The organism is Chimaeribacter sp. YP20170169, from assembly GCF_056739715.1.
In genome coordinates this window covers 2180642-2237464 of sequence record NZ_CP176824.1, presented here as the reverse complement: position 1 = coordinate 2237464, position 56823 = coordinate 2180642, and the positions used below count along the sequence as shown (strand labels likewise).

The 56823-nt window shown below is 59.6% G+C and carries 54 protein-coding genes, 3 tRNA genes and 1 other RNA gene (2 of these 58 only partly in view); 34 read left to right on the top strand and 24 right to left on the bottom strand.

Going from position 1 to position 56823, the window contains the following annotated elements; genetic code table 11:
* Together pheT and ihfA are read left to right on the top strand one after the other, a co-directional pair.
* On the top strand, positions 1–944 hold the final stretch of the coding sequence (gene pheT / locus ACK3SD_RS10015; RefSeq protein ID WP_481125378.1) for a phenylalanine--tRNA ligase subunit beta. It extends 1444 nt beyond the left edge of the window; 944 of the gene's 2388 nt are visible here — the last part of the coding sequence; the start codon falls outside the window, past its left edge; its stop codon occupies positions 942–944.
* A 4-nt stretch (positions 945–948) separates the two neighbouring features.
* Complete coding sequence (ihfA, locus tag ACK3SD_RS10010) at positions 949–1245, top strand: integration host factor subunit alpha (protein WP_004717732.1); 297 nt, start codon at positions 949–951, stop codon at positions 1243–1245.
* A 271-nt stretch (positions 1246–1516) separates the two neighbouring features.
* On the opposite strand, the gene ACK3SD_RS10005 is transcribed toward ihfA, so the two are convergent.
* Positions 1517–1657: a hypothetical protein gene (locus ACK3SD_RS10005; protein WP_168195782.1), complete on the bottom strand. Its 141-nt coding sequence runs from the start codon at positions 1655–1657 to the stop codon at positions 1517–1519.
* Between the two features lie 250 nt (positions 1658–1907).
* Here ACK3SD_RS10005 and ACK3SD_RS10000 point away from each other — a divergent pair, with 250 nt between their 5' ends.
* The 8 genes from ACK3SD_RS10000 to ACK3SD_RS09965 all read left to right on the top strand — a co-directional run bounded on the left by ACK3SD_RS10000 (position 1908) and on the right by ACK3SD_RS09965 (position 9161).
* Entirely contained in the window at positions 1908–2372 is a 465-nt protein-coding gene (locus ACK3SD_RS10000; RefSeq protein ID WP_481125377.1) for a DUF2502 domain-containing protein, read from the top strand.
* A gap of 148 nt (positions 2373–2520) precedes the next feature.
* Positions 2521–3531: a vitamin B12 ABC transporter permease BtuC gene (gene btuC, locus ACK3SD_RS09995; protein WP_481127529.1), complete on the top strand. Its 1011-nt coding sequence runs from the start codon at positions 2521–2523 to the stop codon at positions 3529–3531.
* Positions 3532–3591: 60 nt separating this feature from the next.
* Positions 3592–4143 (top strand): glutathione peroxidase, encoded by a 552-nt coding sequence (locus tag ACK3SD_RS09990; RefSeq protein ID WP_137763417.1) that lies wholly within the window; start codon positions 3592–3594, stop codon positions 4141–4143.
* A gap of 1 nt (position 4144) precedes the next feature.
* Positions 4145–4900 (top strand): vitamin B12 ABC transporter ATP-binding protein BtuD, encoded by a 756-nt coding sequence (gene btuD, locus ACK3SD_RS09985; RefSeq protein ID WP_481125376.1) that lies wholly within the window; start codon positions 4145–4147, stop codon positions 4898–4900.
* Positions 4901–5063: 163 nt separating this feature from the next.
* Positions 5064–5537: an NlpC/P60 family protein gene (locus ACK3SD_RS09980; protein WP_137763415.1), complete on the top strand. Its 474-nt coding sequence runs from the start codon at positions 5064–5066 to the stop codon at positions 5535–5537.
* A 33-nt stretch (positions 5538–5570) separates the two neighbouring features.
* Entirely contained in the window at positions 5571–6587 is a 1017-nt protein-coding gene (gene lplA, locus ACK3SD_RS09975; RefSeq protein WP_481125375.1) for a lipoate--protein ligase, read from the top strand.
* A 333-nt stretch (positions 6588–6920) separates the two neighbouring features.
* Positions 6921–7649 carry an EAL domain-containing protein gene (locus tag ACK3SD_RS09970; RefSeq protein ID WP_481125374.1) on the top strand — a complete coding sequence of 243 codons (729 nt, stop codon included), beginning with the start codon at positions 6921–6923 and terminating at the stop codon, positions 7647–7649.
* Positions 7650–7718: 69 nt separating this feature from the next.
* Positions 7719–9161, top strand: coding sequence for a protein adenylyltransferase SelO (locus ACK3SD_RS09965; RefSeq protein WP_481125373.1), 1443 nt, complete (start codon positions 7719–7721; stop codon positions 9159–9161).
* 46 nt (positions 9162–9207) lie between these two features.
* Here the strand turns inward: ACK3SD_RS09965 and ACK3SD_RS09960 are convergent, their stop codons facing one another.
* Entirely contained in the window at positions 9208–10254 is a 1047-nt protein-coding gene (locus ACK3SD_RS09960) for a 3-deoxy-7-phosphoheptulonate synthase (RefSeq protein ID WP_481125372.1), read from the bottom strand.
* A gap of 151 nt (positions 10255–10405) precedes the next feature.
* On the bottom strand, positions 10406–11227 hold the full coding sequence (gene ppsR, locus ACK3SD_RS09955) for a posphoenolpyruvate synthetase regulatory kinase/phosphorylase PpsR (RefSeq protein WP_481125371.1): 822 nt from the start codon (positions 11225–11227) through the stop codon (positions 10406–10408).
* 445 nt (positions 11228–11672) lie between these two features.
* Here ppsR and ppsA point away from each other — a divergent pair, with 445 nt between their 5' ends.
* Positions 11673–14054, top strand: a complete 2382-nt coding sequence (gene ppsA / locus ACK3SD_RS09950; RefSeq protein ID WP_137763409.1) for a phosphoenolpyruvate synthase — start codon at positions 11673–11675, stop codon at positions 14052–14054.
* 253 nt (positions 14055–14307) lie between these two features.
* Here the strand turns inward: ppsA and rprA are convergent.
* An RNA gene (gene rprA, locus ACK3SD_RS09945) (antisense sRNA RprA) lies at positions 14308–14422 on the bottom strand.
* A 251-nt stretch (positions 14423–14673) separates the two neighbouring features.
* Positions 14674–15777 (bottom strand): AI-2E family transporter YdiK, encoded by a 1104-nt coding sequence (gene ydiK, locus ACK3SD_RS09940; protein ID WP_137763408.1) that lies wholly within the window; start codon positions 15775–15777, stop codon positions 14674–14676.
* A gap of 297 nt (positions 15778–16074) precedes the next feature.
* Between ydiK and ydiJ the strand changes: the two genes are divergently transcribed.
* Positions 16075–19128, top strand: a complete 3054-nt coding sequence (gene ydiJ / locus ACK3SD_RS09935; protein ID WP_481125370.1) for a D-2-hydroxyglutarate dehydrogenase YdiJ — start codon at positions 16075–16077, stop codon at positions 19126–19128.
* Positions 19128–19550 carry a hotdog fold thioesterase gene (locus tag ACK3SD_RS09930; RefSeq protein ID WP_481127528.1) on the top strand — a complete coding sequence of 141 codons (423 nt, stop codon included), beginning with the start codon at positions 19128–19130 and terminating at the stop codon, positions 19548–19550. The genes ydiJ and ACK3SD_RS09930 overlap by 1 nt, the downstream gene beginning before the upstream one ends.
* A gap of 31 nt (positions 19551–19581) precedes the next feature.
* On the opposite strand, the gene ACK3SD_RS09925 is transcribed toward ACK3SD_RS09930, so the two are convergent.
* Positions 19582–19986: a hypothetical protein gene (locus tag ACK3SD_RS09925; protein ID WP_481125369.1), complete on the bottom strand. Its 405-nt coding sequence runs from the start codon at positions 19984–19986 to the stop codon at positions 19582–19584.
* A 548-nt stretch (positions 19987–20534) separates the two neighbouring features.
* On the opposite strand from ACK3SD_RS09925, the gene sufA reads away from it, so the two are divergent.
* The 7 genes from sufA (at position 20535) to ACK3SD_RS09890 (ending at position 27361) form a co-directional block, all read left to right on the top strand.
* A complete protein-coding gene (gene sufA / locus ACK3SD_RS09920; RefSeq protein WP_370465557.1) occupies positions 20535–20924 on the top strand; it encodes a Fe-S cluster assembly scaffold SufA in 390 nt (129 codons plus the stop codon).
* A 12-nt stretch (positions 20925–20936) separates the two neighbouring features.
* Positions 20937–22463, top strand: a complete 1527-nt coding sequence (gene sufB, locus ACK3SD_RS09915) for a Fe-S cluster assembly protein SufB (protein WP_137763405.1) — start codon at positions 20937–20939, stop codon at positions 22461–22463.
* 83 nt (positions 22464–22546) lie between these two features.
* Entirely contained in the window at positions 22547–23293 is a 747-nt protein-coding gene (sufC, locus tag ACK3SD_RS09910) for a Fe-S cluster assembly ATPase SufC (RefSeq protein ID WP_481125368.1), read from the top strand.
* Positions 23268–24572: a Fe-S cluster assembly protein SufD gene (sufD, locus tag ACK3SD_RS09905; RefSeq protein ID WP_481125367.1), complete on the top strand. Its 1305-nt coding sequence runs from the start codon at positions 23268–23270 to the stop codon at positions 24570–24572. Before sufC ends, sufD begins: the two co-directional genes overlap by 26 nt.
* Positions 24569–25789: a cysteine desulfurase SufS gene (gene sufS, locus ACK3SD_RS09900; RefSeq protein ID WP_481125366.1), complete on the top strand. Its 1221-nt coding sequence runs from the start codon at positions 24569–24571 to the stop codon at positions 25787–25789. The genes sufD and sufS overlap by 4 nt, the downstream gene beginning before the upstream one ends.
* A 36-nt stretch (positions 25790–25825) precedes the next feature.
* On the top strand, positions 25826–26239 hold the full coding sequence (gene sufE, locus ACK3SD_RS09895) for a cysteine desulfuration protein SufE (protein WP_137763401.1): 414 nt from the start codon (positions 25826–25828) through the stop codon (positions 26237–26239).
* Between the two features lie 105 nt (positions 26240–26344).
* Complete coding sequence (locus ACK3SD_RS09890; protein ID WP_481125365.1) at positions 26345–27361, top strand: L,D-transpeptidase family protein; 1017 nt, start codon at positions 26345–26347, stop codon at positions 27359–27361.
* Between the two features lie 97 nt (positions 27362–27458).
* Here ACK3SD_RS09890 and ACK3SD_RS09885 read toward each other — a convergent pair whose 3' ends face one another.
* The 6 genes from ACK3SD_RS09885 to ACK3SD_RS09860 all read right to left on the bottom strand — a co-directional run bounded on the left by ACK3SD_RS09885 (position 27459) and on the right by ACK3SD_RS09860 (position 31773).
* Positions 27459–27695, bottom strand: a complete 237-nt coding sequence (locus ACK3SD_RS09885; RefSeq protein WP_004943717.1) for a major outer membrane lipoprotein — start codon at positions 27693–27695, stop codon at positions 27459–27461.
* A gap of 299 nt (positions 27696–27994) precedes the next feature.
* Positions 27995–29407 carry a pyruvate kinase PykF gene (pykF, locus tag ACK3SD_RS09880; RefSeq protein ID WP_481125364.1) on the bottom strand — a complete coding sequence of 471 codons (1413 nt, stop codon included), beginning with the start codon at positions 29405–29407 and terminating at the stop codon, positions 27995–27997.
* A 545-nt stretch (positions 29408–29952) separates the two neighbouring features.
* Positions 29953–30029: transfer RNA gene (locus ACK3SD_RS09875), tRNA-Val, on the bottom strand.
* Positions 30030–30044: 15 nt separating this feature from the next.
* A tRNA-Val gene (locus tag ACK3SD_RS09870) sits at positions 30045–30121 on the bottom strand.
* A 27-nt stretch (positions 30122–30148) separates the two neighbouring features.
* Positions 30149–30225: transfer RNA gene (locus ACK3SD_RS09865), tRNA-Val, on the bottom strand.
* 174 nt (positions 30226–30399) lie between these two features.
* The gene (locus ACK3SD_RS09860) at positions 30400–31773 is read right to left on the bottom strand and encodes an MATE family efflux transporter (protein ID WP_481125363.1); all 1374 of its coding nucleotides are present in this window, start codon (positions 31771–31773) and stop codon (positions 30400–30402) included.
* A 201-nt stretch (positions 31774–31974) separates the two neighbouring features.
* Between ACK3SD_RS09860 and ACK3SD_RS09855 the strand changes: the two genes are divergently transcribed.
* Together ACK3SD_RS09855 and bglB are read left to right on the top strand one after the other, a co-directional pair.
* Positions 31975–32664 carry a riboflavin synthase subunit alpha gene (locus tag ACK3SD_RS09855; RefSeq protein ID WP_481125362.1) on the top strand — a complete coding sequence of 230 codons (690 nt, stop codon included), beginning with the start codon at positions 31975–31977 and terminating at the stop codon, positions 32662–32664.
* Between the two features lie 202 nt (positions 32665–32866).
* Complete coding sequence (gene bglB / locus ACK3SD_RS09850; protein WP_481125361.1) at positions 32867–34006, top strand: beta-galactosidase BglB; 1140 nt, start codon at positions 32867–32869, stop codon at positions 34004–34006.
* Between the two features lie 47 nt (positions 34007–34053).
* Here bglB and cfa read toward each other — a convergent pair whose 3' ends face one another.
* Both cfa and punC read right to left on the bottom strand, forming a co-directional pair.
* Positions 34054–35205: a cyclopropane fatty acyl phospholipid synthase gene (cfa, locus tag ACK3SD_RS09845; protein ID WP_137763394.1), complete on the bottom strand. Its 1152-nt coding sequence runs from the start codon at positions 35203–35205 to the stop codon at positions 34054–34056.
* 335 nt (positions 35206–35540) lie between these two features.
* Entirely contained in the window at positions 35541–36743 is a 1203-nt protein-coding gene (punC, locus tag ACK3SD_RS09840) for a purine nucleoside transporter PunC (RefSeq protein ID WP_481125360.1), read from the bottom strand.
* Positions 36744–36886: 143 nt separating this feature from the next.
* Between punC and punR the strand changes: the two genes are divergently transcribed.
* Positions 36887–37795: a DNA-binding transcriptional activator PunR gene (punR, locus tag ACK3SD_RS09835; RefSeq protein WP_481125359.1), complete on the top strand. Its 909-nt coding sequence runs from the start codon at positions 36887–36889 to the stop codon at positions 37793–37795.
* Between the two features lie 30 nt (positions 37796–37825).
* On the opposite strand, the gene purR is transcribed toward punR, so the two are convergent.
* Complete coding sequence (gene purR, locus ACK3SD_RS09830; RefSeq protein ID WP_137763391.1) at positions 37826–38851, bottom strand: HTH-type transcriptional repressor PurR; 1026 nt, start codon at positions 38849–38851, stop codon at positions 37826–37828.
* Between the two features lie 327 nt (positions 38852–39178).
* On the opposite strand from purR, the gene cydH reads away from it, so the two are divergent.
* Entirely contained in the window at positions 39179–39268 is a 90-nt protein-coding gene (gene cydH / locus ACK3SD_RS09825; RefSeq protein WP_481125358.1) for a cytochrome bd-I oxidase subunit CydH, read from the top strand.
* Positions 39269–39324: 56 nt separating this feature from the next.
* Here the strand turns inward: cydH and ACK3SD_RS09820 are convergent, their stop codons facing one another.
* The gene (locus ACK3SD_RS09820) at positions 39325–40110 is read right to left on the bottom strand and encodes a C40 family peptidase (protein WP_481125357.1); all 786 of its coding nucleotides are present in this window, start codon (positions 40108–40110) and stop codon (positions 39325–39327) included.
* A 417-nt stretch (positions 40111–40527) separates the two neighbouring features.
* Here ACK3SD_RS09820 and ACK3SD_RS09815 point away from each other — a divergent pair, with 417 nt between their 5' ends.
* Positions 40528–40869 (top strand): Grx4 family monothiol glutaredoxin, encoded by a 342-nt coding sequence (locus tag ACK3SD_RS09815; RefSeq protein ID WP_137763388.1) that lies wholly within the window; start codon positions 40528–40530, stop codon positions 40867–40869.
* A 64-nt stretch (positions 40870–40933) separates the two neighbouring features.
* Here ACK3SD_RS09815 and rnt read toward each other — a convergent pair whose 3' ends face one another.
* The 3 genes from rnt to nemA all read right to left on the bottom strand — a co-directional run bounded on the left by rnt (position 40934) and on the right by nemA (position 43321).
* Positions 40934–41617, bottom strand: a complete 684-nt coding sequence (rnt, locus tag ACK3SD_RS09810) for a ribonuclease T (RefSeq protein WP_481125356.1) — start codon at positions 41615–41617, stop codon at positions 40934–40936.
* Positions 41618–41709: 92 nt separating this feature from the next.
* Positions 41710–42117, bottom strand: coding sequence for a lactoylglutathione lyase (gene gloA, locus ACK3SD_RS09805; RefSeq protein WP_137763386.1), 408 nt, complete (start codon positions 42115–42117; stop codon positions 41710–41712).
* Positions 42118–42223: 106 nt separating this feature from the next.
* A complete protein-coding gene (nemA, locus tag ACK3SD_RS09800) occupies positions 42224–43321 on the bottom strand; it encodes an N-ethylmaleimide reductase (RefSeq protein WP_481125355.1) in 1098 nt (365 codons plus the stop codon).
* A gap of 374 nt (positions 43322–43695) precedes the next feature.
* On the opposite strand from nemA, the gene ACK3SD_RS09795 reads away from it, so the two are divergent.
* From ACK3SD_RS09795 to slyA, 4 genes are all read left to right on the top strand, one after another.
* Entirely contained in the window at positions 43696–43935 is a 240-nt protein-coding gene (locus tag ACK3SD_RS09795) for a DUF1289 domain-containing protein (protein ID WP_137763384.1), read from the top strand.
* Positions 43936–44027: 92 nt separating this feature from the next.
* The gene (locus tag ACK3SD_RS09790; protein WP_481125354.1) at positions 44028–44924 is read left to right on the top strand and encodes an aldo/keto reductase; all 897 of its coding nucleotides are present in this window, start codon (positions 44028–44030) and stop codon (positions 44922–44924) included.
* Positions 44925–45048: 124 nt separating this feature from the next.
* Entirely contained in the window at positions 45049–45570 is a 522-nt protein-coding gene (gene sodC / locus ACK3SD_RS09785) for a superoxide dismutase [Cu-Zn] SodC (protein ID WP_481125353.1), read from the top strand.
* Positions 45571–46130: 560 nt separating this feature from the next.
* Positions 46131–46574 carry a transcriptional regulator SlyA gene (gene slyA, locus ACK3SD_RS09780; RefSeq protein ID WP_137763381.1) on the top strand — a complete coding sequence of 148 codons (444 nt, stop codon included), beginning with the start codon at positions 46131–46133 and terminating at the stop codon, positions 46572–46574.
* 73 nt (positions 46575–46647) lie between these two features.
* Here slyA and slyB read toward each other — a convergent pair whose 3' ends face one another.
* Positions 46648–47115, bottom strand: coding sequence for an outer membrane lipoprotein SlyB (slyB, locus tag ACK3SD_RS09775; RefSeq protein ID WP_481125352.1), 468 nt, complete (start codon positions 47113–47115; stop codon positions 46648–46650).
* A gap of 286 nt (positions 47116–47401) precedes the next feature.
* Between slyB and anmK the strand changes: the two genes are divergently transcribed.
* The 5 genes from anmK (at position 47402) to pdxY (ending at position 51957) form a co-directional block, all read left to right on the top strand.
* Positions 47402–48526, top strand: a complete 1125-nt coding sequence (gene anmK, locus ACK3SD_RS09770; protein WP_481125351.1) for an anhydro-N-acetylmuramic acid kinase — start codon at positions 47402–47404, stop codon at positions 48524–48526.
* An 11-nt stretch (positions 48527–48537) separates the two neighbouring features.
* Positions 48538–48846, top strand: a complete 309-nt coding sequence (locus ACK3SD_RS09765) for an MliC family protein (RefSeq protein ID WP_481125350.1) — start codon at positions 48538–48540, stop codon at positions 48844–48846.
* A gap of 35 nt (positions 48847–48881) precedes the next feature.
* Entirely contained in the window at positions 48882–49529 is a 648-nt protein-coding gene (pdxH, locus tag ACK3SD_RS09760) for a pyridoxamine 5'-phosphate oxidase (RefSeq protein WP_137763377.1), read from the top strand.
* Between the two features lie 136 nt (positions 49530–49665).
* Complete coding sequence (gene tyrS, locus ACK3SD_RS09755) at positions 49666–50940, top strand: tyrosine--tRNA ligase (protein WP_481125349.1); 1275 nt, start codon at positions 49666–49668, stop codon at positions 50938–50940.
* Between the two features lie 156 nt (positions 50941–51096).
* A complete protein-coding gene (gene pdxY / locus ACK3SD_RS09750; RefSeq protein WP_481125348.1) occupies positions 51097–51957 on the top strand; it encodes a pyridoxal kinase PdxY in 861 nt (286 codons plus the stop codon).
* Positions 51958–51990: 33 nt separating this feature from the next.
* Here the strand turns inward: pdxY and gstA are convergent, their stop codons facing one another.
* The 4 genes from gstA to ACK3SD_RS09730 form a co-directional block, all read right to left on the bottom strand.
* Positions 51991–52593: a glutathione transferase GstA gene (gene gstA / locus ACK3SD_RS09745; protein WP_481125347.1), complete on the bottom strand. Its 603-nt coding sequence runs from the start codon at positions 52591–52593 to the stop codon at positions 51991–51993.
* A 136-nt stretch (positions 52594–52729) separates the two neighbouring features.
* On the bottom strand, positions 52730–53596 hold the full coding sequence (gene dapA / locus ACK3SD_RS09740) for a 4-hydroxy-tetrahydrodipicolinate synthase (protein WP_481125346.1): 867 nt from the start codon (positions 53594–53596) through the stop codon (positions 52730–52732).
* 386 nt (positions 53597–53982) lie between these two features.
* Positions 53983–55602, bottom strand: coding sequence for a sensor domain-containing protein (locus ACK3SD_RS09735; RefSeq protein ID WP_481125345.1), 1620 nt, complete (start codon positions 55600–55602; stop codon positions 53983–53985).
* A gap of 278 nt (positions 55603–55880) precedes the next feature.
* On the bottom strand, positions 55881–56823 hold the 3' portion of the coding sequence (locus ACK3SD_RS09730) for a GGDEF domain-containing protein (RefSeq protein WP_481125344.1). It continues 191 nt past the right edge of the window; the window shows 943 of its 1134 coding nt (coding positions 192–1134); the start codon falls outside the window, past its right edge; its stop codon occupies positions 55881–55883.

Genomic DNA, 56823 nt, shown 5'->3' with positions numbered 1-56823 from the left:
ATCTGGAGATGACCAAGCACCGTGAGGCCGATCTGCCGCTGAAGCGCGTGAAAACCCTGCTAGTGGATCGCGGCTACCAGGAAGCGATCACCTACAGCTTCGTTGATCCGAAAGTGCAGGCACTGCTGCACCCCGGCGAAGCAGCGCTGGTGCTGCCAAGCCCGATCTCGGTTGAGATGTCCGCCATGCGTCTCTCCCTCTGGACGGGCCTGCTCTCTGCTGTGGTTTACAACCAGAACCGCCAGCAGGGCCGGGTGCGCCTGTTCGAGAGCGGCCTGCGCTTTGTGCCTGATCAGGCGGCCGATTTGGGTATCCGACAGGATCTCATGCTGGCTGGGGTGATCGCGGGCAACCGTTATGAAGAGCACTGGGATCTGGCGCGCCAGCCAGTGGACTTCTACGATCTGAAAGGGGATGTCGAAGCAATTCTGGAGCTTACTGGCAAAGCGGCGGACATTCAGTTCCGTGCCGCGGCCAATCCGGCGCTGCATCCTGGCCAGAGCGCCGGCATCTATCTGCACGGCGAACACATTGGTTTCATTGGCGTCGTGCACCCAGAACTTGAGCGCAAACTGGATCTTAACAGCCGCACCGTGGTGTTTGAAATCCTCTGGAACAAGGCCGCAGACCGCGTGGTGCCTGACGCGAGCGAGATTTCCCGCTTCCCGGCAAACCGCCGTGACATCGCTGTTGTCGTGGCTGAAAACGTTCCGGCAGACGATATTTTGGCCGAATGTAAGAAAGTTGGCGCAAATCAGGTAGTTGGCGTAAACTTGTTTGATGTGTACCGTGGCAAGGGCGTGGCAGACGGTTTTAAGAGCCTGGCTATCAGTCTGGTATTGCAGGATACCGCTCGTACACTGGAAGAAGAGGAGATCGCCGCTACCGTTGCAAAATGCGTAGAGGCCCTGAAACAGCGATTCCAAGCATCCTTGAGGGATTGAACCTATGGCGCTTACTAAAGCTGAAATGTCAGAACACCTGTTTGAGAAGCTCGGGCTGAGCAAACGGGATGCGAAAGACCTGGTGGAGTTGTTCTTCGAAGAAGTACGTCGTGCTTTGGAGAATGGAGAGCAAGTCAAGTTGTCCGGGTTCGGTAACTTCGATCTGCGCGACAAAAACCAACGTCCGGGCCGTAACCCGAAGACGGGTGAGGACATTCCGATTACGGCGCGTCGTGTGGTAACTTTCCGTCCAGGCCAGAAGTTAAAGAGCCGGGTAGAAAACGCGACGCCGAAAGAGTAAGCAAACACCGTAAAAAAAGGCCGCCCAGTGCGGCCTTCTTTTTTATTCCTACCCGAGGTAATAAGATTCCGCCGATTGCAGCGAGACTTATTTCCTCAATTAATATCTTTCTTCAGTTCATGTAAATACTATTCAAGATTATTCTGATATCTGTTAAGAAATAATTAAGGGCAGCGGAAATAAAAAAGGGGAGCATCGCTCCCCTTAATTATTTGGTTGGCTATCATGTGGTTGAATAGACTTTCACACAGGATGGCGAGTACTGTGCACGTTAGCGCATATGGTGGAAACCGCCGCCTGGGCCGCCGCCACCGCCCCAGCCACCGCCGCCGCCCGGAGGCGGGAACAGGCAACCAGAAAGAGAAGAGACCACCAGAGCAACGCCCATCAGGGCAATTAATTTACGCATCATTGTTATAACCCTCTCATTGAAGAAATCCAGTATATGAAAGCCATTAAATAAAGCACGTAAGATTATCGTTAAGAGATGTTAAGGAGGGTGCTTATTAATAAAGAGCCAAAAATAAAAGCACAGAAATAACTAAGTGTAAGGATTATGTAAGGTCAGCGAAATAGATATGCAAACGAGCCATAAAGTGATGGCGGCTCCATTTTGGAATTGATATAAGAAGCCATGCCTAAATAAATAAGGTGAGCATAAAATGAAAACCTCTCTATTACTGGTGCGTAGTCTGGTGTTGTGCGGCGTATTGGCGTTGCCAGCGATTGCGCAGGCAGGTGTGTCTCTGGATATTAATGTTCCTGGCGTCTCGTTGCATCTGGGTGACCAAGATAACCGTGGTTACTACTGGGATGGCTATGACTGGCGCCCGCCGCAGTGGTGGCACAGTCACAAGGGCGGCCATATCGGTGACCGCAATGAGCGTGGGATGTACTGGAATGGCGGCGGCTGGCAGCAGCACCGTCCGGAGCATCGCAATAATGAGCCGCATAACAATGGGCCGCGCGGCCATGACAACCGCGGTAGCGACCACGGACGGGGCGGCCCGGACAACCACGGCAACGCCAATAATCATGGCGGCCCGGATAACCACGGTGGCCACCGCAACGGCGACAACCGCGGTGGCGAGCCAGTGCCGCCACAGGGCAGTGACCACCGCCCGTAACCCTCCCACCTCCCAGGCCGCCCTTGTGCGGCCTGTTTTTTTCTCCTCGTTGCCGTCACGCTTCCCGCTGCCGCCGCTTCCCGGTAGGATAACCCTTTGATCCCAGCCAGACCCGGTGATGCCAGAACCTATGCGACGCGCCACTCCAATCCCCACATCCGCCACCTTCACCCAGCTGTTGGCGCAACAACGCCGCCATGATGCCCGCCGTCTCGGGCTGTTATCGCTACTGCTGCTGGTGGGTGTGGTGCTCAGCCTGAGCGCCGGCGACAGCTGGATTGGGCCGACGCACTGGTGGGAGCCAGCCAGCCGCCTGTTTGTCTGGCAGATCCGCCTGCCGCGCGCGCTGGCCGTGATGCTGACTGGCGCGGCGCTGGCGATGGCGGGCGCAGTGATGCAGTCGCTGTTTGAGAACCCGCTGGCGGAGCCGGGCCTGCTTGGCGTCGCCAATGGCGCTGGCGTGGCCTTGGTGCTGGCGCTGTTTATCGGGCAGGGGGCGCTGCCCGGCTGGCTGGTCAGCCTCAGCGCCGTGGCAGGCGCCCTGCTGGTCACCTTTTTGTTACTGATGGTTGCGCGGCGGCGCCTACTCAGCAATGCGCGGCTATTATTAGTCGGCGTGGCGCTTGGCATCGTCGGCAGCGCCATCATGACCTGGGCGGTCTACTTCAGTACCGAACTCGATCTGCGCCAGTTGATGTACTGGATGATGGGCGGCTTTGGCGGGGTCGACTGGCAACAGGGCTGGCTGATGCTGGCGCTGGTGCCGGTGGTGCTCTGGCTTGGCGGGCAGGGGCGGGCGCTCAACCTATTGGCGTTGGGTGCCATCCCGGCGCGCCAGCTGGGACTGGATGTCGCCCTCTGGCGCAACCTACTGGTGCTGGCGGTCGGCTGGTTGGTTGGCGTCAGTGTGGCATTGGCTGGTGTGATTGGCTTCGTGGGCCTGGTGATCCCCCACATCCTGCGGCTGTGCGGCCTGACTGACCAGCGCCGCCTGTTGCCCGGCTGTGCGCTGGCCGGGGCGGGCATCCTGCTGCTGGCGGATGTGCTGGCACGTGTCGTGCTGCCTGCGGCGGAATTGCCGATTGGCGTGGTGACCGCCACGCTGGGCACGCCAGTCTTTATTTGGCTGCTGGTCCGGTTGCCGGGCCGGCAGGTGTAATGGCAACCCCTTTTCTGTGGCAGTCTACTGCCCAACCCACCTGAACGAAGGAGAGAAGCAATGAATCAAGTCGATTTTACTATCCCGTTGCAGACCATTGACGGTAAGGCCACCACGCTGGAGGCCTATAAAGGGTCGGTGCTGTTGATTGTTAACGTCGCTTCAAAGTGTGGTTTCACCAAACAGTATGAGCAGTTGGAGGAGATCTATCAGGCGTGGCATCCGCGCGGTTTTGAGGTGCTGGGGTTCCCGAGCAATGAGTTCGCCGGCCAGGAGCCGGGCAGTGAGGCGGAGATCCAGGCCTTCTGCCAGACCACTTATGGCGTCAGCTTCCCGATGTTCAGCAAGATTGAGGTCAACGGCGACAACCGCCATCCGCTCTATCAGGCACTGGTGGAGGCCTGCCCGACGGCGGTGCAGCCGGAGGAGAGCGAGTTTTACCAGAAGCTAGTGAGCAAGGGGCGCGCGCCGAAATTCTCCCAGGACATTTTGTGGAACTTTGAGAAGTTTCTGGTAGGCCGCGACGGCACGGTGATCCAGCGCTTTGCGCCGGACATGGGGCCGCAAGACCCGATCGTGATGGAAGCCATCAAAATCGCGCTGGCGAAATAACATGTTGTACCTGCGCCACTTTGCCGTGCCGGGGCGGCTGGCCCCGTTCAGCGCCGAGGTGGCGGCAGGCCAACAGTTGCATGTGATTGGGCCGAATGGGGCGGGCAAAAGCTCGCTGCTGGCGGCGCTGGCTGGGGTGATGCCCAGCCACGGGGAGGCCCGGCTGGCTGGGCAGCCCCTCATCGCCCTCAGTGGACGGCAGCAGGCGGGCTGTCGCGCCTACCTCAGCCAGCAACAGCCGCCGCTCGCCATGATGCCGGTTTTCCAGTATCTGGCGCTGCACGCCCCTCCGGCCGCTGGCCCGCGCGCAGTGGAGCAGGTGACGGCGCAACTGGCGGCGCGCCTGCGGATGGATGACAAGCTGGCGCGCATCACCACTGCGCTCTCCGGCGGCGAGTGGCAACGGGTGCGGCTGATGGCGGTGCTGCTACAAATCTGGCCCACCCTGAACCCCGACGCGCGCCTGCTGCTGCTGGATGAGCCAGCCAACAGCCTTGATGTGGCGCAACGCGCCGCCCTCGAGCAGCTGATCGCCGACCTCTGCCGCCACGGCGTGACGGTGATCCTCAGCGCCCATGACCTCAACCAGAGCCTGCACCATGCGCAACAAGTGTGGCTCTTGCACCATGGTGAACTGCTGGCCGATGGCCCGCCCGAGCAGGTGATTGATCCGGTGCGCCTTGGCCCGGTCTATGGCGTGGCGTTCCAGCGCCATACCACCGACGATCGCCACTGGATCATGACCCGCAGCGCCTGACCTTCCGCTTCCTACTGGGGTGTGGCAAAAAGTGGCTACACCCCGGTATTTCCACCGTTTTTTCATTGGCCGATCGCCAAAATCAGGCTACATTGAGCAGCATATCCGGCCCCGTTTGACGGCCTGTACAGGGTTTTCCGCTCGACATCAAGGATGTTCCGCCATGAGAATCTGGCCTCTGCTTATCAGCGTCCTCTTCGCCTGTGGGTTATTGGTAGGGTGCAGCAGCCATGCGCCGCCGCCCAGCGGCCGACTGGCGGACTCCATCACCGTGGTGGCGCAACTGCATGACCAGCTGCGCCAGTGGCGGGGCGCGCCCTACCGCTATGGCGGGCTGGATCGGCGCGGCGTTGACTGCTCGGGCTTTGTCTACCGCACCTTCCAGGATCGCTTTGACATCCAGCTGCCGCGCACCACGCGCGCGCAGACCGAGATCGGCACCAAGATTTCCCGCGATGAGCTGCTGCCGGGCGATCTGATCTTCTTCAAGACCGGCCGGGGCGAAAATGGCTTGCACGTCGGCATCTATGACACCGACGACGCCTTTATCCATGCCTCCACCAGCCAGGGAGTGACGCGCTCCTCGCTGGACAATGTCTATTGGAAAAAAGCTTACTGGCAGGCGCGGCGCATCTAGCGCCCGCCGGTGCCAGCCAACCGAGGAGGGTATATGGCGCCCCGTTTACGCCTGTTGTTATCAGACTCCCACGATCCCTGGTTCAACCTGGCCGTGGAGGAGTGTATCTTCCGCCAGGTCACTACCCAGCGGGTGCTGTTCTTGTGGCGCAATGCCGAAACCGTGGTGATTGGTCAGGCGCAGAATCCGTGGAAAGAGTGCAATACTCGCCGTATGGCGGCGGATGGCATCAAGCTGGCGCGCCGCAGCAGCGGTGGCGGCGCGGTGTTCCACGATCTGGGCAACACCTGTTTCACCTTTATGGCCGGCAAGCCGGAGTATGACAAAACCGTCTCCACGCAGATCATCCTCAACGCCCTGCATTCGTTGGGCATCCCGGCCACGGCCTCGGGGCGCAACGATCTGGTGGTCAACACGCCGGAGGGGGAGCGCAAAATCTCCGGCTCGGCCTACCGCGAAACCAGCGACCGGGGTTTCCACCACGGCACCCTGTTGCTGGATGCCGACCTCAGCCGGCTGGCGGACTACCTCAACCCCGATCCGAAAAAGTTGCAGGCGAAGGGGATCACCTCGGTGCGTGGCCGCGTCGCCAACCTGAATGAGCTGCGGCCCGGCATCCGCCATGAGCAGATCTGCCAGGCGGTGACCGAGGCATTCTTTGCGTGGTATGGCGAACGGGTGGAGGCGGAGGTGATCTCCCCACACCGTCTGCCGGATCTGCCCGGCTTCCCGGAGCAGTTTGCCAAGCAGAGCAGCTGGGAGTGGAATTTTGGCAAGGCACCGGCCTTTACCCATCTGCTGGATGAGCGCTTTGGCTGGGGCGGGGTGGATCTGCATCTCGACATTGAGCAGGGGCACATCAGCCGGGCACAGCTGTTTACCGACAGCCTGCACCCGGCACCGTTGCAGGCGCTGGCCGCCCGGCTGGTAGGCTGTCCCTACCGCAGTGGGGCAGTGGTTGAACGCTGTCAGGGGACGATCGCCGACTACCCCGCGCAGCAGGCCGAACTGGCACAGGTCTCGGCGTGGCTGGCTGGCGTGCTGGAGTAGTGACACCCGGAACTTATCACGCCTGCTTTATCTTTCTCCACCGCCGCACGCGGCACAATCACCACAAAATCAGCCGGCTGCACTGCCGGCTATTTTTCGCCGCTTTCGCGTCGGTGACGATGCTTAAACCGGGGTTCAGCGTTTCCCGGCACAGAGAATAAACAAAATCTTAATTTTGTCCCCTGCCTTTAATTTTTTCTTGAAAAACAAGATAATGCTCATATCCGCGTGAGGTTGCGTGTGGCGCAGGGAGCGCTGCGGTCTGGAGGCAAAAGCGTTGACAGGCAGGAGAGGATTGTTCAGGCAACATCGTGGTGCCCGTTTGGAACAGAGATGAAAATACAACGCGACACGGCTTTCATCAGTACCTTTGCCTTCCAGCCCATCTATACCCTTCAGGGCAAGCTGCTGGCAGTGGAGTTGATCGTCCGTTTTAACAGTGAAGACCATAAGCTCAGCGCGCCCACCGAGCTGGTGATGAAATCCCTGGAGCGCGAGCAGGTGGTGGCACTGCTGGCGGAGCAGCTGGCCTGGGCGGAGCAGCATGCCGACTGGTTTCAGCGGGCGGGCGTCTCGCTGAACCTGAACATTGGCGAACCGGCGGCGCGCGCCATCGTGCAGGAGAGCGTCTTGCGCCGCCATTTGATGGCGCTGCCCTTTATCCACCTGGAGATTGTTGAATCCTTTCCCTCCCTATCGAGCGGCAAGCGCAACCCGGTGCTGGCGGCGCTGCGGCGCGACTTCACCCTCTGGCTGGACAACTTCGGCTCCGGCAGCGCTACCCTGACCCCGCTGTTTGACGGCCTGTTCGACTATGTGAAGGTGGACAAGACCTTCTTCTGGCAGCTGGTGGATGGCGATCACTTCACCATTGTCATGCCCTCCCTGATCCGCAACGTCAACCGCTTCTGCCACGGCATCATTATTGAGGGGGCGGACAGCCGTATCTATTTTAACGCCTTTTCCGAGCTGCCGTTGGCTGGCGTCCAGGGGCAACTCTGGCCGGGCCGTGAAGGCGGCCAGCTGGACAGCCTACTGATCCCCCCGCCGGAGTTTGATTGACGTCGCCACTGCCATTGAGCGGTGTCAATTGCCTGCCCGGCGTTCTACACTGTGTGCAGGGGGACATTTATGCCACATTTTGATAACACCTATTTTTCACGCCTGCCCGGTTTCTACACGGCCCTGACACCCACGCCACTGAAAAACGCCCGCCTGCTCTACCACAGCGAACCGCTGGCGCAGGAGCTGGGGCTAGATGCCAGTTGGTTCAGCCCGGAGAACAATCCGGTGTGGGCCGGCGAACGCCTACTGCCGGGGATGCAGCCGCTGGCGCAGGTCTACAGCGGCCACCAGTTTGGCGTCTGGGCCGGCCAGTTGGGCGATGGCCGCGGCATTCTGCTCGGTGAGCAGCAACTGGCGGATGGCCGCCACCTGGACTGGCACCTGAAAGGGGCAGGGCTGACGCCCTATTCACGCATGGGCGATGGCCGCGCGGTGGTGCGTTCAGTGGTGCGGGAGTTTTTGGCGTCCGAGGCGCTGCATCACCTGGGCATTCCGACCACCCGTGCGTTGACCATTGTCACCAGCGATGAGCCGGTCTACCGCGAGCGCGAGGAGCGCGGGGCGATGCTGCTACGGGTGGCGGAGAGCCATGTGCGGTTTGGCCATTTCGAGCACTTCTACTACCGGCAGCAGCCGAATCAGGTGCGCCAGCTGGCGGACTATGTCATCCATAAGCACTGGCCGCAGCTTGAGGGTGAGCCGGATCGCTATGCGCGCTGGCTGACGGACGTGGTGGAGCGCACCGCGCGGCTGATGGCGCACTGGCAGACGGTGGGCTTTGCCCACGGGGTGATGAACACCGACAATATGTCGATTCTGGGCCTAACCATCGACTTCGGCCCGTTTGGTTTCCTTGATGACTACCAGCCCGGCTACATCTGCAACCACTCCGACTATCAGGGGCGCTACGCCTTTGACAACCAGCCAGCAGTGGCCTTCTGGAACCTGCACCGGCTGGCGCAGGCGCTCTCTGACCTGATGAGCACCGAGGTGCTACAAACGGCGCTGGCGGCCTATGAGCCAGCGCTTATGGCCGCCTTTGGTGAGCGGATGCGCGCCAAGCTGGGGCTGTTCACGCAGGACAAGCGGGACAATGATGTGCTAACCGGCCTGCTCGGCCTGATGGCGAACGAAGGGCGTGACTATACCCGCACCTTCCGCCTGCTAAGCGACGTGCAGCAGGAGGAGCGGGTATCGCCGCTGCGCGATGAGTTTATCGATCGTGAGGCGTTTGACCGCTGGTATCAGGGCTACCGCGAGCGGCTGGTGCAGGAGGGCGTCAGTGACGCCCAGCGGCAGGCGGCGATGAAGGCGGTGAATCCGCGCATCATCCTGCGCAACTATCTGGCGCAGCAGGCGATTGATGGCGCCGAGAAAGAGGACACCGCGATATTGCGCCGTTTGCATCAGGCGTTACGCGACCCCTACAGCGACGACCCCGCCTACGCAGAGTTTGCCGCGCTGCCGCCGGACTGGGGCAAGCACCTGGAGATCTCCTGCTCCAGCTAAAAAAAAGCCTTGCTGCGGCAAGGCTTTTTTATGCTTAACGTTGGGATCAGAAGCGGCTGTCAACCGCATCCGCCAGCATCGCCAACAGGCGCTGGCTGTCTGCCCAGTTGAGGCAAGGATCGGTGATGGACTGGCCGTAGGTCAACGGCTCGCCAGCGATCACCTGCTGGGTGCCCTCTACCAGGAAGCTCTCCGCCATGATGCCAGCAATCTGTGTGCTGCCTTGGCGAATCTGCTGGCAGATGTCAGCGGCCACATCCAGCTGACGACGGTGGATTTTCTGGCAGTTGCCGTGGCTGAAGTCCACCACCACCCGCTCTGGCAGGGCGAACTCGCGCAGGTTGTCACACGCCTGTTGGATAAACTCTGCCTGATAGTTGGGCATTTTGCCGCCACGCATGATGATGTGACCATAAGGGTTGCCGCTGGTTTGGTAGACCGTCATCTGGCCGCCCTTGTCCGGCGACAGGAACATGTGGCTGGCGCGCGCGGCGCGGATGGCGTCAATCGCAATGCGGGTATTGCCGTCGGTGCCATTCTTGAAGCCCACCGGGCAGGAGAGGGCGGAGGCCATTTCACGGTGGATCTGGCTCTCGGTGGTGCGCGCGCCGATGGCGCCCCAGCTGATCAGGTCAGCGATATACTGGCCGATCACCATATCCAAAAATTCAGTGGCGGTCGGCAGGCCCATCTCGTTCACGGCCAGCAGCAGGCGGCGAGCCAGCTCAATGCCCTCATTGACCCGGAAGCTGCCATCCAGATGTGGATCGGAGATCAGCCCCTTCCAGCCCACCACGGTGCGCGGCTTCTCAAAGTAGGTGCGCATCACAATCTCCAGACGATCCTGGTATTGCAGGCGCAAGGCGTTCAGTTGCTGGGCGTAGTCAATGGCCGCCTCCACATCGTGGATGGAGCAGGGGCCAATCACTACCAGCAGGCGTCGGTCATCGCCATTCACGATCTTCTCAATGCGTTGGCGCGCCGCCGTTACCCCGTCCGCCACCCGCGCCGAGATTGGCAGCCGGTCAGCCAGCGCCTGCGGGGTGATCAGGGTGTCGATGCGCGTGCTCCGCAATTCATCGGTCTTTTTCATAGGGATCTCAAAATTAGTTCTTCTCTGCGGCAGAAGTGCCGGGAAGTGATGGCGATCACAATAAAGCAAATTCCGCTGATTTCAACCACCCACCGCGCATTCTGTGGGCGCGGTAGGGGAAGCTGGCGCGGGGGATGCGCCAGAGGGGGCGTCAGAACAGGCGGCGGCTCATGCCGAAGCTGTCGAGGATTTTGGTGGAGATCTCTTCTACCGAGTAGTTGGTGCTGTTGAGGTAGCGGATCTGGTGCTTGCGGAACAGCGCCTCCACCTCTGACACCTCCATCCGGCACTGGCGCAGGGAGGCGTAACGGCTGTTTTCGCGCCGCTCCTCGCGGATGGCCGCCAGCCGCTCCGGGTTGATGGTCAGCCCGAACAGCTTGTGGTGGTAGGGGCGCAGGGCCGCCGGTAGCTGGATGTTGTCCATGTCATCGGCGGTGAAGGGGTAGTTGGCGGCGCGCACGCCAAACTGCATCGCCAGATAGAGGCTGGTGGGCGTCTTGCCACAGCGCGATACGCCAAGCAGGATCACCTGGGCCTGATCGAGGTTGCGCAACGAGATGCCGTCATCGTGGGCTAGGGTGTAGTCAATCGCCGCGATGCGCGCGTCATATTTGCTAAGGTTGCTCTCTGTCAGGCCGTGGGTGCGGTTGGCGACCGGCGTCGGCGCCATGCCCAGCTCCTGTTGCAGCGGTGCCACCAGCGCCTGCACGATGTCCTGACAGAACCCCTCGCTGCCGTTGATGATGTCGCGTACCGCTGGCGAGATGATGGAGTAGAACACCAGCGGCCGCACGCCGCTCTTTTGGTAGATCTCATTGATCTGCTGGCAGACCGCTCTGGCGCGCCCCTCATTCTCCACGAAGGGCAGCGAGAAGATGGTGGATTTGATAGGAAACTGCGACAGCACCGCGTGGCCCAGCACCTCGGCGGTAATTGCCGTGCCGTCAGAAATATAAAATACACACCTTTCCATTTATCCCTCCGTTAATCCTTAGTGACCAGCCAGACTTTCCGGCTTTTCCCCAGTCTGGCACAGAGAAGATCGGCAGGCGAATGAAAAGCGGTAAAGCGTGAGGCACTCTGGCAAATGACATGTTGTTTTAGCGCGTTAATCCAGCTCTTGCCAATTAACCGCATGGCACGACCCAGGGAAGTATTAAATTTCATTATTCCATTTGATGGAAATTAAATTTCGCTTACCAGTGAGATATATAACTAACTAGATATATTTCAATGTCTTGAATATTTTCGGCCGAGGCAACGCCAACCGGGATTAATCCTAAAGAGCAGACTTTGTGGTGTTGTATCGATTCACCCAGTAAAGCCATATGGAGCATTATGCTAGTCTGACATTGCCGAACCTGATGTTGGGTTTTGCATCCGTTTGTATCTTACTGAATATCAAAAGGATTGCCTCGATGTCCAATAAAGAGCCTGACGTGCGTAATATCCTCTGGTACAACCAGCTGGGCATGCAAGACGTAGATAAAGTGGGGGGCAAGAATGCTTCTCTGGGTGAAATGATTACCAACCTCTCTGAGCTGGGCGTCTCCGTGCCGAACGGTTTTGCGACCACCGCGCAGGCGTTTAACGACTTCCTGGATCAGAGCGGCGTCAACCAGCGTATCTATCAGTTGCTGGACCAGACCGATATTGATGACGTCACCGAACTGGCCAAAGCGGGCACCCAGATCCGCCAGTGGATTGTGGACACCCCTTTCCAGCCGGAACTGGAGCAGGCGATCCGTGACGCGTATGAGCAACTCTCCGCCGATGACCCAGAGGCCTCCTTCGCCGTGCGCTCCTCGGCCACCGCCGAGGATATGCCAGACGCCTCCTTCGCCGGCCAGCAGGAGACCTTCCTCAACGTGCAGGGCTTTGATGCGGTGCTGGTGGCGGTGAAGCATGTCTATGCCTCGCTGTTCAACGACCGCGCCATCTCCTACCGTGTGCATCAGGGCTATGACCACCGTGGCGTGGCGCTCTCCGCCGGTGTGCAGCGCATGGTGCGCTCCGACCTGGCCTCCGCAGGCGTGATGTTTACCATTGACACCGAATCGGGCTTTGACCAGGTGGTGTTCATCACCGCCGCCTATGGGCTGGGTGAGATGGTGGTGCAGGGCGCGGTCAACCCCGACGAGTTCTACGTCCACAAGCCGACGCTGGCCAACGGCAAGCCGGCCATCGTGCGCCGCACCCTTGGGTCGAAAAAGATCCGCATGGTCTACGCCGCCAGCCAGGAGCATGGCAAGCAGGTCAGGATTGAGGATGTGCCAGAGGCCGACCGCAGCCGCTTCTGCCTGACCAATGAAGAGGTGCAGGCGCTGGCGCAGCAGGCAGTGCAGATTGAGCAGCACTATGGCCGGCCGATGGACATCGAGTGGGCGAAGGATGGTCACACCGGCAAGCTGTTTATCGTGCAGGCGCGGCCGGAGACAGTGCGCTCCAACGGCCAGGTGATGGAGCGCTACCAGCTCAACAGCAGCGGCAAGGTGCTGGTGGAGGGGCGTGCCATCGGCCACCGCATCGGCGCTGGCCCGGTGAAGGTGATCCATGACATCAGTGAGATGAACCGCATCCAGAGCGGCGACGTGCTGGTCACGGACATGACCGACCCCGATTGGGAGCCGATCATGAAGAAGGCGTCGGCCATCGTCACCAACCGTGGCGGCCGCACCTGCCACGCGGCGATCATCGCTCGTGAGCTGGGCATCCCGGCGGTGGTGGGCTGTGGCGACGCCACCGAACGCCTGCAGGAGAACCAGAAGGTCACCGTCTCCTGTGCCGAGGGCGATACCGGCTACGTCTACGGCGACCTGCTGGACTTCAGCGTACAGAGCTCCACCGTCGATGCGCTGCCCGAGCTGCCGCTGAAGATCATGATGAACGTCGGCAACCCCGATCGCGCCTTTGATTTCGCCTGCCTGCCGAATGAGGGGGTGGGGCTGGCGCGGCTGGAATTTATCATCAACCGCATGATCGGCGTCCACCCGCGTGCGCTGCTGGAGTTTGACCAGCAGGAGCCAGCGTTGCAGGCCGAGATCCGCACCCTGATGCAGGGCTATGACGATCCGGTGGAGTTCTACGTGGCGCGCCTGACCGAGGGAATCGCTACCCTGGGCGCGGCCTTCTGGCCGAAACGCGTGATTGTGCGCCTCTCGGACTTTAAGTCCAATGAGTACGCCAACCTGGTGGGCGGCGAGAAGTATGAGCCGCATGAGGAGAACCCGATGCTCGGCTTCCGTGGCGCAGGCCGCTACGTGGCGGACAGCTTCCGCGCCTGCTTCGCGCTGGAGTGTGAGGCGATGAAACGGGTGCGCAATGAGATGGGGCTAACCAACGTCGAGGTGATGGTGCCGTTCGTGCGTACCGTGGCGCAGGCCGAGGCAGTGGTGGCCGAGCTGGCGGCGCAGGGGCTGAAGCGTGGCGAAAATGGCCTGAAGGTGATCATGATGTGCGAGATCCCCTCTAACGCCCTGCTGGCTGACCAGTTCCTAGCGCACTTTGATGGCTTCTCCATCGGCTCCAATGACATGACGCAGCTGGCGTTGGGGCTGGATCGTGACTCCGGCGTGGTCTCCGAGCTGTTTGATGAGCGCAACGAGGCGGTGAAGGCGCTGCTCTCAATGGCAATCAAGGCGGCCAAACGGCAGGGCAAATATGTCGGCATCTGCGGGCAGGGGCCATCCGACCATGAGGATTTCGCCGCCTGGCTGATGGATGAGGGCATTGATAGCTTGTCGCTCAACCCGGACACCGTGGTGCAAACCTGGATGAACCTGGCGGCCAAGCCAGCCTAATCCCAGTTTACCCCCCTTTAAACCACGGCTCCGGCCGTGGTTTTTTTATGGTAATAACCAAGGGCAACCTTTTTTAAATTTTGTCGCGCTCGTTCCTCATTTTTTATGCCAGCGCAAAGGGCAGGACAATAATTTTTCTTTGTGAGTGTGATGAGAAAGGAAACGAAATGGTCAGGCCAGTGAATATCACGCTGGGAAGGGGCGAGGGCAGTAAACTGTTTTGCCGCCGGGAAATAGAGGGCAAAAATTATAGGCAAAAAAAAGCCCATCATAGGATGACGGGCAAAGACTACACACAGCAATTCGATGATTCACTATACTCACTCAGGGGAAAGGTTGTATATAAATCAGTGGGTTGAAATCCGAATTACCAATAATACTAGAGAGATGGGGCGGGAGAGTCTTTAAGAATCATCCTAATCATTAGGGTCTAATGAGATAAATGATTAACATCATTAACCATTTCTTGACGCCGATCGCTATTTATCATGAGAAATAGCCTAAGGGCAGGGTGATTTTACTCTGTTTTTATCAATCGGGCGGCGAAGTTAGCGGCCGACCAATAATTTTACCGCCAGCCAGAGGAATTCAGTATGGCTACACTGTCTGGCGGAATTATTTATTTAATATCGTCCAGCCCATGGCCAGCATCACGCTGATCTTTTTCTGGCTCCGGCGCTTCACTGACCCAGACCGAGATCAGCCGGTAGGAGACCGCCAGCACCACCGGGCCAATGAACAGGCCAATCATGCCGAAGGCCAGCAGGCCGCCGATAACGCCAGAGAGGATCAGGATCATCGGCAGGTCGGCGCCCATGCGAATCAGCACCGGGCGCAGGACGTTATCCAGCGTGCCCACCACACAGCTCCACACCAGCAGCACGGTGCCCCAGGTGGTATCGCCCGACCAGTAGAGCCAGATAATCGCCGGGATCAGTACCAGCAGCGGCCCCAGTTGGGCCACGCAGAGGGTGAACATCACTACCGTCAGCAGGGTCGCGTAGGGGATGCCGGCAATCGCCAGCCCCACGCCGCCCAGTACCGCCTGCACAATGGCGGTCACCACTACCCCCAGCGCCACGGCACGGATCGCCTGACCGGCCAGCAGCACCGCCGCGTCGCCGCGCTCGGCCGCCAGACGGTAGGCAAAGTGGCGGATTCCCATGCCAACCTGCTCGCCACGGCTGTAGAGCAGGGCGCTAAACAGCACCATCAGCGCACAGTGCATGATAAAGCGGCCAAGGTGCGCCGCCTGAATGCCAACCCAGCTGGCGGTGCGGCCAATGTAGGGTTGCAGCTTCGCCACCAGCGCGCTGCCACCGCCATCCAGCAGGCTATTCCAGCCGTGGTAGAACTTATCGCCCACCATCGGGATGTCACGCAGCCACTCCAGCGTCGGCAGTTTCAACTGCGACGGATCGCTCGCCAGCGCCACCAGCGGCGCGCCATTCTCAATGGCGCTGTTGACCAGCAGGGCAATTGGCAGCACAAACAGCAGGATCAGCATCAGGGTCATCACCAACACCGCCAGCGAACGGCGGCCCCAGAGGATCCCCTGCAGTTTAATCAGCAGCGGCCAGGTGGCGATCACCACCATGCTGGCCCAGGCAAAGCCGAGGATAAAGGGCTGCACCACCCAGATGCTGGCGATGGTCATCAGCGAGATGAACAGGACGCCAAACATAATCTGCGGCAGATCATAATTCTTATTCGAATACATCATGGAAGAGTCTCATCTCATTAAACGGCGTTATGCCTTGATAGAACGACTGTATCATGGCGCATTATAGGGAGTTTTTCCTGTTGGCATCAGGATTAGTTGTTAGCCGCAGCGGCTGAAAAGCGTTAAGGTGGCGGCGCGTTAAAAAAGGAAGTGTGGTAGTTTTTCTGGGCAACGTAGGCCGTAAAACATTATCCGCAACCAAAAAGGGTAAGGTGCGGCAGACAGGAAGGGCCTGCGTACTCGGTTCTCCGGCGAGACAGGCGTGAACACAACAACCGACGGACAGGGTCAACAGCAATGATCCCACAGATATCTCAGGCACCTGGGCTGATTCAGCGGGTGCTGGATTTTTTGGAAGCTTTAAAGAAGAACGGGTTTAACGGCGATACCGCCACCAGCTATGCCGACCGCCTGACCATGGCGACTGACAACAGCGTCTACCAGCTGATGCCGGACGCGGTGGTCTTCCCGCGCTCCACCTCCGACGTGGCGCTGCTGGCGCGCATCGCTGGCGAGGAGCGTTTCCGCTCCCTGACCTTCACCCCGCGCGGCGGCGGCACCGGCACCAATGGCCAGGCCCTCAATGCTGGCATTGTGGTGGACATGTCGCGTTACATGAACCGCATCCTGGATCTCAACCTGGAGCAGGGCTGGGTAAAGGTGGAGGCGGGCGTCATCAAGGATCAGCTCAATGACTACCTGAAGCCCTTCGGCTACTTCTTCTCCCCTGAACTCTCCACCAGCAACCGCGCCACCCTCGGCGGCATGATCAACACGGACGCCTCCGGGCAAGGCTCGCTGGTCTATGGCAAAACCTCCGACCACGTGCTAGGGCTGCGCGCCATCCTGCTGGGCGGCGAGATCCTCGATACCCGCGCCATGCCTACCGCGCTGGCGGAGCAGCTGACCAAGGAGCAGTCGCCCACTGGCGCCATCTACCGCACCGTGCTGGGGCGCTGCCGTGAGCAGCGCCAATTGATTCTGGAGAAGTTCCCGCAGCTCAACCGCTTCCTCACCGGCTATGACCTGCGCCATGTACTGAGCGATGACCTGCAAACGTTCGACCTGACGCGCATCCTGACCGGGGCCGAGGGGACGCTGGCCTTTATTACCGAGGCGCGCCTTAACATCACGCGCATCCCCAAGGTGCGGCGGCTGGTCAACGTCAAGTATGACTCCTTCGACTCTGCGCTGCGCAACGCCCCCTTTATGGTGCGCGCCAACGCCCTGTCGGTGGAGACGGTCGATTCGCGCGTGCTCAATCTGGCGCGTGAGGACATTGTCTGGCACTCGGTGAAGGCGCTGATCACCGACGTGCCGAACCAGGAGATGCTGGGGCTAAACATCGTTGAGTTCGCTGGCGACGACCATGATTTGATTGAAAATCAGGTGACCGACCTCTGCTCGCGGCTGGATGGGCTGATGGCCGACCGCAAGGATGGCGTGATTGGCTATCAGGTGTGCGGCGAACTGGCGGACATTGAGCGCATCTACGCGATGCGCAAAAAGGCGGTGGGCCTGCTCGGCAACGCCAAGGGGCAGGCCAAGCCGCTGCCCTTCGCCGAGGACACCTGTGTGCCGCCGCAACACCTGGCCGACTACATCGTCGAGTTCCGCCAACTGCTCGACAGCCACAACCTGAGCTACGGCATGTTCGGCCACGTCGATGCCGGGGTGCTGCACGTGCGCCCGGCGCTGGACATGTGCGACCCGCGCCAGGAGGTGCTGCTCAAGCAGATCTCTGATGAGGTGGTGGCGCTGACCGCCCGCTATGGCGGGCTGCTGTGGGGCGAGCATGGCAAGGGTTTCCGCGCCGAGTACAGCCCGGCCTTCTTCGGTGAGACGCTCTACACCGAGTTGCGCCGCATCAAGTCAGCCTTTGATCCGGACAACCGCCTCAACCCCGGCAAGATCTGCCCGCCGCTGGAGCGGGATGATCCGATGATGAAGGTGGACGCGGTGAAGCGCGGCACCTATGACCGCCGCATCCCGCTCTCAGTGCGCACCTCCTTCCGTGGCGCAATGGAGTGCAACGGCAATGGCCTGTGCTTCAACTTTGATGTCAAAAGCCCGATGTGCCCGTCAATGAAGATCACCGGCAACCGCATCCACTCGCCCAAGGGGCGTGCCGGGTTGGTGCGGGAGTGGCTACGCCTGTTGGCGGAGCAGGGGGTCGATCCGCTGGAGCTGGAGAAGCGCCTGAGCGAAAACCGCGTCAGCCTGCGCGGCATGATTGAGCGCACGCGCAACAGCTGGCACGCCAGCAAGGGCGAGTATGACTTCTCCCACGAGGTAAAGGAGGCGATGTCTGGCTGTCTGGCCTGCAAGGCCTGCTCGACCCAGTGCCCGATCAAGATTGACGTGCCCGGCTTCCGCTCGCGCTTCTTGCAGCTCTACCACACCCGCTACCTGCGCCCGGCGCGTGACCACCTGGTGGCCAGCGTCGAGAGCTACACCCCGCTGATGGCAAAGGCGCCGCGGGTGTTCAACTTCTTCTTCCGCCAGCCTTGGGTGCGTGACCTGAGCCGCAACGCGCTCGGCATGGTTGACCTGCCGCTGCTCTCCAGCCCGACGCTGAAGCAGCAGCTGCTGGGCCACCGCGCCACCACCATGACGCTGGAGCAGCTGGAAGCGGTGCCACGCGATGAGCGCAACCAGTATGTGCTGATTGTGCAAGACCCCTTCACCAGCTACTACGACGCCGAGGTGGTGAGCGATCTGGTCTATCTGGTGGAGAAGCTTGGCCTGCGGCCGGTGCTGCTGCCCTTTGCGCCGAACGGCAAGGCGCAGCACATCAAGGGCTTTTTGGTGCGCTTTGCCAAGACCGCACGCAAGACGGCGGATCTCCTCAACCGCCTCGCCCAGCTCGACATGCCGATGGTGGGCGTCGATCCGGCGCTGGTGCTCTGCTACCGCGAAGAGTACCAGCAGGTGCTCGGCGAGAGCCGTGGCAGCTTCCAGGTGCAGCTGGTGCACGAGTGGCTGACGCAGGCGCTGGCGGCGCGCCCGGCGCAACAGATCAGCGGTGAGTCCTGGTACTTGTTCGGCCACTGCACCGAGACCACCTCGCTCCCCTCCAGCAGCCAGCAGTGGGCGGCAATCTTTGCCCGCTACGGCGCGAAGCTGGAGAACATCAGCGTCGGGTGCTGCGGCATGGCCGGCACCTATGGCCATGAGGCGAAAAACATCGCCAACTCCCTCGGCATCTATGAGCTGTCGTGGCACCAGTCGTTGCAGCGCCTGCCGCGCCAGCGCTGTCTGGCGACCGGCTACTCCTGCCGCAGCCAGGTGAAGCGCATTGAGGGCAACGGCCTGCGCCATCCGTTGCAGGCCCTGCTGGAGCTGATGTGATGATCTGGCAACGCCACGCCACGCTGGAGGCGCTCAACCAGATGGGGCAGGGGAACATGGTCGGCCACCTCGGCATCCAATTCACGCGGCTGGAGCCTACCTGGCTGGAGGCGACCATGCCGGTGGACGCCCGCACCACCCAGCCCTTTGGCCTGCTGCATGGCGGCGCGTCAGTGGTGCTGGCAGAGACGCTGGGTTCAGTGGCAGGCTACCTCTGTAGCCGCGAGGGGCAGCAGGTGGTGGGGCTGGAGGTAAATGCCAACCACCTGCGCGCGGTGCGCGGCGGCAAGGTGCGCGGCATTTGCCGGGCGCTGCACACTGGGCGGCGGCATCAGGTGTGGCAGATTGAGATTGAGGATGAGCAGGGCCAGCGCTGTTGCGTGGCGCGGCTCACCACCTCAATCATCGACGCCCCGGCCTGAAATAAGCACGGGGGCCATCTGGTCCCCGTGCTTACAGTGGGTTGGGCACCCGCTTGAGGAAATCACTCTGGAAGGCGCTCGCCTTCTCCCAGATGCCCAGCAGCATGTAGTGCTGGCAGATCAGTTTCAGCGTATGGCGGGCAAAGGTGTAACACTGTACGCGGAACAGGTACTCACGCTCGGGGTTGTTGATCTCCAGAATCAGCCGGTTGTGCAACTTGCCCAGCGCGTGCACATAGCTCTCCTCATCGCCATTCATCGCACACAGGTTGGCCATCTCCAGACTGACCCGGTTATAGCGCGTAAGCTGTTCAACGCCCGCCTGCGGGCGGTTCAGCGCGGCGTCGGCCATATAAAAATCCACCGTCGCGTCACGTACCTGGAACTTATAATCGTCAATTTTGCCTTGCAGCCAGGCATTCACGGAAACCGTCATGGGTGTCCCACAGATTATGAATGATAATTATTATCATATGCACAAATTTCATGGCGATCAACGGTTGTAGATCCTCTTTTACGTCCTCATGTAACTAAGAAGCAACAAAGCCCGTCAAACAGGTTTCGCTTCATTGTCAGGACCTGTAAAATAAATAGGTATTTCCGATAGATCTTCAGTGATCGGCTGATCGTTTAAATTGTTACATTGAATAAACTCTGTGGCGCAAAATCGTTAACATTAAATTCACAACAATTTCAATGCGTTCTGGCTGCGCCCGCCTAGCGCGCGTGGAATCAGAAGCCTGGCCCGCCTGCCTGTGGCCCCTCAGATGGGGTAACAATCGGTATACCCTCTCAAAACAAGAGGTTGAAGTGATTTCTCTTATCACTAAGATAGTCGCTATGCGACAACGCCGCCAGGCCGCCGGCTCAACTGGTCAGTGCCGATACACTATAATTTAGGTAAGAACAGATTGGGCGTCATGCGGGTTTTGTCAACGAAACAGGCCGGTGCGCACAATTATTGCTCATTATGAGGTGGTTACCATGCAGACAGAGAATACGTTGCCAAAAGAGAATGTCGGCACTTTCTCGTTGGAAGAGAACATCTGGCAGGGACTGACATTAACCGAAACGGCTGCCCAGCAGATCAAGAAGCTGGTTGAGCAAGACCCTGAGATCAAGGGGCTACAACTGGCCGTGAAGCAGTCCGGCTGCGCGGGCTTTGGTTACGTCCTCGACCTGACCAAAAACCCGGCTGATGACGATCTGGTGTTTGAGCTGGATGGGGCGCGGCTCTATGTTCCGCTGAAAGCCATGCCGTTTATCGACGGTACTGAGGTCGATTTTGTCCGCGAAGGGCTGAATCAGATTTTTAAATTTAACAATCCTAAAGCTCAACATGCCTGCGGGTGTGGTGAGAGCTTTGGCGTTTAAGTGAACTCCAACATGACACGAAGCAATGTAGAAATTCCTGAGAACGTACAGGCTTGGGTCGGTGAGGGCAAATACAAGGAAGGCTTCTTCACCCAGCTCGCCACCGATGAGCTGGCGTCAGGGATCAATGAGGATGTGGTGCGTGCCATCTCCGCCAAGCGCAATGAACCTGAGTGGATGCTGGAATTCCGCCTGCAGGCCTACCACGCCTGGACGAAAATGGAAGAGCCGCATTGGTTGAAAGCCTACTATAAGCCGCTCGACTACCAGGACTACAGCTACTACTCCGCCCCCTCCTGTGGCAGTTGTGACGACGCCTGTGGCTCCCAGCCCGGTGCCACCCAGCAGCCCACGGCGGCGGAAGCGCTCGGTGTCCCGGCGCTGGAGACCCACAAGAACTACCTGACCGCAGAGGTGGAAGAAGCATTCAACCAGCTTGGCGTACCGGTACGTGAAGGCGCTGAAGTAGCGGTCGATGCGATCTTTGACTCCGTCTCCGTGGCGACCACCTACCGTGGCAAGCTGGCCGAGCAGGGCGTGATCTTCTGCTCCTTCGGCGAAGCGATCCAGGAGCACCCGGAGCTGGTACGCAAGTACCTCGGTACAGTAGTGCCGGCGCAGGACAACTTCTTCGCGGCGCTGAACGCGGCGGTGGCCTCTGACGGCACCTTCGTCTACGTGCCGAAAGGCGTGCGCTGCCCGATGGAGCTCTCCACCTATTTCCGCATCAACGCGGCGAAAACCGGCCAGTTCGAGCGCACTATCCTGATTGCCGACGAAGACAGCTATGTCAGCTACATCGAGGGCTGCTCGGCACCGGTGCGTGACACCTACCAGCTGCACGCGGCGGTGGTGGAAGTGATCCTGCACAAAAATGCGGAAGTGAAATATTCGACCGTCCAGAACTGGTTCTCCGGCAGCAAAGAGAGCACCGGCGGCATCCTGAACTTCGTTACCAAGCGTGCGCTGTGCGAAGGCCAGGGTTCCAAGATGTCTTGGACCCAGTCAGAAACCGGTTCCGCCATTACCTGGAAGTACCCGAGCGTGATCCTGAAGGGTGACAACTCCATCGGTGAATTCTTCTCCGTGGCGCTCACCAGCGGCAAGCAGCAGGCCGATACCGGTACCAAGATGATCCACATTGGTAAGAACACCAAGTCCACCATCATCTCGAAAGGTATCTCCGCGGGCCACAGCCAGAACAGCTACCGCGGCTTGGTGAAAGTGCTGCCGGGCGCAGAAAACGCCCGTAACTTCACCCAGTGTGACTCGATGCTGATTGGCCCGGACAGCGCGGCGCACACCTTCCCGTATGTGGAAGTGCGCAACAACAGCGCGCAGCTGGAGCATGAGGCCACCACCTCGAAAATTGGTGATGACCAGCTCTTCTACTGCCTGCAACGCGGGATCAGCGAAGATGACGCGATCTCCATGATCGTGAATGGTTTCTGTAAGGACGTCTTTTCCGAGCTGCCGCTGGAGTTTGCCGTTGAGGCACAAAAACTGCTGGCCATCAGTCTGGAACACAGCGTCGGCTAAGCCGGCGTTAAGAACGAATTTTGAGTCAAGTAAGGGCGTGCAGGTCCACGCCGAACAGGGCGCAGGCGCGCTAAAGGACAGACATGTTAAGCATTAAAGATTTGAAGGTGAGCGTCGAAGACAAGGAGATCCTCAAGGGCATCAACCTGGAGGTCAAGCCGGGCGAAGTTCACGCCATCATGGGGCCAAACGGCTCCGGCAAAAGTACGCTCTCCGCCACGCTGGCGGGCCGCGAAGAGTATGAAGTGACCGATGGCGACGTCCTGTTCCACGGCAAAGACCTGCTGGAGCTGGACCCTGAGGAGCGCGCCGGCGAGGGTGTCTTCATGGCCTTCCAGTACCCGGTTGAGATCCCGGGCGTCAGCAACCAGTTCTTCCTGCAAACCGCGGTGAACGCGGTGCGCAAATACCGTGAGCAGGAGCCGCTGGACCGCTTTGACTTCGCGGACTTCATCGAAGAGAAGATTGAACTGCTGAAGATGCCGTCTGACCTGCTGACCCGTTCCGTGAACGTGGGCTTCTCCGGTGGTGAGAAGAAGCGTAATGACATCCTGCAGATGGCGGCACTGGAGCCTTCCCTGTGCATCCTCGATGAGACCGACTCTGGTCTGGACATCGATGCGCTGAAGATCGTCTCCAACGGCGTCAACGCGCTGCGCGACGGCAAACGCTCCTTTGTGATCGTGACCCACTACCAGCGCATCCTGGACTACATTAAGCCGGACTACGTCCACGTGCTTTACCAGGGGCGTATCGTGAAGTCTGGCGACTTTACCTTGGTCAAACAGTTAGAGGAGCAGGGTTATGGCTGGCTTACCGAGCAAGAGTGATGCACCCCAGGCCGGTAGCCCGCGTGCCATGCAGCAACTTTACCGGCTGTTTGAGAGCCGAGGCGGCGAGCACTCCGCCCACGCCCATACTCACTGGCAGCAGGTGATGCGTCTCGGGTTCCCGCACCCGAAGATGGAAAACTGGAAATACACCCCGGTTTCCCCGCTGCTGGGCAAGCAGTTCTTCGCGCCGGAGACCCAGAGCCTCAGCCGCGCTGACTGCGATCAGCAGGCACTGCCGATTGACGCCTACCGTCTGGTGTTTGTGGATGGCGAGTTCAATGCCGAGCTGAGCGACAGCGAGACCGGCCGCTTTGTGGTGGAAACCTTGACGCCGTCAATGCACACCGCACTGCCGGCCCCGGTACAGTCCGAGGTGTTCCTGCATCTGACCGAAAGTCTGGCGCACCAGCCACGCCTGATCCGCCTGGCGGCGGGCCAGCAGGCTGAAAAGCCGCTCTACCTGCTGCACATCTCCAGCGGACGTGCACAGCAGAGCGAGATCAATACCGTCCATCACCGCTATCACCTGGAAATCGGCCGTGGCGCTGAGGCCGAGGTGATTGAGCACTACATCAGCCTGGATGAGCACGGCCACTTTACCGGCGCGCGCCTGACAGCAGAAGTGGGTGACAACGCGGTGCTGCGTCACGTCAAGCTGGCGTTTGAGAGCCAGAGCAGCTACCACCTGGCGCACAACGATCTGGTGGTGGGCCGTGACGCGCAGGTGAGCAGCCACAGCTTCCTGCTGGGTGCCGGCCTCTGCCGCCACAATACCAGCGCGCAGCTGAACGGTGAGAACAGTAACCTGAGCATCAACAGCCTGATCCTGCCGGTGGATGACGAAATCTGCGACACCCGCACCTATCTGGAGCACAATCAGGGCTACTGCCAGAGCCGCCAGATGCACAAGGTGATTGTCCACGATCGCGCCAAGGCGGTGTTCAACGGCATGATCAAGGTGGCACAGCACGCGCTGAAAACTGACGGCCAGATGACCAACAATAACTTGTTGTTGAGCAAGCAGGCGGAAGTGGACACCAAGCCGCAGCTGGAGATCTACGCGGATGACGTCAAGTGCAGCCACGGCGCGACCGTCGGCCGCATCGACGATGAGCAGCTCTTCTACCTGCGCTCGCGCGGCATTGCCGGCGACGCGGCGCAGGAGATGATTATCTTTGCCTTTGCCGCTGAACTGACAGAGGCGCTGGAGGACGAGGCGCTGCGCGAAACGGTTCTGACCCGTATCGCCGGCCGCCTGCGTGGAGGACAGCGATGAGTTATCCGATTGAACGGATCCGGCAGGATTTCCCGCTGCTGGCGCGTGAGGTGAATGGCCAGCCGCTGGCCTACCTCGATAGCGCCGCCAGCGCCCAGAAGCCGGAGCAGGTCATTGCCCGTGAGGCGGAGTTTTATCGTCATGGCTATGCCGCGGTTCACCGCGGCATCCATACGCTGAGCGCCGAGGCCACCGAGCAGATGGAGGGCGTGCGCGCCCAGGTGGCGCGTTTCATCAACGCCGCCACCCCTGAAGAGATTGTCTTTGTCAAAGGCACCACCGAAGGCATCAACCTGGTGGCCAATAGCTTTGGCAATGCCTTCCTGCAACCGGGCGATCGCATCATCATCAGCGAGATGGAGCACCACGCCAACATCGTGCCGTGGCAGATGCTGGCAAAGGCGCGCTCCCTGCACATTGACGTCTGGCCCATTACCCCGGAAGGCGAATTGCAACCGGGAATGCTGGAGCAGCTGATCACGCCGCAGACCAAGCTGCTGGCGCTGACCCAGGTCTCCAACGTGCTGGGCACGATCAACCCGCTGGAGCAGATTATCCCGCAAGCCAAGGCCGCGGGCCTGAAGGTGCTGGTGGATGGCGCTCAGGCCGTGATGCACCAGAAAGTGGACGTGCAGGCGCTGGATTGCGACTTCTATGTCTTCTCTGGCCACAAGCTGTATGGGCCGTCGGGCATTGGCATCCTCTACGGCAAGGCCGATCTGCTGGAGCAGATGCCGCCGTGGGAAGGGGGCGGCTCGATGATCCGCGAGGTGAGCTTCACTGAAGGCACCACTTTTGTGGCCGCACCGTGGCGCTTTGAGGCCGGTTCGCCCAATACGGCTGGCATGATGGGGCTGGGCGCTGCCATCGACTATGTGGAGTCGGTGGGTCTGGATGTCATCCATCAGTATGAAACCTCCCTGATGAGCTACGCGCTGGAAGCGATGGCACAGGTGCCGGACATCACGCTATATGGCCCTGCCACGCGCGCTGGGGTGATCCCGTTCAATCTGGGCAAGCACCACGCCTATGACGTCGGCAGTTTCCTCGATCAGTACGGCATCGCCATCCGTACCGGCCACCACTGCGCCATGCCGCTGATGGCCTACTATCAGGTGCCGGCGATGTGCCGCGCCTCGCTGGCGATGTACAATACCCGCGAAGAGGTTGATCGTTTAGTCGCTGGTCTACAGCGCATCCACCGGCTGCTGGGCTGACCCGCAGCCTTTAATCACTGGAGCAGGATGGGCTTTATGGCGACGCTGCCAGATAAACAGAAATTGCTGCGCAACTTCTCCCGTTGCGCAAATTGGGAAGAGAAGTACCTGTATGTTATCGAGTTGGGGGCCAAATTGCCGGCGCTCAGCGATGAACTGCGTCAGGACCGCTACCGCATCTCTGGTTGCCAGAGCCAGGTGTGGATTGCGATGGAGCAGGTGGATGGCCGGGTGGTTTTCCAGGGCGATAGCGATGCCGCGATCGTCAAGGGGCTGCTGACCATTGTCTTCATTCTTTATGGCAACATGACGCCAGAAGAGATTGTCGCGCTGGATGTCCGTCCCTTCTTTGCCGAGCTGGAGTTGAGCCAGCACCTGACGCCTTCCCGCTCACAAGGGCTGGAGGCGATGATCCGCGCCATCCGTGCCAACGCCGCAGAGCTGAGCTAGAACCTGTTGCCGCGCGCCCTGCGCGGCTGTATCTTTGACCTTGCCCCTCCCAGGGCGCCAGGAACCGCCACCCAACCCTTTGTGTGACGTAATAAGGATACAGGCATGAAAAGAGTGACCTCACTACTCCTCGGCACCACCCTCTGGCTGTTGGCCTGTAGCCTTGCCAAGGCTACTGATTACCCTCTGCCACCGGACAACAGCCGGTTGATTGGCGAGAACATTACCTACACCGTACCTGATGATGGCCACTCGCTGGAGACCATCGCTGCCGAGTTTAAGATTGGCCTACTGGCGATGCTGGAGGCCAACCCCGGCACCGACCCCTGGCTGCCTACCCCCGGTTCGGTGCTGACCATCCCCACCCAGATGCTGCTGCCTGATACGCCCCGCGAAGGCATCGTCATCAATCTCGCTGAGCTGCGCCTCTACTACTACCCGAAGGGGGAAAATCGCGTGGTAGTCTACCCGATAGGCATTGGCCAGCTGGGACGCAATACGCCGACGATGGTGACGTCAGTGATCCAGAAGGTGCCCAATCCCACCTGGACGCCCACTGCCAATATCCGCAAGCACTACCTGGCGCAGGGCGTCACCTTGCCGGCGGTGGTGCCTGCCGGGCCAGATAACCCGATGGGGCTGTTTGCGCTGCGTCTGGCAGCCGGGGGCGGCGTCTACTTGATTCACGGCACCAACGCCAATTTCGGTATTGGGATGCGCGTCAGTTCCGGCTGTATCCGGCTGCGGGCGGATGACATTGAGGCGCTGTTCAACAGCGTACCCAAAGGGACGCGCGTGCAGGTTATCAACCAACCGATCAAAACCGCGGTAGAGCCGGACGGCAAGCGCTATATGGAGGTGCACCAGCCCCTGTCACGCACTGACGCAGACGATCCGCAAACCATGCCGATTGTGCCAGCCAAGGCGGTGAAGACCTTTATCCATGATCCCTCAACGGATGCCCAAGTGGTGGAACAGGTGATTACGCGGCGTTCGGGTATGCCGGTATTAGTGAATAATGGGATGCCAGTGGATGCGGTGGTGCCAGAGTTGCCGATGCCGCAGAGTGCAGCGCATCAATCGCCGGTGACTGACCTGACGACGCCCGAGAGCGTACAGTAAGCGAGTGCGCAGGGAAGCGCGTGGGTAGATAAAGAGGGCAGGAAAGGGGCAAAAAAAATGGCGCACCGGGTGCGCCATTTTCGTTAACCTAGCTCGATTACTTTTTGTAAGCGTGAGCTTGGTTGTCCAGACGCTGGTTAGCGCGTGCTGCGTCATCTTTAGCAGCCTGAACGTCAGAACGGATTGCGTTCACGTCGTTGCTCAGCTGGTCAACTTTCGCGTTCAGAGTCTGAACGTCAGAAGACAGTTGGTCGATTTTAGCGTTGCTGGAGCAGCCTGCCAGCAGAGTGGAACCCAGGATAACAGCGCCCAGTACCAGTTTAGTGCGATTCATTATAAATACCCTCTAGATTGAGTTAATCTCCATGTAGCGTTACAAGTATTACACAAAGTTTTTTGAGTTGAGAATAAATTTTTGGGGCTGAAGCACTTTATTTTGATCGTTCGCTCAAAGAAGCATCTTATTTGACTTAAAAGTTAAAAAAACCAGCGAAAACATGCTGCTTCTATGGGAACCATCTCAATTATTCGCCAGCCAAAGAAATAGCGAAATTCTGAAAATAGGCGCGCGAATGATGAAAAAAACGCCGCATGAAAGCGGCGTTTTGGCAGGATGAAATAGCGTGTTCGAAATTACAGCACGTGTACCGACGCAGTGTTGGTGGTGCCGCTCGGCACCAGTGCGCCAGAGACCATCACGACCACATCCCCTTTCTGTGCCAGGCCGCTCTCCAGCGCCGCTTCCTTACCAATACGGTAGAAGTCGTCGGTTGAGGCAATCTCTTTCACGATACGGGTGATCACGCCCTTGCTCAGGATCAGCTGACGTGCCGTGGTTTCATTGGTGGTCAGTGCCAGAATGGTGGCATGCGGGAAGTATTTACGCACGGCTTTGGCGGACTTGCCGCCGCTGGTAGCGACCACGATCAACGGGGCATCCAGCTTTTCAGCTGTCTCTACCGCACCGCGGCAGACCGCTTCAGTGATGCGCAGCTTGCGGCTGTCATTCAGCACGTCAATGCGGCTCTGCATCACACGGTCAGTACGCTCACAGATGGTTGCCATGATGGTCACGGCTTCCAGCGGGTACTTGCCCTTGGCGCTTTCGCCGGAGAGCATCACCGCATCGGTGCCATCGATGATGGCGTTCGCCACGTCGCCTGCTTCCGCACGGGTCGGACGCGGGTTTTTGATCATGGAGTCCAGCATCTGGGTCGCGGTGATGACCACTTTACGTGCGCGGTTGCACTTCTCAATCATCATCTTCTGGGCGAAGATCACCTCTTCCACTGGGATCTCCACGCCCAGGTCGCCACGGGCAACCATGATGCCGTCAGAAGCTTCCAGGATCTCGTCGAAGTTGTTCAGGCCTTCCTGGTTCTCGATTTTGGAGATGATCTGGATGTGCTCACCGCCGTGGGCTTTCAGGTGCTCACGAATCTCGAGGACGTCAGAGCGTTTGCGGATAAAGGAGGCCGCGACGAAGTCGACGCCCTGCTCGCAACCAAAAATCAGGTCGCGTTTGTCTTTTTCCGCCAGTGCTGGCAGCTGGATGGAGACGCCCGGCAGGTTCACGCCTTTGTTCTCGCCCAGGTCGCCGTTGTTCAGCACCTTACAGATCACCTCAGATTCGGTAACCTCGACCACTTCCATGCCGATCAGGCCATCGTCCACCAGCACGGTGTTGCCGATTTTCAGGTCAGAAGCAAAACCGGAGTAGGTCACGGCGACGCGCTCATGGTTGCCAATCACGCCCTGGTCGGTGGTGAAAGTGAAGGTCTGACCCGCCACCAGAGAGGCGTCTTTGCCGCCTTCCAGTTTCATGGTGCGGATCTCCGGGCCCTTGGTATCCAACAGGATGGCTGCCTTTTTGCCGCTCTTTTCCATGACAGCGCGCAGGTTGCTGATGCGCTGGCCATGCTCCTCATAGTTGCCGTGGGAGAAGTTCAGACGCATTACGTTCATGCCGGCATCCAGCAGCTTGGTCAGCATCTCTTCAGATTCTGTTTTCGGGCCGATAGTACAAACAATTTTGGTCTTTTTCATGACAATGGTTTCTACAAGTTGTGATGGATTGGAAAGTGCAATGGGCTGGCTGCGGAGCCGCCAGCGCGAAATTTGAGTGGTGTTGGGCGCTGCAAAACATAGTTAAGCTTAGGCGATTGCAGCAGGTTCAGGGTGGAAATGTTCGTTGGGACAGCGCCGGGCAGGGCAAACGCCGGTTGCAGGGGTCGGGGTGATAATTGTAATAGGTATCGACAGTTCAAGGCGCTGAAACCTTTCAATTGAATTGACGCAGGCATTATAGAGGGTAAGCGACGGGGAAACAAAACAAAAATCAGAAAAGGCCTAGGCTGAACAATTAAAGTGCAGGGAATGTGACGCAAATAGCGCAGTTGCGTTTAATAAGTTGCGCAACCTGTCAGGAAAGGGGGATCGGATTGTTGAGCAAGGGTAAAACAGTCGCGTCAATGGCGTAAAATGGCTTGGGCGTGCTGGAGCAGTAAGAAATAATCAGAAGAGTATAATGGAGTAAGCTCTTTGAGTTTATGAAGATAAATAGGAAAGAGGAGAACAAGAGATAACGAGAATGGTGCGTTCTAATGGACTCGAACCATCGACCCCCACCATGTCAAGGTGGTGCTCTAACCAACTGAGCTAAGAACGCATTGGGAAGCTGATTTGGTGCGTCCGAGTGGACTCGAACCACCGACCCCCACCATGTCAAGGTGGTGCTCTAACCAACTGAGCTACGGACGCACAACATCAGAAGACCTGCCAGAAATTTGGTGCGTCCGAGTGGACTCGAACCACCGACCCCCACCATGTCAAGGTGGTGCTCTAACCAACTGAGCTACGGACGCATCGTTTTTCTGATTGCCGGTGCCGGCAACGGGGACGAATATTAACGGCGTGGCGGGTGGCTGGCAAGCGGAAAAACGCAATTTTCTTCCATATTTCACGTGATTGCCGAGCGAGTGCGCACTCCGCTGTTTTTTTCAGCGCTCCCGGCCATCCTCGCCGGGAGCATTGCTGCATTAATGGGCGGCGCGCTTCAGGATCTGCTCAGTCGGCTGGCGTTGCAGCCAGCGTATCCGCAGTATCACCATCAGCGCCGCGAAAGTCAGGCCGATGATAAAGCCACACCAGAATCCGCTCGGCCCCATGCGTGGCACCAGCACATCGGTCAGCGCCAGCAGGTAGCCGCTTGGCAGCCCCAGCACCCAGTAGGCGACAAAGGTAATAAAGAAGATGGCGCGGGTATCTTTATAGCCGCGCAGCACGCCAGAGCCAATCACCTGCAGTGAGTCGGAGATCTGGTAGAGCGCCGCCAGCAGCATCAGCTGGCTGGCCATCGCCACCACCGCCGGGTTCTCATTGTAGAGCAGGGCGATACGCTCGCGCATCAGCACGGTAAAGATGGCGGTGCAGACCGCCACCGCCACACCAACGCTCAGGCCAGAGAGGGCGGCGGTACGCGCGCCCTCCGCCGATCCCTCCCCCAGCCGGTGGCCGACACGGATGGTCGCTGCCACGCCAATGGAGAGCGGCAGCATAAACATCATCGAGCTGAAGTTCAGGGCAATCTGGTGGCCAGCCACCGACACAATCCCCAGCGGCGACACCAGCAGCGCGACCACCGCGAACAGCGTCACTTCGAAAAACAGCGCCAGAGCGATCGGCAAACCGAGCTGCGTCAGGCGGCGTAGCACCGCCCAGTCCGGCTTGTCAAACGCGCCCTGCAAGCGGATGTCATGCAACCAGTAGGCGCGCTTCACATAAGCGCTCATCAGCAGGAACATCACCCAGTAGACAGTACCGGTGGCCACGCCGCAGCCCACGCCGCCCAGCGCCGGTGCGCCAAACTTGCCATAGATGAAGATGTAGTTCACCGGGATGTTGACCAGCAGGCCAATGAAGCCGAATACCATGCCGGGCTGGGTGCGCGACAGCCCCTCGCACTGGTTGCGCAACACCTGGAAGAAGAGGTAGCCGGGCGCGCCCCACATGATGGCGTGCAGGTAGCCGATCGCCTTCACCTCCAGCGCTGGGTCAACATTGTCCATCAGCCCAATCAAATGGTCGCTGTGCCACAGCACCCCAATCACCAGCAGCGACAAACCGCCCGCCAGCCAGAAGCCCTGGCGCACCTGATGGGCGATGTGGGCACGCCGCCCCGCGCCGTTGAGTTGCGCCACCACCGGCGTCAGCGCCAGCAGGATGCCGTGGCCGAACAGGATGGTTGGCAGCCAGATGGAGGTGCCGAGCGCCACGGCGGCCATGTCGGTGGCGCTGACGGCGCCCGCCATGATGGTATCGACAAACCCCATCGCGGTCTGGGAGATTTGCGCAATGATTACCGGAATGGCGAGGACCAACAAGCTGCGCGCTTCGATCAGATACTTCTGCACGACTACACCTTTTTTATTATGGGGAGGGGAAATGCCAGCCGTCACTGGCGGCAGGGATGAAGTGTTAAGAATAAGTTAGCAGGATTGTACCTGCCTGCGCGCCGCAAGCAACCCCTGGCGGCGGATGCTGAGTTGGCAAGCCGGGCAAACTGCGGCACACTGGAGGGAATGATTACGCCGGAAAAAAGAGAAGAGGCTTGCATGTTCACCGGTATTGTACAGGGCACCGCGCCGCTGGTTGCCATTGATGAAAAACCGAACTTCCGTACCCACGTGGTGCAACTCCCGCCGGAGTTGTTGCCGGGCCTGGAGCTGGGCGCCTCGGTGTCCCATAACGGCTGCTGCCTGACCGTCACGGCCATTGAGGGCGACCGCGTCAGCTTTGACCTGATCAAAGAGACGCTGCGCCTGACCAACCTGGGGGCGCTGAAGGTGGGCGATCTGGTCAACCTGGAGCGGGCGGCGAAGTTCAACGATGAGATTGGTGGGCACCTGATGTCCGGCCATATCATCTGCACTGCCGAGATCAGCAAAATCCTCACCTCTGAGAACAACCGTCAGGTGTGGTTCCGCATCGCCCATGAGGAGTACATGAAGTACATCCTGCATAAGGGCTATATCGGCATTGATGGCATCAGCCTGACCATCGGCGAAGTGGTGAAGAACCGCTTCTGCGTGCACCTGATCCCGGAGACGCTGGAGCGCACCACGCTTGGCAAAAAGCGTCTGGGGGACACGGTTAACATTGAGATTGATCCGCAGACTCAGGCGGTGGTGGACACCGTGGAGCGTGTGCTTGCCAGCCGCGAGGCCGCGATGGCGGCCGCCAAGGCCATCGGCGAGAATCTGGCGCAGGCCGATGCGGCTGACGAGGATCCGGCGAAAGCCTGACGCCCGCCGCTCCTTAAGCCCGGCCTCTGCGCCGGGCTTTTTTATGCCCTTTTTTTGCCCAGGTGAAAGTGTGAGGCCCGCGCGCGTCCCCTTTCCGGCGTTGCCAGCACGCGCGCAGGGCTGGCAGTCAGCCAAAGGCGATAGCCGGGTGGCTGGCCTACACTGCGGCGATTGCTAACCCGTTCTCTTGCAAAGGTGAAAAATGAACGTATTTCCCGTCAAACATAGTGAACTGCTGCGCCAGCCCGACTACTTTATCACCCGTGACGAGGTGCGCCGGTTGATCCACCAGGTGGCGGACAACTTGATCCATATCGAGGACAAGACCGGCGAGTTCCTGCTGCGGCTGGATGACGGACGGGTGATTGATACCAAGGGCTGGGCAGGCTGGGAGTGGACGCACGGCATCGGGCTGTATGGCATCTACAAATATTACCAGCAGACCAATGACCCGCAGGCGCTCGCTATCATTGATGACTGGTTTGCCGCGCGCCTGCAGGAGCCAATGCCGACCAAAAACGTCAACACCGTCTGCCCGTTCCTGACGCTGGCTTTCCGTTATGAAGAGACGCGCAACCAGAGCTGGCTGCCCTATCTGGAAGCGTGGGCCGAGTGGGTGATGTATGAGATGCCGCGCACTGAAAAGGGCGGCCTGCAACATATCGTCTACAACAATGAGAACCACCAGCAGCTGTGGGATGACACCCTGATGATGAGCGTGCTGCCGCTGGCGAAAATTGGCAAGCTGCTCAATCGGCCGGAGTACGTGGAGGAGGCGAAATTCCAGTTCCTGACCCATGTCCAGTACCTGATGGATCGCCAGAGCGGCCTCTGGTTCCACGGCTGGACCTTTGAGGGCAACCACAACTTTGCGCAGGCACGCTGGGCGCGCGGCAATAGCTGGCTGACCGTCGCCATCCCGGACTTCCTGGAGATGGTGGATCTGCCCGAGCACGATGCCACCCGCCGTTTCCTGATCCAGGTGCTGGAGAGCCAGATCGCCGCGCTGCAACAGTATCAGGACGCCTCCGGCCTGTGGCATACCCTGCTGGATGACCCGGACTCCTATCTGGAAGCCTCTGCCACCGCTGGCTTTGCCTACGGCATCATGAAGGCGGTGCGCAAGCGCTACGTTGGCAAGCAGTATGCGGCGATGGGGCTGCGCGCCGCACAGGGGGTGGTGCGCCACATCAACGATCAGGGCGAGCTGACCCAGGTCTCCTTTGGCACCGCGATGGGCAATGACCTCAACTTCTATCGCGAGATCCCGCTCACCTCCATGCCCTATGGGCAGGCGATGGCAATCCTCTGCCTCTCCGAGTATCTGCGCGTCTATCTCTAAGCGGCGTACAGGCGAAAAAAACCGGCCTTTGGCCGGTTTTTTCATGTTTAGCGCGGCACCCGCAGCCCGCCCTCGACGCCATGCGGGCTGAACAGCACCTGCCAGAGCTGGATATCGCGCGCGCGGAAGGCCCCCGCGCAGGCATTCAGGTAGTAGGTGAACATCCGGTAGAAGCGGTCGGAGTAGTTCTCCGCCAGTTGCGGCCATGCCTTGATGAAACGCTCATGCCAGGCCATCAGCGTGCGATCGTAATCCGCGCCGAAGTTGTGCCAATCCTCCATTACAAACTGTCCCTCGCTGGCTTGGGCAATATGCTTGACCGACGGCAGGCAGCCGTTGGGGAAGATATATTTGTCGATCCAGGGATCGACATGCATGTCCGTTTTGTTCGAGCCGATGGTGTGCAGCAGGAACAGGCCATCTGGCCGCAGGTTGCGCGCCACCACGTCAAAGTAGGTCTGGTAATTTTTCGGCCCGACGTGCTCAAACATCCCAACGGAGACGATGCGATCGAACTGCTGGTCCAGATCGCGGTAGTCCTGCAACAGGATGGTGACGTCCAGCCCTTCGCAGCGCTGTTGGGCCAGCTTCTGCTGCTCGGCGGAGATGGTGACACCGGTAACGGAGACGCCGTAGTGACGGGCGGCGAAGGCTGACAACCCACCCCAGCCACAGCCGATATCCAGCAGCGACATGCCGGGCTTCAGTTGCAGCTTCTCACAGATCATGCGCAATTTGTGCTCCTGTGCCTGCTCAAGCGTTTCCGCCTCTTTCCAGTAGCCACAGGAGTACTGCATGTAGGGGTCAAGCATCAGGGTAAAGAGATCGTTGCCAAGGTCGTAGTGCTCCTTGCCGACGATCCAGGCACGCTTTTTGGATTGCAGGTTGGTCAGGCGGGCAGCGGCAATGCGCAGGGTATCTTTCAGGTGGTGGGGCAGCTTGTGCTCCAGACCGGCGGCCACTACGCGCTGGAAGAAGATGTCGAGCCGCTCGCACTCCCACCAGCCATCCATGTAGCTTTCGCCAAGGCCCAGTGAGCCTTCCTGCAATACGCGCTTAAAAAAATCGGGGTTATTGATGGTGATATCGAAGGGCCGGGAGCCATTGATTTCGATATCCGCCTGGCTGAGCATCTCATGGGCAATGCGATACCACTGGTTATCCTGAATGCTCAAATCTTCTATACACGATGAACTCATAGCTTCTCCATCACTTTTTCTTCTGACTTATGACCTGCAAGGAAAAGCATAGACAATTTGCAGGCGTATACGAGAACCCGCGGGGTAACCCGCCGTATCTGATATTCGACTATGTACAGAGGAAAGTGGGACGAATCCCGCTGGCCCAGGGGTAGGACAGCAGGTCATCATCCCTGACAAAATGCGCGCACTCCTCGCGCACCAAGACTTGATAAAAGTTTTGTAAAACCGTTGTTCTTATCGAGTGAAAAAGAGTATAGGCGCGCCAGAAGCGATACTCAATAGTCAATCCCTTCTGGCGCAAAGAATAATCAAGCGATTATTCAGTAAGGCAATTATGCCGTTTGGTTAGTATGCCGCTCATGACGGATGGCTGCCTGCGCCGACGCATTACGCTGGAGCAGGTAGCCTGCCAATGCCAGGCCCACGGTGCTCAGCATCACACTGACGGTTGCCATCAGCGGCTGGCTGATAAAGGCCGATACCATCAGACTGGCGACGAAGCAGAGTCCCAGTTGCAGGGCATTCTGCAGGGCCGCGGCCTTGCCGGTGCTCTGCGGGAAGGGCAGTAGCGCGTTAGCCACAATTATGGGATAGAGTGCGCCATTTGCCAAAGCCATCACACAAAATGGCACCAGCAACAGCGCCAGCCCCGGCGTGGCGAGCCAGGCCAGCAGGAACAGCGCGATGATGCTCAGGCTGTAGCCAGCCAGCAGCCACGGCACTAGCACCTTGCCATCACGGCGGCTGACCACGTAGCGGCAGCCAAACCCACCCATCAGGAAGGCAAAGGTCTGCGGCACGTAGCTCAGGCCGATGGCATCCGCGCCATAGCCCATGGCGTGCAGGATGAAGGGCGAGCCGGTCAGCCAGGCGAAGAAGCCTGCCGAGCAGGCGGCATACATCAGCACGTTGCCGCTAAAGACGCGGGAGCCGAGCAGCGCCAGCATTCCTACCTTGGGGGCCGGATGGTCAGCACCCGGCCGGTTGGCAGGCTGGAGCCGCAGCGTTGGCACCAGCAGCAGCAGGGTGATGGCGAGCAGCGCCAGGAAGATGGCGCGCCAGCCAAAGTGGTTCAGCAGCCAGGCACCCAGCAGCGGGGCCAGCGCCGGTGACAGCGCCACCAGCGGCATAATGGTGGCAAACACCCGTTTCGCCTGCTCGCCCGTGCAGCGGTCCACCACCAGCGCCTGCCAGCTTACGGCCGCGGAACAGACTCCCACCGCCTGCACAAAGCGCATCAGCCAGAGCTGGCGCGCATCCTGCACCCACAGCATCCCGGCGCAGCCGACGGCAAACATCAACAGCCCCAGCACCAGTACGGGCTTGCGGCCGATGCGGTCAGAGAGCGGCCCCCAGATCAGTTGGGCGCAGGCGAAACCGGCCAAAAACAGGCTCAGGCTGGCGCTGATGGCATTGGGCGTCAGCGAAAGATCTGTCTGCATCTGGGCGAAGGCCGGCAGGTACATGTCAGTGGCCAAAAAGCCAAGCACACTCAGTCCGGCCAGATAGAGCATGAAAAGAGGGGAGCGGGTCATAGCAAATTCCTATGGTTTGTTAGTAGATGATAAGAAAAACGCATAGCGGTGCGCACTCTACTGGAGCAGCCAGGGCATTGTGAAACGTTAAAATTTGCGCCATGCTGTGAAAAATTTTGCAAGCAGAAAGAGTGGGGCGCGCCATGTGGTCAGAGTATTCGCTGGAGGTGGTGGACGCCGTAGCACGCACCGGCAGCTTTAGCGCGGCAGCGCAGGAGCTGCACCGGGTGCCCTCGGCGGTCAGTTACACCGTGCGCCAGCTGGAGCAGTGGCTGGCGGTGGAACTGTTTGAGCGCCGCCACCGTGATGTGGCGATCACCGAGGCCGGACAGGTTTTTATTGAGGAGGCGCGCGGTGTTATCAAAAAAATGCAGGCCGCGCGTCGCCAGTGCCAACAGGCGGCCAATGGCTGGCGTGGGCAACTCAATCTGGCGGTGGATCGGGTGGTGCGTGCCGATCGCACCCGGCAGCTGGTGCTCGATTTCTACCGCGAGTTTCCCGATATGGAGCTGCTGATCTCGCCGGAGGTGTTCAACGGCGTCTGGGATGCGCTGGCGGATGGACGGGTGGATGCAGCGATTGGTGCCACCCGCGCCGTGCCGGTGGGCGGCAGCTACCGCTTCCGCGACATGGGCTTTCTGCCGTGGCGCTGTGTGGTGAGCCGTACCCATCCGCTGGCACAACTGCCCGGCCCGTTGGCGGATGAGCAGTTGCGGCCGTGGCCAGCCCTCTGTCTGGAGGACACCTCCCGCACCCTGCCGAAGCGCGACACCTGGACGCTGGATAACCAACGGCGGCTGGTGGCGCCAGACTGGACCAGCGCGCTGGATTGCCTGCTGGCTGGCCTGTGCGTGGGGATGATCCCGGCGCACATGGCGCAACCGCTGATCGATCGTGGAGAGTTGGTGCTGCTGACGCTGGCGCAACCCTTCCCGGACAGCGCCTGTTGCCTGACCTGGGATCAGGCGCGCACCTCGCCAGCGCTTAGCTGGTTGCTGGATTATCTGGGGGACAGCGAAACGTTGAACCGGGAGTGGTTGCGTGGGGAGTAAAAACCGGGGCGCATGGCCCCGGCTGGTCGATTAACGGCGGTAGTCGCGGTAGGGGCCATCGGCCACGGAGCGACGCTCCACCAGTTTCGGGCGCACTTCAATGGTCTGCGGGTCTTCACGCTTGCTGGTGATGCGATCCAGCAGCATGGCAAAAGCACTCTCGCCGAGGCGCTCTTTCGGCTGGTGGATGGTGGTCAGTGCCGGGGTAAAGTAGCGCGCGTTACGCACGTTGTCATAGCCAATCACCGAGATGTCTTGTGGCACGCGCAGGCCCATCTCGTCGGCGGCGCAGATGGCGCCCATTGCCATGATGTCGCCGCCGCAGAACACCGCCGTTGGGCGCTGCTTCTGCACCAAAATCTGCTGCATCGCCTTGTAGCCGGACTCCGGCTCAAAATCACCCTGTACCACCCACTCCGGGCGCACAGTGATATTTGCCTCTTCCATCGCCTTCAGGAAGCCCTGATGGCGGCCGCCGCCGGTGTTGCGTGACAGCTGGCCGGGGATGATGCCGATATCACGGTGGCCGCGCTCAATCAGATAACGGCCTGCGATGTAGCCGCCCTCAAAGGCGTTATCAATGATGGAGTCAGTAAAGTCGCTGCGTGCTGAACCCCAGTCCATCACCACCATCGGGATGTTGCGGTACTCCTCGAGCATACCGATCAGCTGATCCGGGTACTCAGAGCACATCACCAGCAGGCCATCGACGCGCTTTTGCGCCAGCATCGCCAGGTAAGCTTGCTGCTTGTCGAGGTTATTGTGGGAGTTGCAGAGGATCAGGGTATAGCCCTTGCTGTAGCAACTGTTCTCCACGGACTCAATCACCTCAGCGAAGTAGGGGGCCTCACTGGAGGTCGCCAGCAACCCGATGGATTTGGTGTGGTTGACTTTCAGGCTGCGCGCCACGGCGCTTGGGGAGTAGTGCAACTCCTTGATGGCGGCCCAGACCGCCGCCTTCGTCTCTTCAGCGACGAAACGTGTTTTGTTGATAACGTGTGACACGGTGGTGGTGGACACGCCGGCACGTTTGGCGACATCTTTAATCGTGGCCATGGGAAAAGTGACTCCTGAAAATACGTGTTACAGCACGTAACTATAATGTTAATCGTTTGCCTGCGTTTATTCTTCTGCCCACCGTAAAAGATGCAGTGAATTCTAGGGGGAGAGGACGGTCATCTTCGCTGGGGAGCGGTGGGGCATTGCAGCCGCGGCCGGGTACGCAGTGTGTAAACCGCGAATTTTCCCCTATTCTTGCGCAAAGGGGAAGCAGAAAATTATCCCGTTGCGCATCACGACGTGATAGGCACTGCCTGCAATACTGTGAGAATATGAGAACTCATACAAACATTGTGGTTTTGTTTGCGTTATTCAGGAGAACACATGGATACCAATTTGAAACTGTCGCTATGCACCACTGTGGCGGCGCTCACCATGATCATTGCCTTTAGCTTTACCGCTGTTTTGGGCTAATCCGCCTGCACCAGAAAAAAAAGACGCCCTTGGGCGTCTTTTTTGTTACGCGGTGGTCAGCGCACGGTCTTGGGGGTCATCACGCGGCGGGCGCCGACGTAATGGTCCTGCCAGTAGTCATTATCCAGATAGCTGATGCGGATATCCTCGCCGGTGCGCGGTGACTGGATAAATTTGCCATCGCCGAGATAGACGCCAACATGGTCAGCCGCGCCACGGTTGGCGATGCGGAAGAAGACCAGATCGCCGCTCTCCAGCTCGCCACGTTTAACCGGCGCGGCATCACGCAGGTGGTACATCTCATTGGCGGTGCGTGGCAGGCGGATCTTCATCACATCTTTATAGGCGTAATAGACCAGCCCGCTGCAATCGAAACCGGTGGTGGGGGAGGTGCCGCCCCAGCGGTAGGGCTTGCCTACCTGCTTCATTAGCTTGGTCATCGCCGTTTGCTTGGCTTTCTGGTAGCGCTTTTTATGCGCCGGGCTGAGTGCCAGCGGGCCGCTCTCCACAGCTTTGGCCTCGTGGCCGGGCAGGCGCTGGCGGCCATAGCCTTTTTTATAGCCCTTTTTCGGCGGCGTCACCTTGACCAGATGGGTAGAGGCGGTTTTACGTGTTTTACCGCTTTTGGTCGTGACCTTGACCACCTGAGCCTTGTCGCGGCTGGTGGCTTTTTTCTTTACGCTGGTTTTCACCGGCTTGCGCTTTTTACGGTCATCCGTCCTGGCCTCACTGGCATGGCCCTTGCGGGGTTCGGCCGACGTGCGCGCATGGGGCGACGCATGCGCCAGATTCATACAGAGCTGGGTAAAAAGCAAAACGAAAAGCGTAACGAGTAAACGCATGGCAACGCTACCAAAAGTGTCCGACAAACATCCATGGAGGCCCAGTATCACTGAAACCTGCCGCACAAAAAAGCATGAAACCCCCTGATTCTAATTCATATTGTCAGAAAAAGTTAATAGCTTTTTTCATTAGTGAAAACTGGGGGGGAGATATGCTGCTTTTATCCGCAACTCAAGCGGTTAGCGGCCTGGCGGCATAGAGGGATAACGCGTTTTTCCGATAAACCTCATCGTTCAGATCTGTTACTGTTAACATATGTTTAATTATTGTTAGCAGTCAGGCCGACGAATTTGGGGCATGGGGGAAAACCCTGCAAAAAATGGTGTTTTCATCCCGTTGCCGCCCTCGTTACAATAGGCCACTGCTGATTTGATGTGACGCGTAATAGCCAGCCAATGGCTTGAGGAAGCAAGACAATGACGACAATTGAAAAGATCCAGGCCCAGATCGCGGAAAACCCGATCCTGCTGTACATGAAAGGCTCCCCGAAGCTGCCAAGCTGTGGCTTCTCCGCTCAGGCGGTACAGGCGCTGTCCGCGTGCGGTGAGCGTTTTGCCTATGTGGACATTTTGCAGAACCCGGACATCCGTGCTGAGCTGCCGAAATACGCCAACTGGCCGACCTTCCCGCAGCTGTGGGTGGATGGTGAACTGGTCGGCGGTTGCGACATCGTGCTGGAGATGTACCAGCGCGGCGAACTGCAACAGCTGATCAAAGAGACCGCCGAGAAGCACCGTTCCCAGGAAGAGCAACAGTAATCCGGGCGCGGGGGCAACCTCAGCGGCAATGAAAACGGGCGACCCTAGGGTCGCCCGTTCTGTTTTACTCGTCGGCCTCTGGTGTCGCCAGCGGCCAGCCACCCAGCCGTTTCCAGCGGTTGACCAGCTCACAGAACAGCAGTGCCGTCTGCTCGGTGTCATACAGCGCGGAGTGCGCCTGGGCGCTATCAAAGGGGATGCCGGCGGTGATGCAGGCTTTCGCCAGCACCGTCTGCCCGAGCACCAGCCCGCTCAGCGCCGCGGTATCAAAGGTGGCAAAGGGGTGAAAAGGGTTGCGCTTGAGGCTACCGCGCTCGGCGGCCGCCATCAGGAAGCTGTGATCAAAGTTGGCATTGTGCGCCACAATAATCGCCCGGTTGCAGTTCTGCTCCTTCATGCCCTTGCGCACCATCTTGAAGATGGCGTGCAGCGCCTCATACTCACTCACCGCGCCACGCAGCGGGTTGTGCGGATCGATGCCGTTGAAGGCCAGCGCCTCCGGTTGCAGCACCGCCCCCTCAAATGGGGCGACATGGAAGTGCAGCGCCTCATCACGCGTCAGCCAGCCGTCGTCGTCCATGCGCAACGTCACGGCGGCGATCTCCAGCAGGGCATCGGTACGGGCGTTAAAGCCAGCGGTTTCAACATCAATCACCACGGGATAGAACCCGCGGAAGCGGCCACTCAGGGCGTTGGGATCACTTTTATCAGCCATCAGTTTCTTATCAGGTTCGAATTCAGCGCGCATTATGGCAAATTTTCGCGGCCGATGCAGGGGAAGGGCAATACGCAGGAGAAGACGGGCGACGGCGTGCCGCGCCCGTAGGATCAGGGAAGCTATCAGTTGCCGAGGCCTTTGCCAGCGTGGCTGTTTTCAATCAGCTCGATCTTGTAGCCATCCGGGTCTTCCACAAAGGCGATCACGGTGGTGCCGCCCTTGACCGGGCCAGCTTCACGGGTCACATTGCCGCCAGCATTGCGGATCTGGTCACAGGTCGCCGCGACATCATCCACGCCCAGCGCGATGTGGCCGTAGGCCGTCCCCATGTCGTAGCTCTCGACGCCCCAGTTATAGGTCAGTTCAATCACCGCGCCTTCGCTCTCTTCGGTATAGCCGACGAACGCCAGGGAGTATTTGTATTCGGTATTTTCACTGGAACGCAGCAGACGCATGCCTAATACCTTGGTGTAGAAGTCGATGGAGCGTTGCAGGTCACCGACGCGAAGCATGGTATGGAGTAAGCGCATAAAGTCCTCTGATAACAGGTTGGCACGCGGCGAGGTGTTCGCCGCGTGGATAAAAACAGTTAAGTATAGCCTTCGCAGGCGAATAAATTCAATGTGATGCAGATAGTCACAGCGTTGGGTAGTCGGTGTAGCCATCACGGCCACCGCCATAGAAGGTCTCTGGCTGCGGTGGGTTGAGCGGCGCCTGCTGGGCAAAGCGCGCCACCAGATCCGGGTTGGCGATGTAGTCGCGGCCAAAGGCGGCGGCATCAACGTAACCGGCGTCAATCAACTGCTCCGCCTTCTGCTGCGTATAGCCACCGGCCCCGATGATCACCCCCTGATAGCGGGCGCGAATCGCCTTGCGCAACGCCTCCGAATAGGGACGGCCGCCGACCCAGTCCGGCTCGGAGATGTGCAGGTAGGCCAGTTGGCGGGCGCTCAGTTGCTCCACCAGCGTCAGCGCATCCTGCTCCTCCTGCTTGCCATTGCCCATGCCAGCGACGGCACCGACCGGCGAAATGCGGATGCCGACGCGGTCAGCCCCCAGTTCGGCCACCACGCTCTCCACGACGTCCAATGTCAGGCGCAGGCGGTTCTCGACACTGCCGCCATACTCATCATTTCGCAGGTTGGACTCCGGCGACTGGAACTGGTGCAGCAGGTAGCCGTGGGCGGCGTGGATCTCCACATAGTCAAACCCGGCCTCCCGTGCATGAATGGCGGCCTGGCGGAATTGTGCCACTACTTCGGCGATCTCAGCCACGGTTAGGGCGCGCGGCGGCGAGCAGGGAACGCGCGTCAGGTTGCCCTGCTCATCCCGTATCGTGGTGCGGGTGTCGGCGGTCTGTGCCGAGGGGGCGACCGGCGACTGCTGGCCCGGTTGCAGTGAGGTGTGGGAGATGCGGCCAACGTGCCACATTTGCAGGGCGATGTGGCCGCCGCGCGCATGGACGGCGTCCGTGATCTGGCGCCAGGCAGCCACCTGCTCAGGGGAGTGGATGCCCGGCGCGCCAGCATAGCCCTTGCCCTGCAAGGAGATTTGCGTCGCCTCGCTAATAATCAGCCCGGCGCTGGCGCGCTGGCTATAGTACTCGCCCATCAGGGCAGTCGGCAGATCGCCCGGCTCCTGGCTGCGCAGGCGGGTGAGGGGGGCCATAAAGATCCGGTTCGGCAGGGTGCGCCCGCCAATGGTCAACGGGGTAAAGAGTGTGCTCATGGCCAATGCCTCCTGAAAAAGTGTCCGGGCCACTATGCAGAGGAAAGGCTGGGGCAGATTGTTCAAACGTGCGCTCTAAAGCGTTGAAAGAAACCGGCGTACAGGCACGCCGGGTGAAGGGGGCGCAAGGGGCGTGGCCAGCGGGCGGCACGCCAAAGGCTCACGTTTGCGCGGCACGGGGCCACGCCGTGATGTTCTCGCGGCAAAGAGCCTTTACCGCGACGCCACCCTATCACCCGGTTATGACAGAAATTTGATGGCATGGGCGGGAAAAATGGCGGGCAGGCTTGCCAGCCCGGCGCAAAGGGGCTTCAATGAGTAGGCGGGCGATAAATTAACCAGCGCGCAACGTGCCGCCCGTTTGCGCAAAAGGGGAGATTGTGGCCGAGCAGCTTGAGTTTTTCACCATTCCCAGCCCCTGCCGCGGCATCTGCCAGTCAGATGAGCGCGGTTTTTGTCGTGGCTGCCTGCGCAGCCGGGAAGAGCGTTTCAACTGGATGAGCATGAGCGACGCCCAGAAGCGCCACGTCCTCCATCTCTGCCGCCAGCGCTACCTGCGCCAGCAGCGGCAAGCGCGCAAAGCCGATGACCCGCCGCCAGAACAACCCTCCCTGTTTTAATTCTTGCGAGGCGCCGCGCAAAGCCGTGCGCCAACGTCGTGCCGGGCCACGCAATTGTGTATGCTCTCCCCATCCAACCAAGGAGGCCGGTTATGAATCTTCGCAGTCCGATTGCCCCGCAGGGCCCTGAGTTTTCCCCGCTAATTTGTGGCTACTGGCGGTTAATGGAGTGGGCAATGCGCCCGCAGGAGCTGGTGACCTTTATTGAGCAGCACCTGGCGCTGGGCATCACCACCGTCGATCACGCTGACATCTATGGTGACTACCAGTGTGAGGCCGCGTTTGGCGACGCGTTGCGGCTGGCCCCCTCGCTGCGCCACCAGCTGGAGCTGGTCAGCAAGTGCGGCATTGCCACCACCGCCAAACCCGGCCATAGCCTTGGCCACTACATCACGGACAAGTCCCACATCATTGCCAGCGCTGAGCAGTCATTGCAGCACCTGAACACTGACCACCTCGACTTGCTGCTGATCCACCGCCCCGATCCGCTGATGGATGCCGATGAGGTGGCAGAAGCGTTCACCGCCCTGCATGGCAGCGGCAAGGTGCGCCATTTTGGTGTCTCCAACTTTACGCCAGCGCAGTTCTCGCTACTGCAATCGCGTCTGCCCTTTACTCTGGCAACCAACCAGGTGGAGATCTCGCCGCTCAATCAGACGGTGACGCTGGACGGTACGCTCGACCAGTGCCAGCAGTTGCGCATCCGGCCGATGGCGTGGTCATGTCTGGGTGGTGGCCGGCTGTTCCGTGAGCCACGCTACCAGCCGCTGCGTGATGAGCTGTACGCCGTCGCTGAGGAGATTGGCGCGCAATCCCTGGAGCAGGTGGTCTATGCCTGGGTGCTGCGCCTACCGAGCCGCCCGTTGCCGATCCTCGGTACTGGCAAGATTGAGCGCGTGCGTGCCGCCTGGGAGGCGCTCTCCCTGCCATTGAGCCGCCAGCAGTGGTTCCGCATCCGCAAGGCGGCGCTGGGTTATGACGTGCCCTAGGGGCAGTTTTTGTGAACTGGATCGCAAATATCAGCCGGGCAGGGTCAGAAAGCGGAACGGCAAACCAGCATCGGAAGGCTTTGCCTATACTTAACGCTCTGAAGCGACAGGCATTGGAGGCGTTATGAAATATCTTTCCGGCGTGGCGTTGGCATGTATGTTGGCCTGCGGGGCCGCGCAGGCGGCCAGTAAAGTGGTGACCATGAACCTGGTGTCTGCCGAGGGCGCACCGCAGCCCATCGGCACTGTCACCATCAGTGAAACCGAGTATGGCCTGCTGTTTACCCCCAAATTGACCTCACTGCCGCCGGGGGTGCACGGTTTCCATGTGCACCAGAATGGCAGCTGTGAGGCCGCAGAGAAGGATGGCAAGAAGGTGGCGGCGCAAGCAGCCGGCGATCACCTGGATCCAGAGAAAACCGGCAAGCACCTCGGGCCATATGAGAATGGTCACTTGGGTGACCTGCCCGTGATCTATGTGCATCAGGATGGCAGTGCCAGCGATCAGGTACTGGCACCGCGCCTGAAACAGCTGTCGCAGGTTGAGAACCATGCGCTCATGATCCATGAGGGCGGGGATAACCACGCGGATATGCCGAAGCCCTTGGGTGGCGGAGGTGGCCGTATTGCTTGTGGTGTGATTTAGTTTGGCTGACTGACTGCTGGCCGAGCATTAGCTCGGCCAGTGCCAATAACGGGTGGGCGAATTTATTTAATGCAGAAGTGTTTAGATATTGCCATGATTCATATCAAAAGTTGGAAAATGTATTTTATTTTTGTAACTGTCACTATTTATTTACCCCCACTGATCCCAGCCCACGCTATCCCCTTAAATTCTAGCGAAATTTGACAAAATGCACGGAGTATGTCCGCCGCCGCCACCCTTGCCCGGTGTGCGCTTAGTTTGGCCCACGTGGCCATAGGCAGAATTAGCGTCGCCTGATCGCCAGAGAAAATCAGAGAGACAGCAAAGGGATAGCTAAAAACAGGCAACGTTCACTAAGGAGATTATGCCAAATTTAGTATGTTAATATTCAGGCAGAGAATAAGGCGGAGGATGTAAAAAGGCTCTAATTATTTTTAATCCAAATTATTGGTCTAAATATAATTCATATTACATATATAATTGAATTTCCGTTCTTAACTCCGCAAAATAGGCTACACTCTGGGAAGCACTATTAGCAAGCTAATTATAAGGAGGGGGAATTGGACTCCAATTTAGGTTCATCATTAGGTTCAGATTTAGCACGGCTGGTGCGAGTATGGCGCGCCTTGATTGACCATCGGCTTAAACCGTTGGAATTGACCCAAACTCATTGGGTGACCTTACACAATATCAACAAATTACCGCCTGAGCAGTCGCAGATTCAGCTGGCCAAGGCGATCGGCATTGAGCAGCCTTCACTGGTACGCACCTTGGATCAACTTGAGGAGAAGGGGCTGATTACCCGCCATACCTGCTCCAGCGATCGCCGCGCCAAACGCATCAAACTAACGGCGGAAGCGGCACCGATTATTGATGAGGTGGAGAGGGTGATTGACTCTACACGGCATGAGATCCTGACGGGCATCTCACATGATGAGCTCTCGCTGCTGGTCAGGATGATCGATCAGATAGAAGAGAACATTATCCAACTACAAAATAAATAACGCGATTTTTTTTGACCCACAGCGAATCTACCCGACCGGCGGCCTATGGCCGCCGGTCTTGTTTCTGTGCCGCTTAACGCGGCGAGACAGTCACCTGGCTGCCACTGCTGGCTATGCTTACACGCTGCCCCACGCTGAATTTGGTGGCATCTGCTTTCTGCACCACCATGATGGTATTGCCATCATCCTTACGGATCTCCAGTTCTACGCCATTGCTACGGTTTAACGCACCCTGCACGCCCTGACCTGCGACGCCACCGGCCACGGCACCGGCTGCGGTCGCCAGGCTACGGCCCGTGCCACCCCCGACGGTGTTACCCAAGAAGCCGCCCAACACTGCGCCGCCAATCGCGCCAATCACGTTGTTCTCGTCGCCACCCTGAATCTGTACCGGCCGGGTTGAGACGATGGTGCCGTAGGTTACGTTTTGAACCTGTTTCGCCTGATTGGCGGAGTAGACATCGCCGGACAGAGCGCTATCGTTCACACAGCCTGCCAGCGTGGCGCCAGCGAGCGCCACCACGAGAAGACGCTTAATCATAAAGACTCCTATATTTTTTAACATAGTCCTCAGCATTGCCTGCCTGACTACGAATGGACAATGACGCTAAAAGTATGGCTGATATGCAGCCCAATCGCTATTTTGCCTGATGTAAAGTCCCCAGCATATGCTCCACAGCTTCAATGCCCCATAAACCTCGATAAAATGATCTCGTCGTCAGATCAACGGCCTGGCCGTAAATAATCACTCCCTTTCATAGCGTTAACCGGTTAAATCTGCTTTAGTGGGGGAGAAAAACATTGCATTGCCGGTAAGGGGAAAGGTTATGAAGTCAGGTCGTTATATCGGTGTCATGTCGGGCACCAGCCTGGATGGGATCGATGTGGTGCTGGCCGCCATTGATGCGCGTATGGTGGCCCAGCAGGGCAGCTATACCCACCCAATGCCGCTAGCCATCAGGCAGGCGATTTTAGGGATGTGCCAGGGCCAGCAGGTGACACTGTCACAAGTGGGCCAGCTGGATGCGCAGCTGGGGGATCTGTTCGCCGAGGCCATTTTGGCGCTGCTGGCGCAGCACAACCTGCGTGCCGAGGAGATCACCGCGATTGGCTGCCACGGCCAGACGGTCTGGCATGAGCCGAACGGCCTGGCGCCGTTCTCGCTGCAACTGGGCGACAATAACCGCATCGCGGCCCTGACCGGCATTACCACCATCGGTGACTTCCGCCGGCGGGACATCGCGCTTGGCGGGCAGGGCGCGCCGCTGGTGCCCGCGTTCCATGATGCGTTGCTCTCGCACCCGGACGAGCGCCGGATGGTGCTCAATATCGGCGGCATCGCCAACCTCTCCCTGCTGCTGCCGGGTCAGCCGGTGCGCGGCTATGACACCGGCCCCGGCAACATGCTAATGGACGCCTGGATCTGGCGGCAGCGGGCGCTGCCCTACGATGAGGATGCGGCGCTGGGGCTGGCGGGCCTGCCTGATATCGCCCTGTTGCAGCAGATGCTGGCTGACCCCTATTTTGCCGCGCCTGCGCCGAAAAGTACCGGGCGTGAGTACTTCAATTTGGCTTGGCTGGAGCGTCATCTCGCCGGGCACCCCAATCTTGCTCCGGAGGATGTGCAGGCCACGCTGGCGGAACTAACCGCGACCACCATCTCAGAGCAGGTGCAGCTCTCCGGCGGCTGTGACCGGCTGCTGGTGTGTGGCGGTGGCGCGCGCAACCCGCTGGTGATGACCCGTCTGGCGGCGCTGCTGCCGGGCACCGAGGTGTGCCCGACCGACCAGTTCGGCATCCGTGGCGATGACATGGAGGCACTGGCGTTCGCCTGGCTGGCGGCGCGTACCCTGTCCGGCCTGCCGGGCAACTTGCCCTCGGTGACTGGCGCGCGCGCGCCGGCGGTGCTGGGCGCCATCTACCCGGCTGGCCTGCGCCAGCCGAGCGAGTGAGAGGAGGCAGTATGTTCAGATATCTGCTTACGGGGGCCGCGTTACTGGCGCTGGCCGGGTGTAGCCACTTCGGCCACGCGCCAGCGGCCCAGCCTGTCCACTACCGTTGCGGCACCCTGCCGCTGACCGTGACGCTGGCCCCGGATCGCCACAGCGTCAACCTGCTGCTGGATGGCGAGCAACTCCACCTGACGCAGGTGGAGGCGGCCTCCGGCGCGCGCTACAGCGACGGGCGCTACACCTTCTGGTCACAGGGGGAGCGGGCGCTGGTGCAGCGCGGGGATGATGTGATAATCAATGATTGTGTGGTCAGCCGCTGATGGCCGTGACCCCCTGACGTTCCAAGGATCTTGCCATGACTGAAAGACTCGATATTGCCCACCTGCGGCGCGAATACACCAAGGGCGGCCTGCGCCGCCATGATCTGACCGATGACCCGCTGGATCTCTTCGGGCTGTGGCTGCAACAGGCGTGTGAGGCGCAACTGGCCGACCCCACCGCCATGTGCGTGGCGACGGTGGATGAGCAGGGCCAGCCATTCCAGCGCATTGTGCTGCTCAAGCACATTGATGAGCGCGGGCTGGTGTTCTACACCAACCTAGGCAGCCGCAAGGCGCAGCACCTGAGCCACAACCCGAAAATCAGCCTGCACTTCCCCTGGCATATGCTGGAGCGGCAGGTCAGCTTCACCGGCCGCGCCGAGCGCCTCTCCACGCTGGAGGTGATGAAGTACTTCAGCAGCCGACCCAAGGAGAGCCAGATTGGGGCCTGGGTGTCGCCGCAATCGTCCCGCATCTCGGCGCGAGGGGTGTTGGAGAGCAAATTCCTCGAGCTGAAACAGAAGTTCCAGCAGGGTGAGGTGCCACTGCCCAGTTTCTGGGGCGGCTACCGCGTAGCCTTTGATTCCGTGGAGTTCTGGCAGGGTGGCGAGCACCGCCTGCATGACCGTTTCCTCTACCTGCGCGAGGGGAATGGTTGGAAAATCGACCGACTGGCGCCCTGAACGCCAAAAACCGTGCTTACTTCTGGCGCTCGGGCTACGGGCGCTTTATTCTATGCGCTTCCCCGGATCAGGCGGCCACACAGGTCAGCGCCGCCGGCCGGGGCACTCCCTTTACCAACCCTCAACGGAGTCATTGATGACAAGCAGTAACTTGATTACTCAATTGCAAGAGCGGGGCCTCATTGCCCAGGTTACGGACGAAAAAGCGTTAGCAGAGCGACTGGCGCAAGGGCCAATTGCACTCTATTGCGGTTTCGATCCCACCGCAGACAGCTTGCACTTGGGCCATCTGGTTCCGTTGCTGTGCCTGAAACGCTTCCAGCTGGCTGGCCACAAGCCAGTGGCGCTGGTGGGCGGGGCGACCGGCCTGATTGGCGACCCGAGCTTCAAGGCTGCTGAACGCAAGCTCAACACCAGCGATACCGTCGCTGAGTGGGTAGAGAAGATCCGCCGCCAGGTCTCGCCGTTCCTCGATTTCGACTGCGGTGACAACAGCGCCATTGCCGCCAACAACTACGACTGGTTCGGCAACATGAACGTGCTGACCTTCCTACGTGACATCGGCAAGCACTTCTCCGTCAACCAGATGATCAACAAAGAGGCAGTGAAGCAGCGCCTGAATCGCGATGACAGCGGCATCTCCTTCACCGAGTTCTCCTACAACCTGTTGCAGGGCTACGACTTTGCCTCGCTGTGTGGCGAGCACGGCGTCGAGTTGCAAATTGGCGGCTCTGACCAGTGGGGCAACATCACCTCCGGCATCGACCTGACGCGTCGCCTGCACCAGAAGCAGGTATTTGGCCTGACCGTACCGCTGATCACCAAGTCTGACGGCACCAAATTCGGCAAGACCGAGGGTGGCGCGGTGTGGCTGGATCCGAAGAAGACCAGCCCGTATAAGTTCTACCAGTTCTGGATCAACACCGCGGACGCCGATGTGTACCGCTTCCTCAAGTTCTTCACCTTCCTCAGCCTGGAAGAGATCAACGCGCTGGAAGAAGAGGACAAAAACAGCGACAAGGCCCCGCGCGCCCAGTATGTGCTGGCGGAAGAGGTGACCCGCATGGTGCATGGCGAAGAGGGGCTGGCGGCGGCCACGCGCATCACCGCCAGCCTGTTCTCTGGCTCACTGGGTGAGATGACCGAGGCGGACTTCGCCCAGCTGGCGCAAGACGGTATGCCGACCATCGAACTGGAGGCGGGCAGCGACCTGCAACAGGCGCTGGTTACGGCCGAGCTGGTGCCCTCCCGCGGACAGGCACGCACCATGATCAACTCCAACGCCGTGCAGGTGAATGGCGAGAAGCAGGGTGATGCGGAGTACACCTTCACCGACAGCGACCGCCTGTTTGGCAAGTACACCTTGCTGCGCCGCGGCAAGAAGCACTACTGCCTGATCAGCTGGAAGTAAGCGCGACAGAGTGAAAACGGGGGGCTAGCAGCCCCCCTTATTTTTAACGGGGTTTGCCCCAATAATAACTAACAGTGCCGCCGCCTTGGCAGGGGGCACCCGGCCACCGGCCATGCCGGTGTCTTTGGCAAGGGTAAAAGAGTACAGGTTGTCGTGATGAAAAATATTCTCTCCATCCAGTCCCACGTCGTGTTCGGCCACGCCGGCAACAGCGCTGCCGAATTCCCGATGCGCCGCTTGGGCGCCAACGTCTGGCCGCTCAATACGGTGCAGTTCTCCAACCACACCCAATATGGCCGCTGGACAGGCTGCGTAATGCCGCCCAGCCACCTGACCGAAATCGTGCAGGGCATCGCGGACATCGGCCAGTTGGCGAAGTGTGACGCGGTGCTGAGCGGCTATATTGGCGCATCAGAGCAGGGCGAGCACATCCAGGCGATTGTCCGCCAGGTGAAGGCCGCCAACCCGAATGCCCTCTACTTCTGTGACCCGGTGATGGGCCACCCGGAGAAGGGCTGCATCGTGGCCCCTGGCGTGGCGGAGTTCCACGTCAAACAGTCACTGCCGAGCAGCGACGTGATTGCGCCAAACCTGATTGAGCTGGAGCAGCTGAGCGGCAAGGCGGTGAACAGCGTGGAGCAGGCGGTGGCCACCGCGCGTGAGCTGTGCGCGCTGGGGCCAAAGGTGGTGCTGGTGAAACATCTGGCACGCGCCGCCCGCTCGGCGGAGAGCTTTGAGATGCTGCTGGTCACCGCCGACGAGGCATGGCACATCAGCCGCCCGCTGGTGGCCTTTGCCGATCGCCAGCCGGTGGGCGTAGGCGATCTCACCAGTGGCCTGCTGCTGGTGAACCTGTTGAAGGGGGAGCCGCTCGACAAGGCGCTGGAGCATGTCACTGCCGCGGTCTACGAGGTGATGCTGGCGACCCAGCAGATGGGCGAGTACGAGTTGCAGGTGGTGGCGGCGCAGGATGCGTTGGTCAACCCGCGTCACCACTTCCCGGCAGTTAAGCTGTAATCGGGTGGGGCGCGCAGGGTGCGCGCCCTCCCATTACTTCAGCCCTTCCGCCGCCAGTGCGGCATCCACCGCCGGGCGTGCCGCCATCCGCGCCATAAAGGCCGCCAGGTTCGGCAAATCCAAGTTAAACTTCAGTACCCGCGCCCAGTTCAGGATAGTGAACAGGTAGGCGTCGGCCACGCTGAAGCGGCTGCCGAGCAGATACTCTTTCCCCGCCAACTCTCCATCGATGTAGGCCAGTTTCTTCCGCAACTGCTCACGCGCCACCTCTTTTGCTTCCTCCGGGAAACGTGGGTTGAACAGCGGGCTGAAGCCCTTGTGCAGTTCCGTGGCAATGAAGTTGAGCAGTTCGAGCGCGTGGTAGCGCGCCAGCGAACCCGCTGCAGGCAACAGCTGGCGATCGGGCTTCTGGTCGGCCAGATACTGCACAATCACCGCATTTTCCGTCAGGATGGAGCCATCATCCAGTTGCAGCGCCGGCACCTGCCCCTTGGGGTTAATGGTCAGGTAGTCCGCGCCGTGCTCGGTGGTTTTCGCCACCAGGTCAACTTTCTCAATGCTGAAATCGACACCCGCCTCGCGCAGCACGATATGCGGGGAGAGCGAACAGGCGCCCGGTTTGTAATACAGTTTCATGGTAACGCTCCAGTAGTGGGGGAGTGCAAGTAAGCCTCTATCCTGGAAGCCATTCTGTCAAAAGTCATTACGTATCTGTGCGAAAAGAAAACGAAAAATCGCATGGCCCGGCCAGGGCGGCCGGGCCGGCTGGGGTTCAGCGGCTGTAGAGGTTGAAGTGGTCGCGCAGCGCCTGCTCCACCTCGGGCGGGCAGGGCAGCAGCGGCTCGCGCAGGTCTGGCTCCATCTCACCATGCAGCGCCAACGCGCACTTGATGGCGGTAGGGTTGGCGACGGAGAACAGCAGGCGGATCATCGGCAGCAGGCCGTAGAAGGTGGCGCGCGCCGCAGGCAGATCGCCCGCCTGTACCTGCTTCACCAGCGCCGCCAGCGCCTCCGGGCAGAGGTGGCCGGAGGCGGTGATCGCCCCGGTGCCGCCCAGCGCCAGCACCGTCAGGATCTGGGTATCCTCGCCGGTTAGCACGTCCAGCTTGCCAGCGTTGATCAGATCCAGCGTCAGCTCCGGGTTGCCGCCGCAATCCTTGATCGCCACGATGCGCGGGTGGTCGCTCAGCTGTTGCAGCGTCTCCCAGGACAGCGCGATGCCGGTGCGGTAGGGCACGTTGTAGAGGATCAAGGGCACCGTTGAGCGGTCAGCCAGTTGGGTGAAGTAGTGCACCAGCGATGCTTGGGTCGGACGGATGTAGGCGGGCGCGGAGACCAGCAGGCCCGCCAGCGGGCGCTGCATGATGGCATCCTGCATCGCCAGAATGGAGGGCATATGATTGCCAGCCAGCCCCATCACCACCTTGGCGGCGGGCACCACTTCCAGCACCGCGTCCAGCGCCTGCAACTGCTCCTCCTGGCTCAGCGCTGGCGCCTCGCCGGTGGTGCCGCATACCACCAGCCCGTCCGCGCCACGCGCCAGCAGGGAGACCGCCAGACGCTGCAAGGCGGGCAGGTCAAGCTTGCCCTGGCTGAAAGGGGTGACTAACGGAATCCAAATACCTGAAAATACTGACATAATTCTCTCCTGTCTTAGAGGGTAACGCGCATTGGGTTTGCCGTCAGAAGGAGAGGTCAGGGGGAGTCACGCTGCTGTGGGCCGCTGTCCTGTCATCTCATCTGACGGGACAGCGCCCGATCAAATGAGCGGCTGTTTCTTGAGCTTCACATGACGCACCGCGCCACTGGCTGCCGGAACGGCACCACATTGGGCAAGGCAGGAAACGGGTTGCATCATCGTCTAATCCATTGAATGAGGGCACATGGGGCGCACCGTGGCGCCTGAGGAGATAATGCGTTTGATGCCGGTTTATGTCAATTCAATGGGTTAATGCTAGTTGTGGGATTATTTACGCTGCTTATATATGGCCGTTTCACCCGCCAAAAGGGTGAAACGGCGGCCAGTCAGGCGCTAAGCAAGGCGGTGAGCGTCTCCACTGGCACCGGGCGGGAGAAGAGGTAACCCTGCATGTGTGAGCAGCCAGCGGTCAGTAGGAAGGTCTTCTGTTGGGCGTTCTCCACCCCTTCGGCAATCACGTTCAGCTTCATTTTGTGGCCGAGCTGGGAGACTGCGGTGACGATTGCCGCCGTGTCCGTCACCTCATTGACGTACTGCACAAAGGAGCGGTCAATCTTCACGCTGTCCACCGCAATGTCCTTCAGCAAACTGAGGCTGGAGTAACCGGTACCGAAGTCATCCAGCGAGATCTTCACGCCAGCGGTGCGCAGCTGCATCAGCTGGTGCAGGCTGTTGGCATCGGCATTCATCACGGCGGTCTCCGTCAGCTCCAGCTCCAGACGCTGGCAGGGGAAGCCCTCCTCACGCAGCAGGCCGAGGGTCTTTTCAGCAAACTGCCCCTCGCGCAACTGCACCGCTGACACATTGATCGCCAGCCGCAAATCACCAAGCGGCTTGATGTGGCGACAGGCCTGCCGCAGCACGCACTCGCCCAGCTGGCTGACCAGCCCGGTCTCCTCCGCGAGGGCGATGAACTGCACCGGCGGCACCGGGCCTAGCTGGTGGTGGTTCCAGCGCGCCAGCGCCTCCACGCCAATGATCTTCTCGTCACTGCTGCGCAAAATCGGTTGGTAGACGCAGGTTAGCTCCCCCTCCTTGGTCAGGGACTCCGCCAGCGCCTTCACCATCACCCGCTTATTCTCCGCACTGGCGTCCAGCGTCTCGGAGTAGAAGCAGAAGATATTCTGCCCCTGGCGTTGTGCCTCACGCAGGGCAGAGTTGCCGCGCCGCAGGATCTCGCCAGCGGTCAGGTTTTCGCTGTTAATGCTGACAATACCGCAGGAGAGGGTCACCACCGGCTTGGCCTGCGTCAGGGTAAAAGGCTCATGCATCATGGCGATGATCTGCCGGGCAATCGGCAGCACCTCCGGCTCCGTGGACATGCCGCGCAGCAGGATGGCGAACTCATCACCATTCAGTCGCGCCAGCATCCCCTGCTGGCCCACCAGCGTGCGCAGCCGCTGGCTGAATTCGCACAGAATGGTGTCGCCAGACTGGTAACCATAGGTGTTGTTCAGCACCGTAAAGTGGTTCAGGTTGAGCACAATCAGCGCGCAGTTTTGCGGGTGGTAGAGGGTACGTGCCGCCAGCTGGTTCAGTTCATCATTCAGCGAGGTGCGGTTGGGCAGCCCGGTGAGGGTGTCATGGTAGGCCAAATAGCGGATCTGGGCCTCTGAACTGCGCAGCAGCGAGATGTCGCTGATGATGGAGAGCACGTAGGCACGTTGGTCAATCAGGACGCGCGACTTACGGATCATCACCGTGCGGCTTTTGTTTTTGCCATCGGTGATCACCTCTTCGCTCATCTGCTTCTCCCCGCTCTGCAACACCTCCAGCGCCCGGTTATGGTGGCGTTGCGCCTGCTCCTCATCGAGAAAAAAAGCAAAACCCTGCCCAACCAGCTCATCATGTGAATAGCCAAATAAATCACAGGCTTTCTGGTTGATAAACACCAGTTTCAGTGTGTCATCTTTAATGAGTGTGGCTTCCGGGAGTGCGTTAAGCACGGCTTGACATATGGCGATGTCATTGAACATTTTCAAACGTCCTGAGCAGAGGGAAGCAGCAAGATTAGCACTGAAAAATTGCGGCGTCTCCACTGCACATGACTATAAGTGGATTATTTTACTCATTTTTTTTATTTATTTAGACAATCATAATGCCATTCTGATTATTTAAGAATCATCGGCTGTTTATCATGCGCTAAGTAAACTGAGGCGCATTTTATGCGGCGATAAATCCATCACCCTTAAGGCAAATCGATGAATTAGACCCATTTTTACCCCTAATTCACCTCAATGCGGTTTTTTCCAGCAGCCTTGGCGCGGTAGAGCGCGTGGTCTGCATCGACCAACAAACTGGAGATATTGAAGCCACTTTGGGTGCTGGAGGCGATGCCACCGCTCACCGTCAGTGGGTGCGCCAGCCGCTGCTGGGCGGCCACCTGGCAGCGGATGCGCTCCGCCAGTGACTGGGCATCCTGGGTGGGCAGCGGCAGCAGGCAGCCAAACTCCTCGCCGCCAATACGGGCGAAGATATGGTGCGGTTGCAGGCAGCGCGTAGCGATGTCACAGAACGCCACCAGCGCCCGGTCGCCGCCGTGGTGGCCGTGGCTGTCATTAATGCCCTTAAAGTTATCGAGATCGAACAGGATCAGCGTCACCGGTGCCTGCTCACGTTCGCATCGTGCCAACAGCTGCTCACCGCGCTCAATCAGCGCGCGCCGGTTGGCGATGCCGGTCAGCGGATCGCTGAGAGAGGCATGTTTGTACATCAGCTGGGCGCGCTCATTGACCATCGCCAACGTGGTGAAGGCCATACCCGTGGCATAAAGGATGGTTTCGAAGATCAGCAGGGCGAAGAAACTGGCGCCGGGAACGGTGGTCAGCTCGGCAAATGGTTGGCCCCGATCAAACAGCAGGCGGATAAAGTAGACGGCGCTGTGCAGCAGCATCAGCAGCAGAGCCGGCCAGTAGGTCACCAGCAGCGCCCGCCGCCCCCGCCACACCTCACGCGCCGCCAGCAGGGTATAGATCATGGTCAGCAGGCCACTGACCATGATGCGCAGCGTCAGGGTCTGCATAAACAGCGGGCAGAGGCAGAGCAGCAGCCAGACGATCGGGCCAGCCAGCACCCCCTGCCAGTGGGGCGGGCGCCCGGTGAAGACCCGCATCGCCGTCCATTGCAGGCCATAGGCCAGCAGCAGCATCATGTTGCCAAACAGGATC

Coding starts and splice junctions, on each gene's coding strand:
- ydiK (WP_137763408.1), bottom strand. CDS start 15,777: ATGATGTATTCGAATAAGAATTATGATCTGCCGCAGATTATGTTTGGC.
- ACK3SD_RS09890 (WP_481125365.1), top strand. CDS start 26,345: ATGAAAAGAGTGACCTCACTACTCCTCGGCACCACCCTCTGGCTGTTG.
- pdxY (WP_481125348.1), top strand. CDS start 51,097: ATGAAAAATATTCTCTCCATCCAGTCCCACGTCGTGTTCGGCCACGCC.
- ACK3SD_RS09790 (WP_481125354.1), top strand. CDS start 44,028: ATGAATCTTCGCAGTCCGATTGCCCCGCAGGGCCCTGAGTTTTCCCCG.
- rnt (WP_481125356.1), bottom strand. CDS start 41,617: ATGCGCGCTGAATTCGAACCTGATAAGAAACTGATGGCTGATAAAAGT.
- ACK3SD_RS09855 (WP_481125362.1), top strand. CDS start 31,975: ATGTTCACCGGTATTGTACAGGGCACCGCGCCGCTGGTTGCCATTGAT.
- bglB (WP_481125361.1), top strand. CDS start 32,867: ATGAACGTATTTCCCGTCAAACATAGTGAACTGCTGCGCCAGCCCGAC.
- ihfA (WP_004717732.1), top strand. CDS start 949: ATGGCGCTTACTAAAGCTGAAATGTCAGAACACCTGTTTGAGAAGCTC.
- sufD (WP_481125367.1), top strand. CDS start 23,268: ATGGCTGGCTTACCGAGCAAGAGTGATGCACCCCAGGCCGGTAGCCCG.
- ACK3SD_RS09815 (WP_137763388.1), top strand. CDS start 40,528: ATGACGACAATTGAAAAGATCCAGGCCCAGATCGCGGAAAACCCGATC.
- pykF (WP_481125364.1), bottom strand. CDS start 29,407: ATGAAAAAGACCAAAATTGTTTGTACTATCGGCCCGAAAACAGAATCT.
- ACK3SD_RS09885 (WP_004943717.1), bottom strand. CDS start 27,695: ATGAATCGCACTAAACTGGTACTGGGCGCTGTTATCCTGGGTTCCACT.
- ACK3SD_RS09765 (WP_481125350.1), top strand. CDS start 48,538: ATGTTCAGATATCTGCTTACGGGGGCCGCGTTACTGGCGCTGGCCGGG.
- anmK (WP_481125351.1), top strand. CDS start 47,402: ATGAAGTCAGGTCGTTATATCGGTGTCATGTCGGGCACCAGCCTGGAT.
- sufE (WP_137763401.1), top strand. CDS start 25,826: ATGGCGACGCTGCCAGATAAACAGAAATTGCTGCGCAACTTCTCCCGT.
- tyrS (WP_481125349.1), top strand. CDS start 49,666: ATGACAAGCAGTAACTTGATTACTCAATTGCAAGAGCGGGGCCTCATT.
- ACK3SD_RS09980 (WP_137763415.1), top strand. CDS start 5,064: ATGAGAATCTGGCCTCTGCTTATCAGCGTCCTCTTCGCCTGTGGGTTA.
- ACK3SD_RS09965 (WP_481125373.1), top strand. CDS start 7,719: ATGCCACATTTTGATAACACCTATTTTTCACGCCTGCCCGGTTTCTAC.
- sufB (WP_137763405.1), top strand. CDS start 20,937: ATGACACGAAGCAATGTAGAAATTCCTGAGAACGTACAGGCTTGGGTC.
- purR (WP_137763391.1), bottom strand. CDS start 38,851: ATGGCCACGATTAAAGATGTCGCCAAACGTGCCGGCGTGTCCACCACC.
- ppsA (WP_137763409.1), top strand. CDS start 11,673: ATGTCCAATAAAGAGCCTGACGTGCGTAATATCCTCTGGTACAACCAG.
- ACK3SD_RS09925 (WP_481125369.1), bottom strand. CDS start 19,986: ATGACGGTTTCCGTGAATGCCTGGCTGCAAGGCAAAATTGACGATTAT.
- gloA (WP_137763386.1), bottom strand. CDS start 42,117: ATGCGCTTACTCCATACCATGCTTCGCGTCGGTGACCTGCAACGCTCC.
- ppsR (WP_481125371.1), bottom strand. CDS start 11,227: ATGGAAAGGTGTGTATTTTATATTTCTGACGGCACGGCAATTACCGCC.
- slyB (WP_481125352.1), bottom strand. CDS start 47,115: ATGATTAAGCGTCTTCTCGTGGTGGCGCTCGCTGGCGCCACGCTGGCA.
- ACK3SD_RS10000 (WP_481125377.1), top strand. CDS start 1,908: ATGAAAACCTCTCTATTACTGGTGCGTAGTCTGGTGTTGTGCGGCGTA.
- gstA (WP_481125347.1), bottom strand. CDS start 52,593: ATGAAACTGTATTACAAACCGGGCGCCTGTTCGCTCTCCCCGCATATC.
- sodC (WP_481125353.1), top strand. CDS start 45,049: ATGAAATATCTTTCCGGCGTGGCGTTGGCATGTATGTTGGCCTGCGGG.
- pdxH (WP_137763377.1), top strand. CDS start 48,882: ATGACTGAAAGACTCGATATTGCCCACCTGCGGCGCGAATACACCAAG.
- ACK3SD_RS09990 (WP_137763417.1), top strand. CDS start 3,592: ATGAATCAAGTCGATTTTACTATCCCGTTGCAGACCATTGACGGTAAG.
- ACK3SD_RS09930 (WP_481127528.1), top strand. CDS start 19,128: ATGATCTGGCAACGCCACGCCACGCTGGAGGCGCTCAACCAGATGGGG.
- sufS (WP_481125366.1), top strand. CDS start 24,569: ATGAGTTATCCGATTGAACGGATCCGGCAGGATTTCCCGCTGCTGGCG.
- btuD (WP_481125376.1), top strand. CDS start 4,145: ATGTTGTACCTGCGCCACTTTGCCGTGCCGGGGCGGCTGGCCCCGTTC.
- ACK3SD_RS09960 (WP_481125372.1), bottom strand. CDS start 10,254: ATGAAAAAGACCGATGAATTGCGGAGCACGCGCATCGACACCCTGATC.
- ydiJ (WP_481125370.1), top strand. CDS start 16,075: ATGATCCCACAGATATCTCAGGCACCTGGGCTGATTCAGCGGGTGCTG.
- sufA (WP_370465557.1), top strand. CDS start 20,535: ATGCAGACAGAGAATACGTTGCCAAAAGAGAATGTCGGCACTTTCTCG.
- punC (WP_481125360.1), bottom strand. CDS start 36,743: ATGACCCGCTCCCCTCTTTTCATGCTCTATCTGGCCGGACTGAGTGTG.
- ACK3SD_RS09820 (WP_481125357.1), bottom strand. CDS start 40,110: ATGCGTTTACTCGTTACGCTTTTCGTTTTGCTTTTTACCCAGCTCTGT.
- ACK3SD_RS09970 (WP_481125374.1), top strand. CDS start 6,921: ATGAAAATACAACGCGACACGGCTTTCATCAGTACCTTTGCCTTCCAG.
- cydH (WP_481125358.1), top strand. CDS start 39,179: ATGGATACCAATTTGAAACTGTCGCTATGCACCACTGTGGCGGCGCTC.
- dapA (WP_481125346.1), bottom strand. CDS start 53,596: ATGTCAGTATTTTCAGGTATTTGGATTCCGTTAGTCACCCCTTTCAGC.
- ACK3SD_RS10005 (WP_168195782.1), bottom strand. CDS start 1,657: ATGATGCGTAAATTAATTGCCCTGATGGGCGTTGCTCTGGTGGTCTCT.
- punR (WP_481125359.1), top strand. CDS start 36,887: ATGTGGTCAGAGTATTCGCTGGAGGTGGTGGACGCCGTAGCACGCACC.
- sufC (WP_481125368.1), top strand. CDS start 22,547: ATGTTAAGCATTAAAGATTTGAAGGTGAGCGTCGAAGACAAGGAGATC.
- cfa (WP_137763394.1), bottom strand. CDS start 35,205: ATGAGTTCATCGTGTATAGAAGATTTGAGCATTCAGGATAACCAGTGG.
- lplA (WP_481125375.1), top strand. CDS start 5,571: ATGGCGCCCCGTTTACGCCTGTTGTTATCAGACTCCCACGATCCCTGG.